56 protein-coding genes and 1 pseudogene are annotated in these 55,579 nt (G+C 72.2%); 36 read left to right on the forward strand and 21 right to left on the reverse strand.

Annotation, left to right across the window (positions count from 1 at the left end):
* Window positions 1-130: 130 nt before the first annotated feature.
* Window positions 131-1,111 carry an amidohydrolase family protein gene (locus tag ADL15_RS39995; RefSeq protein WP_067703120.1) on the reverse strand — a complete coding sequence of 327 codons (981 nt, stop codon included), beginning with the start codon at window positions 1,109-1,111 and terminating at the stop codon, window positions 131-133.
* 57 nt (window positions 1,112-1,168) lie between these two features.
* Between ADL15_RS39995 and ADL15_RS40000 the strand changes: the two genes are divergently transcribed.
* A complete protein-coding gene (locus ADL15_RS40000) occupies window positions 1,169-2,197 on the forward strand; it encodes an Lrp/AsnC family transcriptional regulator (RefSeq protein ID WP_067703127.1) in 1,029 nt (342 codons plus the stop codon).
* Here the strand turns inward: ADL15_RS40000 and ADL15_RS40005 are convergent.
* On the reverse strand, window positions 2,194-3,405 hold the full coding sequence (locus tag ADL15_RS40005) for a sensor histidine kinase (RefSeq protein WP_157441898.1): 1,212 nt from the start codon (window positions 3,403-3,405) through the stop codon (window positions 2,194-2,196). The genes ADL15_RS40000 and ADL15_RS40005 overlap by 4 nt on opposite strands.
* A gap of 71 nt (window positions 3,406-3,476) precedes the next feature.
* Here ADL15_RS40005 and ADL15_RS40010 point away from each other — a divergent pair, with 71 nt between their 5' ends.
* The gene (locus ADL15_RS40010; protein WP_083972353.1) at window positions 3,477-4,619 is read left to right on the forward strand and encodes a sensor histidine kinase; all 1,143 of its coding nucleotides are present in this window, start codon (window positions 3,477-3,479) and stop codon (window positions 4,617-4,619) included.
* A gap of 13 nt (window positions 4,620-4,632) precedes the next feature.
* On the opposite strand, the gene ADL15_RS40015 is transcribed toward ADL15_RS40010, so the two are convergent.
* From ADL15_RS40015 to ADL15_RS40025, 3 genes are all read right to left on the reverse strand, one after another.
* Window positions 4,633-5,706: a DMT family transporter gene (locus ADL15_RS40015; protein WP_083972356.1), complete on the reverse strand. Its 1,074-nt coding sequence runs from the start codon at window positions 5,704-5,706 to the stop codon at window positions 4,633-4,635.
* A 110-nt stretch (window positions 5,707-5,816) separates the two neighbouring features.
* On the reverse strand, window positions 5,817-5,996 hold the full coding sequence (locus tag ADL15_RS40020; protein WP_067703135.1) for a hypothetical protein: 180 nt from the start codon (window positions 5,994-5,996) through the stop codon (window positions 5,817-5,819).
* A gap of 156 nt (window positions 5,997-6,152) precedes the next feature.
* Window positions 6,153-6,800 carry a response regulator gene (locus ADL15_RS40025; protein WP_269748427.1) on the reverse strand — a complete coding sequence of 216 codons (648 nt, stop codon included), beginning with the start codon at window positions 6,798-6,800 and terminating at the stop codon, window positions 6,153-6,155.
* 173 nt (window positions 6,801-6,973) lie between these two features.
* On the opposite strand from ADL15_RS40025, the gene ADL15_RS53575 reads away from it, so the two are divergent.
* On the forward strand, window positions 6,974-7,240 hold the full coding sequence (locus ADL15_RS53575; protein WP_157441899.1) for a hypothetical protein: 267 nt from the start codon (window positions 6,974-6,976) through the stop codon (window positions 7,238-7,240).
* 96 nt (window positions 7,241-7,336) lie between these two features.
* Here ADL15_RS53575 and ADL15_RS40030 read toward each other — a convergent pair whose 3' ends face one another.
* Genes ADL15_RS40030 through ADL15_RS40040 form a run of 3 tightly spaced genes read right to left on the reverse strand, consistent with a single transcriptional unit; the run spans window position 7,337 to window position 9,758 of the window.
* The gene (locus ADL15_RS40030; RefSeq protein ID WP_067703138.1) at window positions 7,337-8,188 is read right to left on the reverse strand and encodes an SIR2 family NAD-dependent protein deacylase; all 852 of its coding nucleotides are present in this window, start codon (window positions 8,186-8,188) and stop codon (window positions 7,337-7,339) included.
* Window positions 8,185-8,982: a protein-ADP-ribose hydrolase gene (locus ADL15_RS40035; RefSeq protein ID WP_067703141.1), complete on the reverse strand. Its 798-nt coding sequence runs from the start codon at window positions 8,980-8,982 to the stop codon at window positions 8,185-8,187. Before ADL15_RS40035 ends, ADL15_RS40030 begins: the two co-directional genes overlap by 4 nt.
* Before the next feature lie 17 nt (window positions 8,983-8,999).
* Window positions 9,000-9,758 carry a nuclear transport factor 2 family protein gene (locus ADL15_RS40040; RefSeq protein ID WP_067703144.1) on the reverse strand — a complete coding sequence of 253 codons (759 nt, stop codon included), beginning with the start codon at window positions 9,756-9,758 and terminating at the stop codon, window positions 9,000-9,002.
* 95 nt (window positions 9,759-9,853) lie between these two features.
* Between ADL15_RS40040 and ADL15_RS40045 the strand changes: the two genes are divergently transcribed.
* Both ADL15_RS40045 and ADL15_RS40050 read left to right on the forward strand, forming a co-directional pair.
* Window positions 9,854-10,729, forward strand: a complete 876-nt coding sequence (locus ADL15_RS40045) for a helix-turn-helix domain-containing protein (RefSeq protein ID WP_067703149.1) — start codon at window positions 9,854-9,856, stop codon at window positions 10,727-10,729.
* 49 nt (window positions 10,730-10,778) lie between these two features.
* Window positions 10,779-11,198: a BLUF domain-containing protein gene (locus ADL15_RS40050; RefSeq protein ID WP_067703153.1), complete on the forward strand. Its 420-nt coding sequence runs from the start codon at window positions 10,779-10,781 to the stop codon at window positions 11,196-11,198.
* 7 nt (window positions 11,199-11,205) lie between these two features.
* On the opposite strand, the gene ADL15_RS40055 is transcribed toward ADL15_RS40050, so the two are convergent.
* A complete protein-coding gene (locus tag ADL15_RS40055) occupies window positions 11,206-11,616 on the reverse strand; it encodes a winged helix-turn-helix transcriptional regulator (RefSeq protein ID WP_067703156.1) in 411 nt (136 codons plus the stop codon).
* A gap of 99 nt (window positions 11,617-11,715) precedes the next feature.
* Here ADL15_RS40055 and ADL15_RS40060 point away from each other — a divergent pair, with 99 nt between their 5' ends.
* The 11 genes from ADL15_RS40060 (at window position 11,716) to ADL15_RS40105 (ending at window position 24,229) form a co-directional block, all read left to right on the forward strand.
* Window positions 11,716-12,216 carry an SRPBCC family protein gene (locus tag ADL15_RS40060; protein WP_067703159.1) on the forward strand — a complete coding sequence of 167 codons (501 nt, stop codon included), beginning with the start codon at window positions 11,716-11,718 and terminating at the stop codon, window positions 12,214-12,216.
* A gap of 32 nt (window positions 12,217-12,248) precedes the next feature.
* The gene (locus ADL15_RS56915) at window positions 12,249-12,464 is read left to right on the forward strand and encodes an SbtR family transcriptional regulator (RefSeq protein WP_338025608.1); all 216 of its coding nucleotides are present in this window, start codon (window positions 12,249-12,251) and stop codon (window positions 12,462-12,464) included.
* 73 nt (window positions 12,465-12,537) lie between these two features.
* Entirely contained in the window at window positions 12,538-13,785 is a 1,248-nt protein-coding gene (locus ADL15_RS56690) for a cytochrome P450 (protein WP_067703164.1), read from the forward strand.
* The gene (locus ADL15_RS40075) at window positions 13,782-14,900 is read left to right on the forward strand and encodes an SDR family oxidoreductase (protein WP_067703166.1); all 1,119 of its coding nucleotides are present in this window, start codon (window positions 13,782-13,784) and stop codon (window positions 14,898-14,900) included. Before ADL15_RS56690 ends, ADL15_RS40075 begins: the two co-directional genes overlap by 4 nt.
* A gap of 29 nt (window positions 14,901-14,929) precedes the next feature.
* The gene (locus tag ADL15_RS40080) at window positions 14,930-15,550 is read left to right on the forward strand and encodes a lysophospholipid acyltransferase family protein (RefSeq protein WP_198171213.1); all 621 of its coding nucleotides are present in this window, start codon (window positions 14,930-14,932) and stop codon (window positions 15,548-15,550) included.
* Entirely contained in the window at window positions 15,547-17,193 is a 1,647-nt protein-coding gene (locus ADL15_RS40085; RefSeq protein ID WP_198171214.1) for an FAD-binding oxidoreductase, read from the forward strand. The genes ADL15_RS40080 and ADL15_RS40085 overlap by 4 nt, the downstream gene beginning before the upstream one ends.
* Before the next feature lie 149 nt (window positions 17,194-17,342).
* Window positions 17,343-18,587 carry a PD40 domain-containing protein gene (locus ADL15_RS40090; protein ID WP_198171215.1) on the forward strand — a complete coding sequence of 415 codons (1,245 nt, stop codon included), beginning with the start codon at window positions 17,343-17,345 and terminating at the stop codon, window positions 18,585-18,587.
* Between the two features lie 185 nt (window positions 18,588-18,772).
* Window positions 18,773-19,276, forward strand: coding sequence for a YcxB family protein (locus tag ADL15_RS52140; RefSeq protein WP_198171216.1), 504 nt, complete (start codon window positions 18,773-18,775; stop codon window positions 19,274-19,276).
* Window positions 19,277-19,633: 357 nt separating this feature from the next.
* Entirely contained in the window at window positions 19,634-20,074 is a 441-nt protein-coding gene (locus ADL15_RS53580) for a hypothetical protein (RefSeq protein ID WP_157441900.1), read from the forward strand.
* Window positions 20,075-20,706: 632 nt separating this feature from the next.
* The gene (locus ADL15_RS40100) at window positions 20,707-21,468 is read left to right on the forward strand and encodes a hypothetical protein (RefSeq protein ID WP_157441901.1); all 762 of its coding nucleotides are present in this window, start codon (window positions 20,707-20,709) and stop codon (window positions 21,466-21,468) included.
* A 190-nt stretch (window positions 21,469-21,658) separates the two neighbouring features.
* Complete coding sequence (locus ADL15_RS40105; protein ID WP_083972361.1) at window positions 21,659-24,229, forward strand: sensor histidine kinase; 2,571 nt, start codon at window positions 21,659-21,661, stop codon at window positions 24,227-24,229.
* Window positions 24,230-24,239: 10 nt separating this feature from the next.
* Here the strand turns inward: ADL15_RS40105 and ADL15_RS40110 are convergent, their stop codons facing one another.
* A complete protein-coding gene (locus tag ADL15_RS40110) occupies window positions 24,240-25,148 on the reverse strand; it encodes a class I SAM-dependent methyltransferase (RefSeq protein WP_083972363.1) in 909 nt (302 codons plus the stop codon).
* Between the two features lie 54 nt (window positions 25,149-25,202).
* Here ADL15_RS40110 and ADL15_RS40115 point away from each other — a divergent pair, with 54 nt between their 5' ends.
* Complete coding sequence (locus tag ADL15_RS40115; RefSeq protein WP_157441902.1) at window positions 25,203-25,469, forward strand: hypothetical protein; 267 nt, start codon at window positions 25,203-25,205, stop codon at window positions 25,467-25,469.
* Between the two features lie 24 nt (window positions 25,470-25,493).
* Here ADL15_RS40115 and ADL15_RS40120 read toward each other — a convergent pair whose 3' ends face one another.
* Window positions 25,494-27,116, reverse strand: a complete 1,623-nt coding sequence (locus ADL15_RS40120) for a methyl-accepting chemotaxis protein (protein ID WP_067703194.1) — start codon at window positions 27,114-27,116, stop codon at window positions 25,494-25,496.
* Window positions 27,117-27,286: 170 nt separating this feature from the next.
* Here ADL15_RS40120 and ADL15_RS40125 point away from each other — a divergent pair, with 170 nt between their 5' ends.
* From ADL15_RS40125 to ADL15_RS40135, 3 genes are all read left to right on the forward strand, one after another.
* Window positions 27,287-28,312 (forward strand): medium chain dehydrogenase/reductase family protein, encoded by a 1,026-nt coding sequence (locus tag ADL15_RS40125; RefSeq protein WP_067703197.1) that lies wholly within the window; start codon window positions 27,287-27,289, stop codon window positions 28,310-28,312.
* A 37-nt stretch (window positions 28,313-28,349) separates the two neighbouring features.
* Window positions 28,350-28,994, forward strand: a complete 645-nt coding sequence (locus ADL15_RS40130) for a TetR/AcrR family transcriptional regulator (protein ID WP_067703201.1) — start codon at window positions 28,350-28,352, stop codon at window positions 28,992-28,994.
* Window positions 28,995-29,097: 103 nt separating this feature from the next.
* Complete coding sequence (locus ADL15_RS40135; RefSeq protein ID WP_067703203.1) at window positions 29,098-29,748, forward strand: fasciclin domain-containing protein; 651 nt, start codon at window positions 29,098-29,100, stop codon at window positions 29,746-29,748.
* 82 nt (window positions 29,749-29,830) lie between these two features.
* Here the strand turns inward: ADL15_RS40135 and ADL15_RS40140 are convergent, their stop codons facing one another.
* Window positions 29,831-30,844 (reverse strand): LacI family DNA-binding transcriptional regulator, encoded by a 1,014-nt coding sequence (locus ADL15_RS40140; RefSeq protein ID WP_067703205.1) that lies wholly within the window; start codon window positions 30,842-30,844, stop codon window positions 29,831-29,833.
* Between the two features lie 273 nt (window positions 30,845-31,117).
* Between ADL15_RS40140 and ADL15_RS40145 the strand changes: the two genes are divergently transcribed.
* The 4 genes from ADL15_RS40145 to ADL15_RS40160 are packed head-to-tail and all read left to right on the forward strand — an operon-like array spanning window position 31,118 to window position 35,652.
* The gene (locus ADL15_RS40145; RefSeq protein ID WP_067703207.1) at window positions 31,118-32,383 is read left to right on the forward strand and encodes an ABC transporter substrate-binding protein; all 1,266 of its coding nucleotides are present in this window, start codon (window positions 31,118-31,120) and stop codon (window positions 32,381-32,383) included.
* A 60-nt stretch (window positions 32,384-32,443) separates the two neighbouring features.
* Window positions 32,444-33,373 carry a carbohydrate ABC transporter permease gene (locus tag ADL15_RS40150; protein WP_067703209.1) on the forward strand — a complete coding sequence of 310 codons (930 nt, stop codon included), beginning with the start codon at window positions 32,444-32,446 and terminating at the stop codon, window positions 33,371-33,373.
* A gap of 6 nt (window positions 33,374-33,379) precedes the next feature.
* Window positions 33,380-34,279, forward strand: coding sequence for a carbohydrate ABC transporter permease (locus ADL15_RS40155; RefSeq protein ID WP_067703211.1), 900 nt, complete (start codon window positions 33,380-33,382; stop codon window positions 34,277-34,279).
* On the forward strand, window positions 34,276-35,652 hold the full coding sequence (locus ADL15_RS40160) for a GH1 family beta-glucosidase (RefSeq protein ID WP_067703213.1): 1,377 nt from the start codon (window positions 34,276-34,278) through the stop codon (window positions 35,650-35,652). The genes ADL15_RS40155 and ADL15_RS40160 overlap by 4 nt, the downstream gene beginning before the upstream one ends.
* On the opposite strand, the gene ADL15_RS40165 is transcribed toward ADL15_RS40160, so the two are convergent.
* Window positions 35,636-36,325, reverse strand: coding sequence for a cupredoxin domain-containing protein (locus tag ADL15_RS40165; RefSeq protein ID WP_067703215.1), 690 nt, complete (start codon window positions 36,323-36,325; stop codon window positions 35,636-35,638). The genes ADL15_RS40160 and ADL15_RS40165 overlap by 17 nt on opposite strands.
* 68 nt (window positions 36,326-36,393) lie before the next feature.
* Entirely contained in the window at window positions 36,394-37,011 is a 618-nt protein-coding gene (locus tag ADL15_RS40170) for a serine hydrolase (protein WP_067703218.1), read from the reverse strand.
* Between the two features lie 155 nt (window positions 37,012-37,166).
* Here ADL15_RS40170 and ADL15_RS40175 point away from each other — a divergent pair, with 155 nt between their 5' ends.
* The 8 genes from ADL15_RS40175 (at window position 37,167) to ADL15_RS40210 (ending at window position 45,428) form a co-directional block, all read left to right on the forward strand.
* A complete protein-coding gene (locus ADL15_RS40175) occupies window positions 37,167-37,694 on the forward strand; it encodes a histidine kinase (protein WP_067703221.1) in 528 nt (175 codons plus the stop codon).
* Window positions 37,695-37,735: 41 nt separating this feature from the next.
* Window positions 37,736-38,581: a DUF4097 family beta strand repeat-containing protein gene (locus ADL15_RS40180; protein ID WP_067703224.1), complete on the forward strand. Its 846-nt coding sequence runs from the start codon at window positions 37,736-37,738 to the stop codon at window positions 38,579-38,581.
* Window positions 38,582-38,673: 92 nt separating this feature from the next.
* Window positions 38,674-39,648 (forward strand): ATP-binding cassette domain-containing protein, encoded by a 975-nt coding sequence (locus ADL15_RS40185; RefSeq protein ID WP_067703227.1) that lies wholly within the window; start codon window positions 38,674-38,676, stop codon window positions 39,646-39,648.
* Entirely contained in the window at window positions 39,645-40,427 is a 783-nt protein-coding gene (locus ADL15_RS40190; protein WP_067703230.1) for an ABC transporter permease, read from the forward strand. Before ADL15_RS40185 ends, ADL15_RS40190 begins: the two co-directional genes overlap by 4 nt.
* A 192-nt stretch (window positions 40,428-40,619) precedes the next feature.
* Window positions 40,620-41,318 (forward strand): ABC transporter ATP-binding protein, encoded by a 699-nt coding sequence (locus ADL15_RS40195; protein ID WP_157441904.1) that lies wholly within the window; start codon window positions 40,620-40,622, stop codon window positions 41,316-41,318.
* Window positions 41,315-43,552: an ABC transporter permease gene (locus ADL15_RS40200; RefSeq protein WP_067703236.1), complete on the forward strand. Its 2,238-nt coding sequence runs from the start codon at window positions 41,315-41,317 to the stop codon at window positions 43,550-43,552. Before ADL15_RS40195 ends, ADL15_RS40200 begins: the two co-directional genes overlap by 4 nt.
* A gap of 35 nt (window positions 43,553-43,587) precedes the next feature.
* On the forward strand, window positions 43,588-44,769 hold the full coding sequence (locus ADL15_RS40205; protein WP_067703238.1) for a sensor histidine kinase: 1,182 nt from the start codon (window positions 43,588-43,590) through the stop codon (window positions 44,767-44,769).
* Entirely contained in the window at window positions 44,766-45,428 is a 663-nt protein-coding gene (locus tag ADL15_RS40210; protein WP_067703239.1) for a response regulator, read from the forward strand. The genes ADL15_RS40205 and ADL15_RS40210 overlap by 4 nt, the downstream gene beginning before the upstream one ends.
* 78 nt (window positions 45,429-45,506) lie before the next feature.
* On the opposite strand, the gene ADL15_RS56055 is transcribed toward ADL15_RS40210, so the two are convergent.
* From ADL15_RS56055 to ADL15_RS40230, 4 genes are all read right to left on the reverse strand, one after another.
* Window positions 45,507-45,914, reverse strand: coding sequence for an arsenate reductase ArsC (locus tag ADL15_RS56055; protein ID WP_067703240.1), 408 nt, complete (start codon window positions 45,912-45,914; stop codon window positions 45,507-45,509).
* 39 nt (window positions 45,915-45,953) lie between these two features.
* The gene (locus ADL15_RS56060) at window positions 45,954-46,694 is read right to left on the reverse strand and encodes an aquaporin (protein ID WP_232344852.1); all 741 of its coding nucleotides are present in this window, start codon (window positions 46,692-46,694) and stop codon (window positions 45,954-45,956) included.
* Complete coding sequence (locus ADL15_RS40225) at window positions 46,687-47,376, reverse strand: arsenate reductase/protein-tyrosine-phosphatase family protein (protein ID WP_067703241.1); 690 nt, start codon at window positions 47,374-47,376, stop codon at window positions 46,687-46,689. Before ADL15_RS40225 ends, ADL15_RS56060 begins: the two co-directional genes overlap by 8 nt.
* Window positions 47,377-47,444: 68 nt before the next feature.
* Entirely contained in the window at window positions 47,445-47,819 is a 375-nt protein-coding gene (locus ADL15_RS40230; protein ID WP_067703243.1) for an ArsR/SmtB family transcription factor, read from the reverse strand.
* A 101-nt stretch (window positions 47,820-47,920) separates the two neighbouring features.
* Between ADL15_RS40230 and ADL15_RS40235 the strand changes: the two genes are divergently transcribed.
* From ADL15_RS40235 to ADL15_RS40245, 3 genes are read left to right on the forward strand one after another with little or no spacing between them, the layout of a single operon-like run.
* A complete protein-coding gene (locus ADL15_RS40235; protein WP_067703245.1) occupies window positions 47,921-48,424 on the forward strand; it encodes a GNAT family N-acetyltransferase in 504 nt (167 codons plus the stop codon).
* A gap of 27 nt (window positions 48,425-48,451) precedes the next feature.
* Window positions 48,452-49,753: an FAD-dependent oxidoreductase gene (locus ADL15_RS40240; protein ID WP_083972365.1), complete on the forward strand. Its 1,302-nt coding sequence runs from the start codon at window positions 48,452-48,454 to the stop codon at window positions 49,751-49,753.
* 5 nt (window positions 49,754-49,758) lie between these two features.
* On the forward strand, window positions 49,759-51,009 hold the full coding sequence (locus ADL15_RS40245) for an MFS transporter (RefSeq protein ID WP_198171218.1): 1,251 nt from the start codon (window positions 49,759-49,761) through the stop codon (window positions 51,007-51,009).
* Window positions 51,010-51,045: 36 nt separating this feature from the next.
* Here the strand turns inward: ADL15_RS40245 and aroA are convergent, their stop codons facing one another.
* The 3 genes from aroA to ADL15_RS40265 form a co-directional block, all read right to left on the reverse strand.
* Window positions 51,046-52,173: a 3-phosphoshikimate 1-carboxyvinyltransferase gene (gene aroA / locus ADL15_RS40250; RefSeq protein WP_067703249.1), complete on the reverse strand. Its 1,128-nt coding sequence runs from the start codon at window positions 52,171-52,173 to the stop codon at window positions 51,046-51,048.
* Between the two features lie 364 nt (window positions 52,174-52,537).
* Window positions 52,538-53,704: a sulfatase family protein gene (locus tag ADL15_RS40260; RefSeq protein WP_067703258.1), complete on the reverse strand. Its 1,167-nt coding sequence runs from the start codon at window positions 53,702-53,704 to the stop codon at window positions 52,538-52,540.
* A 73-nt stretch (window positions 53,705-53,777) separates the two neighbouring features.
* The gene (locus tag ADL15_RS40265; protein WP_067703262.1) at window positions 53,778-54,305 is read right to left on the reverse strand and encodes a hypothetical protein; all 528 of its coding nucleotides are present in this window, start codon (window positions 54,303-54,305) and stop codon (window positions 53,778-53,780) included.
* A gap of 152 nt (window positions 54,306-54,457) precedes the next feature.
* Between ADL15_RS40265 and ADL15_RS40270 the strand changes: the two are divergent.
* A pseudogene (locus ADL15_RS40270) lies at window positions 54,458-55,356 on the forward strand (sodium:calcium antiporter).
* The last annotated feature ends 223 nt before the right edge of the window (window positions 55,357-55,579 follow it).

Raw genomic sequence — 55,579 nt, forward strand, 5'->3', positions numbered from 1 at the left:
ACCTCAGGCCACGGCTTCGGCTGCATCGACATAACCCCACAATCTATCGATACACCAACGGAAACGGCACACCCACAAATTAACCAACAGGGTCTGCGGGCGGGCGCTCCGTATTCGTACCGAATAGGGCTTAGCGGTCGATGCCGAACAGCGACGCCGCGTTGCCCGAGGTGAAGGCGTGGCGGGCGGCGTCGGACGGGAAGTGGGTGAGGAACCCGGTGATGTCGTCGCGGCTGGGGTGCTGGAACGGGTAGTCGGTGGAGAAGAGCAGCCGGTCGGGACCGGTCACCGACAGGGTGTGGTGCAGCAGCGCCGGGTTGAGCATGCCGGACGCGGTGATGTGGAAGTGGGACCTGACGTAGTCCGAGATCGATCGGGGCAGGCCGGCGACCCGGGACAGGCTGTCCGCGCGGTCCAGCCAGAACAGCAGCATCTCGCCCCAGTGGCCGAGCACGATCTGCAGGTCCGGGTGCCGGTCGAAGGTGCCGCGCAGGATCAGGCGCAGCGCGGCCGTGGCGGCGTCCAGGTGCCAGCCCCAGCCGAAGGTGGCCAGGCCGAGATCGGTCAGCGGGCCGAAGCCGCGGTAGGACGCGTCGCGCACCGCGGCCGACGGCAGCTGCGGGTGCAGGAACACCGGCTGCCCGAGCCGGGCGCAGGCGGCGAAGAAGTCGTCGTAGGCGGGGTCGTCGAGCAGCAGCTCACCGGAGCGGCCGTAGACCATGGTGCCGACGTGACCCAGACCCGCGGCGCGCTCCAGCTCGGCGACGACCGCGCCCGGTGCGGACATCGGCAGCGTGGACAGCGCCCGGAACCGGCTCGGGTGGGTGGCGACGGTCGCGGCGGCCAGGTCGTTGGCGGCCCGGCTCAGCCGGATCGCCTGCTCGGGGTCGAGGGGCTGGGTGCCCGGCGGGGTGAGCGCGAGCACCGCCACGTCGATGCCCTGCGTGTCCATCGTGGCGAGCCGGCCGGCGCCGAGGTCCTGCAGGCGCTGCTGGTGGTCGCCCAGGTCGTTGAAGGCCAGGCTCTCGTCGCGGCGCTCGGGTGGTGCGGCGCGCAGTGCGGCGGTCAGCTCCGGCATGATCCAGTGCTCTTCGATGGCGATGAGTGTCATGATCCAAGCGTCGGCCGAGCCCGGTGCCGCGACGGTCCGCGGCGTAGGATCACCATCATGGAAGCGCCCGAGATCGCGGATTCCATGCGGTTGGAGCCTGAGGACGTACGAATCATTCGTGCCCTGCAGATCGATCCGCGGGTCGGATTCGCCACCGTGGGTGCGGTGCTGGGGATCTCCGAGCTGACCGTCGCGCGCCGCTACCGCCGGATGTGCCGGGCCGGGGTGCTGCGGGTGGTCGGCGTCGTCGACCCCGGGGCGCTCGGGCAGAGCCAGTGGATGGTGCGGCTGCGCTGCCGGCCGGGCAGCGGCACCGCGATCGCCGAGGCCCTCGCCGAGCGCGACGACGTCAGCTGGGTGACGCTGGCCGCCGGCGGGTCCGAGGTCACCTGCGCGGTGCGCTCCCGGACCGCCGAGCAGCGCGACGACCTGCTCGGTCGGCGCCTGCCGCGCGCGTCCGCGGTGCTGGACCTGCAGGCCGCGGTGCAGCTACGCCAGTTCGTCGCCGGTCGCGGGCACTACTGGGTGGCGCTGACCGGGGTGCTGACCCCCGAACAGGAGACCGCGCTCGGCGCGACCGGGCTGAGCCCGTTCGTCGAACGGCCGATCGTGCGGGACCCGCCGGCGACGCTGAGCGCCCCGGACGACACGCTGCTCGCGGCGCTCGCCGCCGACGGGCGGGCCAGCCTGGTCGACCTCGCGGCCGCGACCGGGCTCACCACGGGCCGGGTGTCGCGCCGGATGCAGGCGCTGCTGGCCGCCGGCGTGCTCTACCTCGACGTGGAGATCGCGCCGCTCGCGCTGGGCTACCGGGCGCGGGCGATCCTGGCGCTGCGGGTGCACCCGGCGCAGCTCACCGCGGTCGGGCGGGCCCTCGCGGCGATGCCCGAGGTGGCGTTCGCCGCGGCGGTGTCCGGGCGGGACAACCTGCACGCCGTGGTGCACTGCGCCGACCTGGACCGGCTGTTCGTGTTCACCACCGAGCGGGTCGGCGCGCTGCCCGGCGTCGAGACCATGGCGGTCAGCCTGACCTCGCGCCAGGTCAAACAGGTCGGCACCCGGGTCGACGGCGGCCGGCTGACCTAGTCTCCACACCGGGCCTCGGCCACCGCGGCGCCCGCGTCGGCCGCTGAGCCACCGGTGCGGTGCAGGGGCACCTCGGCGGTGACCTGCCAGCCGCCGCCGGGCGCGCGACCGGCGGTGAACCGGCCGCCGAGCAGGTGCACCCGCTCGCGCATGCCGATCAGCCCGAGGCCGCCGCGGTACCGGCCGATCGCCCGGGGCGCCCGGCCGTCGTCATGGATCTCGACCCGGATCGTGCCGTGCGCGGTGCGTACCGTCGCGGTTATCTCGCGGGCGCCGGCGGCATGCCGCCGGGCGTTGGCCACCGATTCCTGGACGAGCCGCAGCACCGACGTCGCGACCTCCCCGGCCACCGGCTCACCCAGCTCCACGGTCAGCCGCACCGGCGGGCTGCCCGCCGCGGTCAGCGCGCGCAGGTCGGCCGCCAGATCGGTGGTCCGCACCGGCGCGGCCTGCTCACCCTCGCGCAGCGCGGCGACCAGCCGGCGCATCGCGGACAGCGCGTCCATCCCGGTCCGTTCGATCGCCGGCATCACCCGGGCCGCCGCACCGGGGTCGGTGCTGGACAGCGCCCGCGCGGCCTGCGCCTGCACCACCATCCCGCCGACCTGGTGCGCCACCACGTCGTGCAGTTCCCGGGCCAGCTCGAGGCGTTCGCGCTGCCGGGCGGCGGCCACCGCGGCCCGGCCCGCCCGGTCCCGGTCCCGGTCGCGGCCGCGCAGGTACAGCCCGTAGAGCACCGGCAGCACCACCATCGCCATCCCGGACAGCGACACCCCCCACCACGGATCCGGCTCACCGGGCGCCGGCCAGTACGGCGGCCGCAGCAACAGCCCCGCCGCGCCACCGAGCAGCAGCAACCCGGCCAGCCCGGCCGCCACGGCCCGCGGCAGCAACCGGACCACCGGCACCACGATGGCCGCCAGCGCGACGAACTCGGTGACCGTCAGACCGGCCAGCACCTCCGCGCCGGCCAGCCGGAGCACCACCGACCAGCCGGCGAGCGTCGCCGCGGCGGCCAGGGACGCGGTGATCGGCCGGGCCGGCGCGAGCAGCGCCAGCGCCGCCAGCACCACCACACCCGGCACGAGCCACCACCGGCCCGGCAGGTCGAGACCCCGGGTCGACTCGGCGTCGAGCACCGCCAGGACCACCAGCAGAACCGCCAACGGCCACTGCCGCCGCACCGACGCCACCACCACTGTCTTCACCGGCGACACCGTACGTCCTTGCACTATCGTCACGTCCTGTCCCGGGAACCCCGATCGAGGTGAGGACCGCCGTGCGCCTGTTCCGCTGGGAATGGCCGCTGGCCGGGCTGCTCCTGCTGGCGTTGCTCCTGGACGGCGCGGCGGCCAGCGAACTGCAGTACGACCAGGCGTGGGAGCTGCCCAGCGCGCTCGCCGGGTGCGTCCTCGCCCTCGCCGCGGCGCGCCGGCCGGTCGCCGCCGGGGTGGGTGTCACCGCCGTCCTGCTGGGGTGGTCGGTGGTGCTGCGGGTGGCCGGCGTCGCGCTGCCGTCCAGCGTGGGCGGTCTGGTCGCCGCCGAGGTGGTCGCGGCCCTGGCCGTCGTCGTGGCGGTGGTCCGCCGGGCGCCCCGGCACCTGGTCGCCCGAGTGGTGGGGCCGCTGCTGCTCACCTGGTTCGCCGTCCGGTTCCTGCGCCCCGGTGACCCCGGCCCGCTGCCCGACCTGGGCTGGGACGCGATCCTGCCGGGCCTGGCCGTGCTCGCCGGGTGGTACCTGCGCTCCCGCGACGCCGGCAGCGCGCGCAGTCTGCAGGCCGTGGTCGCCGAGGCCCAGCAGCGTGAGCGGGTCGCCCTGGCCCGGGAGCTGCACGACGTGGTGGCGCACCACATCGGCGGGATGGTGGTGCAGGCCCAGGCGGCGCAGGCGGTGATGGTCCCCGACCCGGGCGCGCCCGCCCGGGTGCTGCCGGCGATCGAGACCGCCGGCACCGACGCGCTCGCCGCGATGCGCCTGATGGTCGCCACCCTGCGCGTCGACGGCGACCCGGGACCGCCGGCGCCGGCCACCGACCTGGTCGCCGACCTGCACGCGGTGACCGCCACCCCGGCCGGTGGCATCCCGGTCCGGCTGACCGTCGACCTGGCCGAGCCGGTGCCCGCCGAGGTGGCGACCACGGTGCTGCGGCTGGTCCAGGAGTCGGTGACCAACGCCCGGCGATACGCCACCGGATCCGGCGGGATAACCGCGACGGTACGGGCCGGTGCCGGGTCCGTGCAGGTCCGCGTGACCGACGACGGCCGGCACACCGCCGTGCCGAGGAACGCCGGCGGCGGCGGGTACGGCCTGGTCGGCATGCGTGAACGGGTGCAGCTGCTCGGCGGCCGGTTCGAGGCGGGCCGGCTGCCGGGCGCGGGCTGGCAGGTGCTCGCGGACGTGCCGCTGCGGGCGCCGGAGTGACCGCGACGCCGGGTCACGACGCCGACCGGTCCGGGATCCGGGCCCGGCCGCGCAGCACCGGCCCGGCCCGGCCGACCGCGGGCGGGCGCACCCCCACCTGCGGCAGCCGCACCGGGATACCGACCGGCATCGCGACCATCCCGATCGCTTTCGGCCAGACGTACGCCGGGGCCTGCTCGCCGGGTGGCATCGGGCCGGTCACCGCAGCGATCAGCAGCCCGCAGAGGATGACCACGCACGCGGTCCACGCGGTGCCCGACAGCCGTTCGCCGAGCACCAGCGTGCTCAGCAGCGTGGCGGCGAGGGGCTCACCCAGGCTCAGCGTCCCGGCCAGGCTCGCGCCGACACTCTGCAGCCCTTTGGTGTAGAGGGCGTAGACGGCGCCCGTGGTGATCACGCCCAGCCACGCGATCAGCGCCATGGTGCGCGGCTCACCGACGTTGCCGGCGTCGGCGAGCATCGCGGGCGCCAGCACGACCGCCCCGATCAGCATGGTCAGCCCGGTGGAGACGTGCACGTCGGGCACGTCGGCCGACAACCGTTTCGACAGCACGGTGTAGCCGGCGAAGACCGCGCCGGCCAGCACACCCCAGGCCAGCCCGGCCGGGTCGACCCGGCCGTCCGCGCCGGGCAGCAACAGCAGCGCGGAGCCGGCCACCGCGACACCGGAACCCAGCATCCAGGTGCGGGTCAGCCGCTCACCGTCGAAGCGGCGCGCGGCGAGCCCGGCGAACAGCGGCACGGTGGCGACCGCCACGACGGTGCCCATGGCGCCACCGGTCAGCGCCACCGCCTTGAGGAAACTGACCTGGTAGCCGGCGCTGAGCAGCCCGGTCGCCACCAGCAGCGTCCAGGTGCGCCGGCCGTGCACGGCCCGGAACGCGGACCGGTGGCGCAGGGCCAGCACGGTCAGCGCGAGCCCGCCGACCAGGTGGCGCCAGCCGGCCAGGGCGGTGGGGCCGACCGCGCCGTCGACGAGCACCTGGGCCGGTCCGATCGTGCCGCCGAGCACCATCGCGGCGAGCACGAACGCTGATCCCTTCCAGACGCTGGTGCGGTCGCTCTCGTACCCCGGCATGGTTGTCATGGGTCTGATCGTGTCGAGAGTGGACCGTGCTGACCTCGGTCCACGGGCCTGGGCCGGGTCCGCGCCGGGAGGAGATCACCGGCGGCGGCCTCCTCCGAACGGTGGAGGGCTCAGCCGTTCATGGCGCCGACGGCCAGCCACACCCAGACGATCGCGGCGGCGGCGATGCCCAGGAACGTCAGCGCCGCCAACCCCGCCGCGGCGCCGGTGCCGACCCGCTTGCGGGCCAGGACGAAAACGGTCACGGCGGCGGCGACCGCGAACAGCGCCAGGAGAACCGAGAATCCCACGGGTACCTCTTCCGCACGGGGGCCGGTGCGTGTCAGCGGCCCTGCCGCGACGACACTGCCGGACCGCGGCGGGGATGGCCTCGGCCTGCGAGCCGGAGCCTCCTGGTCGCCGAGCGGAGATCGGGCACCCGGCCTCCACCCCGCGGGGGAGACCGGTCAGGCGTCGACCAGGCCGGTGCGCCAGGCCCAGGACGCGACCTCGACCCGATTGCGGACGCCGAGCTTGGCCTGCGCGGCGCCCAGGTGCGTCTTCACGGTGGACACCGCGACGAACAACTCGCCCGCGATCTCCTGATTGGTCAGGCCCCGTGCCACCGCTCGCACCACGTCGTTCTCCCGCTCGGTCAGCTCCTCCACCGGCACGGTGGTGCGCGCCTGCGGCCGGAGCCGGAAGTGCCGCAGCAGCCGCACCGTGACCTGCGGCGCGACCAGCGCGTCCCCGCGCACGGCGGCCCGGACGGCCTCGACCAGCAGGGCCGGCCCGCAGTCCTTGAGCAGGAAACCGCTCGCGCCGTGCTGCAGCGCGGTGTCCACGTATTCGTCGTCGTCGAACATGGTGATCACCACGACGGCGATCGGATCGGCCACGTCGGGGCCGGCGAGCTGCCGGGTGACCTCCAGGCCGTCCAGGCCCGGCATCCGGATGTCGAGCAGGCACACGTCCGGGCGCAGCCGGCGGGCGGTCTCCAGCGCGGTCAGCCCGTCCGGCACGTCGGCGACCACGGTGATGTCCGGTTGGGCCTCCAGGATCATCCGGAACCCGACCCGCATCAGCTCCTGGTCATCGGCGATCAGTACCCGCACGACCCACCGTCCTCCCTCGTCGCGGCACGCCGGCTGCCGTCGGACGGAGAAGGTACCCCGGACCCGGCGGGGCGCCGGTACGGGGCCGATTCCGCTTGTGGCGCAACGAGGTTTGGCGGGAGTCGGGCGTTCGATACTGAGGCAGAAATGCGAACTCACCGGGAGGTTGGTAAGTGTCTGCTCGATTCTCCGTCGGGCTGATCGCGCTGGTCGGCGCCGCGTCGCTCATCGCGGTCGACACACCGGAAAGCGCAACCGTGAGCGGTATGCGAACAAATTATGTGGTCCAGTGCGTCTTCATTCTCGAGGACTACGGCTCTGTTGGGGTCAGCGGATCGGGGGCTACGCCGGTCGCTGCACGGCTGGATGCGGAAGGCCGGGCCGGCGGTGTGAATCGGGTCGCGGTCGTCGGTTACGGCGGCTGTTTGATCACACCGTAAAAGCATTCTCATGAATGCGTCGGAAATCAATTATGAAACGCTTTAATTGCTAGGTTGTGGCGATTTGGCGGCGGCCCGATGGAACCTGAAGAGCTACTACCCGCGGGCGTTCTGATCACCGGCGAACACGGTCTCGGCACCCACGGCCAGGCCGATCGCCCGGTCGCCGAGCTGCGCCGGCACCTCGGGATGATCCCGGTTGATCCGGATCAGGCGGGCGCCCGGATGCGCCTGGGCCAGCCGTTCCATCGGCAGGCGCACCACCCCCGGCGTGTTGAACCCGGTGCCGATGTCGAGCACCACCAGCCGCTCGCCGGACGCCGGCCCGGCGAGCCACTCCCGCATCCGGCGGCCGGTGGCCAGGTACGGGTCGACCAGGTATTCCGGGCCCTTGCGCACGTTGAGGAACACCTCGCCGCCGCAGCGCGGGCAGGCCGGGATCGCCGCCGGGTCGGTGACCTCGCCGGTCGCCGGGTCGTACGCGGCGAGGGCGGCCTCGACGATCGGCCGGCTGTCCCAGGTCTCCCGGGTGCACGGGATCTCGCACTGGTACCGGGCGTAGTCGCCCTGCGGGGTGAACACCCGCCCGGGCTCGAAGCCGTTGCGGGTGAACAATCCGTCGACGTTGCTGGAGAGCACGAAGTGGTCCCGGTCGCCGACCACGGCACGCAGCCGTTCGTAGACCGGGTGCCCTCCGGCGCCGAACCGGATGTCGGCCACGTGGGTGGCCCAGTACCCCCACATCAGCGGCGCCGGCAGCCGCGCGCCGATCAGCTGGTAGCGGGCGCGCAGCCCGCGCCGGTGCAGGGCCGGGAACAGCTCGGCGAAGCGGCGGGTGTCGGTGTAGTCGTAGCCGGCCGCCGCGGACAGCCCGGCACCGGCGCCGATCACGATCCGGTCCGCCTCGGCCAGCCACCGCCGGACCAGGTCCACTGCCGTTTCACTCATAGTTCTTCCTGGTAGACAGCGAGATCATCGGGGGAGAAGACGTCGAAGACCACCCGGTCCAGCACACCGGGATGCTCGGCGAGCCAGTCCGCCGTGGTGGTCAGGGCGATCCGGGCGGCCGCCGCCTTCGGGAATCCGAACAGGCCGGTGCTGACCGCGCAGAACGCGACGCTGCGGATGTCACCGACCGCTTCGGCAAGATCAAGACATTGCCGGTACGACGAAGCCAGCGCCTCCCGGTGCGCCCCGCCGAGCACACCGTCGACGATCGGGCCGACCGTGTGCAGCACGTACCGGGCGGGCAGGTGATACCCGCGGGTGACCTTCGCGGCGCCGGTCGGCTCGGGCCCGCCCTGCGCACTCATGATCGTGTGGCAGTCCGCGCGCAGCCGTGGGCCGGCCGCCGCGTGGATGACGTTGTCGACGCAGCGGTGGCTCGGCCGGAAACACCCGAGCAGGGCGCTGTTCGCGGCGTTCACGACCGCGTCGACCCGCAGCGTGGTGATGTCACCGAGCCAGATCACCCGGGTGCCGTCGACGGTCGGCAGCGCGGCCGCGTCGACGGCGGGACGCCGGGCCCGCTCCCCGCCGAGCAGCGCGTCGAGCACGGCTGCCTCGGTGTGCGGCAACGGTCCCGGAGCGCGGACGGTCAGCAGCGACCGCAGGTGTTCGCGGTCCCGGGCCCGCAGCCTGGCGATCAGCTCACCGGACCGTCCCGGCGCCGCGGGCTCGGCCGCCGGACGGAACGGCCGATCCAGGTCGATGAGCTGCCGGTAGTCGTCGAGGCCCAGCACCCGGCCGGTGGCGGCGATCAGAACAGCCCGTTGCCGTGCGGCAGGTCGGTCGTGATCGCCGGGGTGATGTCCCAGTGCTCGACGATCCGGCCACCCGCGACGCGGAACAGGTCGTAGAACGCGGTCGGCACCGGCCCGAAGAAGCCCTCCGCGACGGTCAGTACGAAGTCGCCCTCGGCGATCACCCGGTGCACGGTCGTGTAGACCATCGCGACACCCTGCTCGGCGAGCGCGCTCAGCGCGGCGCCGAGCCCGTCCAGGCCGTCGCCGATCCCCACGTTGTGCTGGGCGTACGACGCGGTGCTCAGGTAGTCGGTCACGGTGTCGAGCTTGCCGCCCTGGAGCACGTCGGTGACGAACCCGGTGACCAGCGCACGGTTGGCCTCGGTCCGATCGAGATCGGTCACCGCGGCGGGCCCGTCGGTCTGCGACCGGCCGGAGACGGTCGTCGCCACCACCGGCGTCAGCGCGTCCCAGTGCTCGGCGAGCTTGCCGTCGGCGACCCGGAAGACGTCGAAGGCGACGAGCGGCGCCGGGCCGAACCCGTGGTACGTGCCGTGCAGCGCGACCAGGTCACCGTCGGCGATCACCCGGTGCAGGTCGTAGCGGAACCCGGCCGGCAGGTTCGCCACCAGGCTGCGCAGCCCGGCCGGCCCGTCCGCCGCGAGGGCGCTGTGCTGCACGTAGCCGGGTGCCACCCAGCGGTCCACGGCGCCCGGGTCCCGCTCGCCGAACAGCTGTCCCGCAGCCGACAGTACGATCTCTTTGGCAGTCATCGGTGATCATGTCCTTCGGTGTCGTGGTGCTTTCCCCTTGCTGCTCAAAGGTAGGAGCGTGACCACCGGCCCAGGCGGTACGGTGACGACTCGTGATGGTAAAAAACCGACAAGCTATCCCCAGCGTCGACTTCTCCGCCCCGGCCGGCATCCCCGACGCCGTCGAAGTGATCAGCCTGGCGCAGCTGCGCTCGCGGACCGGTCCGGCCGTGCTCGCCGCACCGCAACGGCCCACCTTCCATCACCTGCTCACCCTCGACCGCGGCACGCTCGGGCACACCGTCGACTTCACCCGCCACGAGGTGACCGCCACGACGTGGCTCTGGGTGCGGCCCGGCCAGGTCCAGCAGTGGGGTGATCTCAGCGGGGCCGACGGCACCCTGATCCTGTTCGAGCCGGACTTCCTCGGCCCGGCCACCGCGGCCGCCGCCGGGATCGACGACCCGCACGCCCCGGCCCGGTACCCGGTCGCGCCCGGACACCGGCGCCGGCTGGCCGCCGCCACCCGGCACCTCGCCGACATGTCCGCCGACTGCGGCCCGCTCGCCCTGGAGACCCGGCACAGCGTGCTGCGGCACCTGCTCGCCGTGCTCGTCCTGCAACTGGCCGCGCTGGCGCCGGCCCGCACCGGCCCGAGCCCGCAGTCCGAGGACACCTACCTGCGGTTCCGCGACGCCCTGGAACGCGACTTCACCCGGGTCCACCGGCTCGAGGACTACGCCCGGGCGCTCGGCTACTCGGCGCGCACCCTGTCCCGGGCCGCCCAGGCCGCGGCCGGCGTCAACGGCAAGGAGCTGATCGACCGGCGCATCGTCCTGGAGGCCCAGCGCCTGCTCGCGCACAGCGACCACACCGCGGCCCAGATCGCCGCCCGGCTCGGTTTCGCCAGCGCCACCAACTTCAGCAAGTACTTCCACACCCGCACCGGCGTCACCCCGATCGCCTTCCGCGGCAGCAGCCGGACGACGTGATGGCGCCGTTTCGCCACCGGCCCGCCCCGTCCGGCAGTACGGTCCCGGCGTGAACCTGATCCGGCTGATCTACATCAGCACGAAGAACACGCTGCCCGAGGGGGAGATTTTCCGCATCCAGGAGCAGGCACGGCACAACAACGCCCGCGACGACCTGACCGGTATGCTGCTGTTCAACCGTGCGTATTTCCTGCAGTACCTCGAAGGCGACCGCGAGCAGGTGACCCGCGCCTTCACCGTCATCGCCGCCGACACCCGGCACTGCAAGGTCAACATTCTGCACGTCGCGGACATCGCCGAGCGCAGCTACCCGGACTGGTCGATGGGCCTGCTCGACAGCGCGTCACCGTCGGTGCGCGGTGTCCTGAACGAGGTGCTGCCCGGTGGCCTGTTCCTGCCGGACAACCTGACCTGCGAATCCGCGATCAGGGTCGTGCAGCGCACCCGGTCACTGCACCTGACCCACTGACTCCGGGTCATCCGCTCGCCTCGGGCCCGGCCCGGTCGAAGTCGTGGCGGTTGCGCAGGATGTCGCCCTGGTGACCGCGGACCCAGCCGACGAGCCCCTCCACGGCCTGGCCCAGGGAACGCCCGAGCGGCGTCAGGGCGTATTCCACCCGCGGGGGCATTTCCGGGTACGCGGTCCGGGTCACCAGCCCGTCGCGGGTCAGCGCGCGCAGCGTCTGACCGAGCATCCGCTGGGAGATGCCGGCGACCTGCTGGTGCAGCGCGGTGAAGCGCAGCGGGCCGGATGCCAGGGCCGTGATGGTCAGCAGCGTCCACTTGTCGCCGACCCGCGCCAGCACGTCCCGGACCAGCTCGATCGTCTGCACGCAGTCCGGCGCGATCCCGCGCTGCGCGAGGTCGGCACCCGAGGAAATCGCCATCGCCGTTCCTGACTTAGAAGTGCGTAACGGCGGGCCGGATTAACGGCGGTCGCCGCGCGTTTCTTACTGATCGTAAGCATTGCGGCGGAGGGAAGCGGCATGACCCGGCACGACACGTTCACGATCTCGCGGCACTTCGACCGGCGGCCGGCGGAGGTGTTCTCGGCCTTCGCCGACACCGGGCTGCGGCGGCGGTGGTTCCGGCTGCCGGGCAGCGGCGCTGCGTACGATCAAGATTTTCGGGTGGGCGGTGGGGAGACGGCGCACAGCACGTTCAATGGGCTGGACACCGCGCCCGAGACGCTGGAGTACCGCTCGCGGTACTTCGCCATCGCGGACGCCGAGCGGATCGTCTACGGCTACGAGGCGATCGTCGACGGTGACCTGCGGTGGACCTCGCTGGTCACCGTCCGGTTCGAGGCCGAGGCGGACGGCACCCGGCTGGACTGGACCGAGCAGGTGACCTTCCTGAGGTACGAGGGGGACGGCAGCGCCGACCTGGCACACCTGCGCGGCGGCAGCACACTGCGGCTGAACGGCCTCGAACCGGCCCTGCGCTCGGCCGCGCTCCCGGGCCGCGCTCCTGGCGGCGAGAGCTAGAGGTCAACCCTCCCGGGCCGCGCTGGGGGGAGATCGCCCACGCGCAGACCCGGGCCGAGCTGCTCGCGGCCATCGACGCCATCCTCGACGCCGGCCGCGCGACCGGTGAACTACGCGCCGACGTCACCGCCGAGGACATCGCCGCCAGCCTGATCGGCATCTTCACCGTGGCGCCGCTGCCCGAGCACGACGCCCGGGCGAGCCGCCTGCTGAACCTCCTGATGGACGGCCTGCGCGCGACCCGGTGAACCGCCGGCCGATCGTGGTGCGCGTCATGCGTTTGTTGATCATTTGTCGATCGGGGCAGCTGACCATGCCCGCATGACAGATCCGGTCGACCTCTCCAGCATCGCGTTCTGGAGCCGGTCGCCGCGCGAGCGGGACCGGAGCCTGGCGATCCTGCGCCGCGACCGTCCGGTCAGCCGGCAGCGGCCCCTGGAGGATCCGGTGCTGCCCGGCGCGGCCGGCGGCGGCTACTGGGCGGTCGTCGGGCACGCCGAGGTGGTCGCGGTCAGCCGGGACCCGCAGACGTACTCGTCGGATGCCCGGCACGGCGGGGTGACCATGGAGGCGTTGCCGCCCGCTCTGGCCCGCGCCACCCAGTCGATCATCGCGATGGACGCGCCGGAGCACGCCCTGCTGCGCCGGCTGGTGTCGTCGGCGTTCACGCCGCGCCGGATGACCGAGATGGACGGTGCGATCCGCCGGGCGGCCCGCGACATCGTGGCGGGGGCCGGGGCCAAGGAGGAGTTCGACTTCGTCGCCGACGTGGCCGAGCCACTGCCGATCTGGGCGATCTGCGAGATCCTCGGCCTGGACGAGCCGGACCGCACGTGGATCCTGCCGCACGCGAACGCGATGACCGGCTGCCGCGACCCGGAGTACGGCGGCGCCGACCCGATCGGGGCGCTGCGCGACGGCCTCGTCGCGTTCGGCGCGCTGACCGCCGAGCTGATCGACGACCGGCGACGGCACCCGGGCGAGGATCTGATCAGCGCGCTGGCCGAGGCCGAGGTGGACGGCGAGCGGCTGACCGACGACGAGATCGCCGCGTTCGTCATCCTGCTGGTCATCGCGGGCAACGAGACCACCCGGCACGCGATCGCGCACGGCGTCAAGGCGCTGCGCGACACCCCGGAGCAGTGGGCCGCGGTCGCCGCCGACCCGGAACGGCACCGGGAGGGCACGGTCGAGGAGATGGTCCGCTGGGCGACTCCGATCATGACGTTCCGCCGGACCGTGACCCGGCCGGCGCTGCTCGGCGGGCATCAGGTCGCGCCGGGCGAGAGCGTGGTGCTGTTCTACGAGTCGGCCAACCGGGACGAGACGGTGTTCACCGACCCGTGGCGGTTCGACATCGGGCGGCGACCGAATCGGCACATCGCGTTCGGTGGTGGCGGGCCGCACTTCTGCCTGGGTGCGCTGATGGCCCGCAAACAGATCGGGCACCTGGTCGCCGAGGTGGTGCGGCAGATGCCGGCCCTGGAGCTGGCCGAGCCCCGCTACGTGATCGGCAACTTCATCAACGCCATCGGCGTGATGCCGGCCAGAAGTGGAGCCCTCGCTTGACCACCCACGTGGTGACCGGCGCGACCGGCCTGGTCGGCGCCGCCCTGGTCCTGGAGCTGCTGACCCGCACCGACGCGACCGTGATCTGCCTGGTGCGCCCGGGCCGGTCCAGCGCTACCGAGCGGCTGACGACCGCCCTGACCGCGGCCGCCCGCGCCTACGGCCGGGAAGAGACGAACGTGGACGAGCAGATCTGCCGGGCCGTACCGGCGGACCTGACCCAGGACCGCTGCGGCGTGGACCCCGCGGAGATCGGCCCGGTCGACGAGTTCTGGCACTGCGCCGCCGACCTGCGCTACGAGGACCGCCACCGCGACCTGCTCTTCGCCACCAACGTCGACGGCACCCGGCACGCACACGACCTGGCCCTCGCAACCGGCGCCACGGTCTTCAACTACGTCAGCACCGCCTATGTCGCCGGCCGCCGCACCGGGCTGCTGCGCGAGGAACCGGCCCCGGCCGGGCTGGGCAACAACCACTACGAGGAGAGCAAGACCGCCGCCGAGCACCTGCTCGCCGCGACGACCGGGCCGGTGATCCGGGTGCTGCGGCCCAGCATCGTGATCGGGCACAGCCGCACCATGGCGGTCGCCGGCGGCCGCACCGGGCTCTACACGATCCACCGCCGGGTCCACCAGCTCGACCGGATGCTCACCCTGCTCGGCGACGCCGAGGGCCGGGGCCGCCCGCTGCGGATCCGTGCCGAGGCGGACAGCCCGATCAACGTGGTGCCGGTCGACCTGGTCGCGGCGGACGCGGTCGCGCTGAGCACCGCCGGCGCGCCGGCCGGCACCTATCACCTGGCCCATCCCGCGCCGATGCGGCTGCGCCCCGGGCTGGACCTGATGTTCGCGATGTCCGGGCTGGCCGCGCCGCTGCTGGTCGGCGACGACGACGGGTTCACCCAGATCGATCGCGAGTTCGACCGGCGGCTGGACTTCCACCGTTCGTACATGAGCGGGCAGAAGGTGTTCGACCAGAGCGCCCTGCGCGCGGTGCTGCCGGACGCCGCCCTGCTGTCCTGGACGATCGACGCGCCCACGCTGGAGCGCGTGTTCGGCTGGCACCTCGATCAGCTCTCGGCCACGGCGTCGGTGCGGGCAGCCGTGCGGTGAGCGCGATTGTCCGTACCCTCAATGGGGTCTTGATCTTGAAGCCGTTGTTGTCGGCGACCTTGCGGATCTCGGTCTGCCGGCACGGCGCGCCCGGACCGTCGCCGGTCGTCGTGGCCGCCAACCACGCCAGCCACCTGGACACCCCGCTGATCCTGCAGGCACTGCCGGGCGGACCGCGCCGCACCGCGGTCGGCGCGGCCGCGGACTACTTCTACGCCTCCCGGTTGCGGTCCGCCGGGGTCCGGCTTCTTTTCAACACCTTTCCGGTACGACGACCCGCGCGCCCCACCGGCCCCCGCGCAGCCCACGGCGACCGCGCGGACGCCGACCGGCTGCTGACCGCCGGCTGGAACCTGCTGCTGTTCCCGGAGGGCACCCGCAGCCGCGACGGTCTGCTCGGCGACTTCCGCCGGGGTGCCGCCGCGCTCTGCCTGCGCCACGGCGTCCCGTGCCTGCCGGTCGGCGTGACCGGAACTCATCACGCCATGCCCCGCGGGCGCCGCTGGCCGCGCCCCGGCCGCCCACCCGTCGTCGTGCACCTCGGCGCCCCGCTGACCCCGGCGCCGGCCGAGGACGCGCAGGCGTTCACCGGCCGGGTCGCCGCCGCGGTCCGCGCCCTGATCGCCTGCCCCCTGGGAGAGCAACAGTGAGCCGTGAACACATGAAGTGGTGGGGCTGGGGCCGCGCGGACACCGCGTTCCACCACGACGACAAGCCGGCGCTGCGCCCGCTGCTGCTCGACCGCCTCGGCGTCGACATCGACATCCCGGCCGCCGCCCCGCCGGATGTCGCCGACCTGCACATCGCGCCGCCGCGCCGGCCCGAACCGCTGACCTCCGCGCTCGCCGCGGCGACCCGGCTGTCCGACGACCCCGTCGAGCGGCTGGTGCACGGCACCGGCAAGTCGCTGCGTGAACTCGTCGACCTGCGCGCCGGTCGTCTCGGCCGACTCCCGGACCTGGTCGTGCACCCGGGCGACGAGGCCGAGACCGCCGCGGTGCTGCGGCTGGCCCTCGACCACGACGCGGTGGTCATCCCGTTCGGCGGCGGCAGCAACATCTCCGGCAGCCTGCGCCCGCCCGACGACGAACAACGCCCGGTGATCTCGATCGACCTGGACCGGATGAACCGGGTCACCTCGATCGACACCGAGTCGGGCCTGGCCGTGATCGAGGCCGGCGCGCTCGGCCCGGAGCTGGAGGAGCAGCTCAACGCGGCCGGCTGGACCCTCGGGCACTTCCCGGACAGCTTCAAGCACTCCACCCTCGGCGGCTGGATCGCCACCCGGTCCTCCGGCATGCAGTCCGACACCTACGGCGACATCGCCGCCATGGTCCTCGCCGTCCGCGTGGTGACACCGCACGGCCTGCTCGAGACCCGCCCGCTGCCGGGCACCTCGACCGGCCCGTCGGTGCTGCAGATGATCCTCGGCAGCGAGGGCCGGCTCGGCGTGATCACCGAGGCCACTGTCCGGATCCGCCCACTGCCGCAGCGCCGGGTGGTGCTCGGCTACCTCTACCCGAGCTGGGAGGCCGGCCTGCGCGCCACCGCGGCGATCACCCGCGGCGAGGCCCGGCCGGCTTTCGTCCGCCTCGCGGACGCCGAGGAAACCACGTTCTCACTGTCGCTGCGCACCGGCGGGCCCGGCCTGGCCGAGAAACTGCTTGATGGGTACGTCCGGAAAGTCCGTCGGCAGGACCCGGCGCAGGTGTGTCTCGGCCTGGTCGGGTTCGAGGGCACCCCGGCCGCGGTCCGGCGCGACCAGCGTCTGGTGGCGAGCGCGGTCAAGGCGGCCGGCGGGTTCCCGATCGGCGCGGGCGCCGGCGCGGTCTACGACCGGAAGAAGTTCGACACCCCGTACATCCGCGACTTCCTGCTGTCGCGCGGCGTGCACGCCGACGTCTCGGAGACCGGCGCCCCCTGGTCCCGGCTGCCCGGCCTGTATGCGGAGGTGATGACCGCGTTCCACGCCGGCCTGGCGGCATCCGGGGCACGTGGCTCGGTGATGTGCCACCTCTCGCACACCGACCCGGTCGGCGCGTGCCTCTACTTCACGTTCGCGGTGGTGCCCGCCGAGGACGGCGACCTGCACGACTACGACGTGGTCAAGTCCGCGGTCCAGCAGGCGTTCGTCGACGGCGGCGGCACCCTGTCCCACCACCACGCGGTCGGCACCGAACACGCCCGCTGGTTGTCCGAGGATGTGTCGCCGGCGGGGGCGGGGCTGATCGGCGCGCTGTTCGCGGGCATCGACCCGGCGGCCCAGCTCAACCCAGGCAAGATCGTCCCGTGAGCGCCCGTCTCCTGGATGGATAATGATCAGCCCACGCGGGTTGACGTTTCCCCAGGAAATCGGCACCGGAGGACCAGCCACCCATGACGTCGGAGCGCACGCGGCCGAACTGGCCGGTTCAGATATCGATCGTCAGTGCGGTCCTGGCGGTGTCGCTCGTGGTCCTCACGCTTGCCGGCCTCACCAGTGGTCTCTTCGGATGGCATCCCGGGACACCGGCCGCGCAGGGGGCGCGGGCGGTGAACCTGCCGGCGACGGTGGGGGCGCCGGGTGTCCGCAGTGCCGACGAGACGAAACATCCGGTGGCCACGGCTGCCGTCCTGATCAGCGGCAACACGTGGTTCGCGGACGGCTCCGGCTGGTACGGCGCGGTGATCAGCGCGGACTCGGGGGAGTACCGGGTGTTCGTCAACAACGCCGGGGCCGCCGGGTTCGGGGCCGTGCTGTCGCCGGACGGCCGCCGCCTGGCCTCCGGTGACGGGATCCTCGACATCGCGACCGGCCGGTGGACGGCGTACCCGCAGGCCTGGCAGGACCGGGAACTCGCGGCGCAGGCCTGGTCGCCGGACGGTGCCCGGCTCGCCGTGACCAGCCGCGTGCCCGGCGGCGACGGGCACTACCCGTCAACGGCGAACGGGTCGGCCACCATGCTGAACCTGCTCGACGTCGGCAGCGGCACGATCACCGAGGTCGCGGGTCTCCCGGACGCCGCGGCGCTGGACGGCTGGACGGTCGCGTTCTCACCGGACGGCACGCGTCTGGCGTACCAGGCTTCCGGCCAGGTCCGCATCGTCACCGTCGCCGGCGGTCGGAGCACCGCCGTCCCGGTGCCGGACGGTGCGCGGCTGGCGGGCAAGGGCAGCTGGACCCGCGACGGGCAGGGGCTGCTCGTGGTGTCGGGCGAACACTGCTCCTCCTGCGGCGACTACCCGATGCGCTGGACCGTGACGACCCTCGCGGCGACGACCGGGGCAGCCGTGGGGCCGCGGTATCAGGTCGACGGGGCGTACGCGGTGCGGGTGCTCGGCTGGTGGCCCTCCGGCCGGCCGGTGGCTGTCGCGTACGCGCCCACCGACGACGCCGCCACGACCCTGTTCGACGACGAGCCGGGCCGCTACCAGCTGATCAGCATGGACAAGGTGGATTCCGCCCGGCTGCTGGAGCTTTCCCCGGGGGCCGGCCATCACCAGCTGAGCTCGGTCGGCACCGAGGCTATCGACGTGGCCGACAACGTGCTGGCCGCGGGCAAGGTCGGGACGGCCGCGACGCCGGCGACCACTGTCGACAGCATCGCCGGCGGCCTGCTCACCGCCGCGGCGCTCGCGGCCTGGACTGCGCTGTTGTCCGGCGGTTTCGCCCTCTGGCGGCGGCGCTTCCGCCGTCCGGCGCCGTAGGCCTCATGAGGATCGTCGACCGGCTCGGGCCGGTGGGAAACCGCACAGCACTTCGGCTGAGGTAGCCTCCACTGCCGCAGCGATGGATCAACTGCAATGCGGGCCGGAAGCTGCTGTACACGTTGGACCGCCCTAGGCGGCGGTCCATAGTCGGAGGACTCATGCCGCCAACATCCTATGTGGTTGTGGACATCACCTGGCAACCCGAGAAGGCGGATCATCGAACGGCTGTTCGCGCGGCCCTGATAACGCCGGCCCGCAAGGTCGCCTGGATCATTCTGGTCAGCTTCATGGGTCTGCTGCTGGCCATCATGCTCCTGGTCGCGCTGACCACCGGCGATTTTCACGTGGGCTACCGAGCACTGGCAGCAATGGCCGCGGGCGTGTTGGGACCCTTCGTGCTACCTGCTCTCCTGGTAGAAATGGCCTGGCGATCGAGCCCGGCTGTACGACAACCCGCCCGGGCACGAGTCGATCCCCATGTGGGCATCACTTTCACTCAAGGCGGCACCTCGACTCTGCACACGTGGGCCGCGATCGGACGCATCCGCGAGACGGACACGCTCTTCCTGGTCGGACTGGCCGCCCACAAAGGCATCAACATCCCGCTGCCCAAGCGCGGTCTGACCAGCCCGGCGCAGGTGGAATACCTGCGCTACCTGTTCCAGAACTTCCTGGCCCGCAACTGACCAGCAGAAAATCCTGGAGTGCCCTGGGTTCGCTCTACCATTTCCGGCTCGACTTGGAACGCGGTGGGCCTTGGAGCCAAATCTGGAGAACAAGAGGGCCGACACACGCCGCCTCGGCCCGGCCGCCGGTCAGCCGCCCGTCCTCGTGCGGCTGCCCTTCCACATCCAGAATCACCGCGGTCGCAACATCTTCCGCATACCGCAGCCCACGCTGATCGCGGCTACATATCTACTGGTGGCACGACCGCGGCCCGGCCAGGCTCGGTCGAGGTGGCCGGTGGGATCGCTCGCATTGCGGCCATGTGAGTGCACCCGGAATGCCCACGATGACAGAAGTATCTGCGAGGATCATGGGTCGTGGGGATCGTTAAGGACGTGCATGATGCCGCCGACTGGGTAGCTGCGGCGCTGGTTGCATCCGGTTACAGAGCTGATTTCTCCCCACCATCGCTGTGGGAGATCGAGCGATTCTTCGAGACGGAAGCACCGGGCGGCCGCCCGCGAACCGGCGGCCTACTCGCCGACGATCTTGGCACGCGCATCTTTGCTGTCGGCGCCTACCTCGGCGAGGTCATACGCCGACAGGTCGGCGGCGATTGGTCAGGAGACGATTCCGATCCGTCGGCTGAAGTGCATGCCACGCTCACTTTGCCCAACGGCGCAGTTGTCTGGCCTGTTCAGCGCGTCATGAAGCGCTTTTCCAACGGATCTGAAGACAGCACGGTTGTATATGGCATGGCCTTGGGACTAGAGGTAGGACCTGCCCCAAAACGCCCACGGCGATGGTTCCGGCGCTAGTTTCCGGCTGGCTACTGTGCACTCTGGTCGGCAGATGAGGTCGGCGGGAGCGGGATTATGGACGCTGCTGGGAGCTGTGTTTGTCTGCTACGGCGTCACGACAATTCGGCTGCATCCTGCCGCACGGATCGTCGGACGCAGGGGTCGAGGCGCGGCGCGCAGTGCCGCCTCCACCCGGCGGTTGTTGGTCATGGTGGTCGTGGGCGGGGACGATCGCCTGCCGCAGGGAGGGCGCGAGCACCATGGTCGCGCCCATGCCCGCCCCGCAGACCGCGAGCGCAACCCCAGCGACGTATGGATTTGGGGCGGCCGCCAACCCGAGAATGGCGAACCCTTCGACCGCAGGCGTGCAGGTCAGCGCGGTCCCGGTCCCGAGTCGCCGACCGAGGGCGGAGGCGATGCCCGCGCCTGGACCGCCCCGTCTGACGCGACGACCACGAGATGTTCGACCGGCATTGCCGGCGCGTTCATCGCGGTGGAGCGGCGCTTATCGCGGTCCGGCAATGATCAGGATCCGGCAATGTCGCGTGAACGCTGGGGGAGCACGATTCATGACCGCAGCGATCGCGACACAAGCGCGTCGGCCTTCCCCGAGCCGGCGGATCGGCCGGGCGGCCCGGACGGTCTGGATCATGGCCGTCATGGTGCCGCTGACCGGGATGCTCGGCGCGTGGCTGGGCTGGCAGCATGCCGCTGCCCTGCCGGCCGAGGCCGAGATGCTCGCGATCGTCGAGGTGCTGACACCCGGGGACCCGCCCGCGAAGCTCGAACGGCGTGACCACATCGCCGGTCTGATCTACGCGGTGGACGAGGAGAACCCCCGCTTCATCTCCGGCGCCGACGACTACGGCGCCGGCTACGTCGAAGCCGACTTCTACGTGGGCATCACCCAGCTGGGACCGCTGGCGCACCGGATCGAGGCAGCCGGCTGGCGGACCAGCCTGGTGCGCGCCACCGAACTGGACGGCACCGCCGGCCAGGAGTTCACCGCGGCGCGCGGTGACTGGCGATTGCTGGTGCAGTCGGGCAACCGGAATCAGAAAGCCATGGCCTACGTCGAACGCTCCGAGCCGCCGGCGGCGCTGGTGCTGTCCGTGGTGTTCGCGGTCCTCGGCGCCGGGCTCGGCCGGGTGCTGTCGCGCGGGGCCCGCCGCGGCCTCGGCCTGTCCGGCACGTTGGCCTTCCTCCTGCTGACCGTCAACAGCATCCTGGCCGGCACCGCGCTGGTCACCGACCTCGTGAGCACCACCGGCACCGGCCTGTTCCCGCTGCCCTGGGAGTATTCCGCGACGGTGCTGGTCCGCCCGCTCACCCTGACCGGCCTGCTGTTTCTGATCATCTGGCTGTGCCGGCTGGTTGTCAGGGGTGTCTCCGGGTCTCCGAGGCACCCCTGACAACCAGCCGGGGAGCGGGACGCGCGTCGCGGCCGCAACCCGGGGTGGCGTCGCGTGAGATCACCACGGGGCGTGGGCCGGGAGGCCTGCGGGCGGTCGCTCGCTGGTCGTACCGAAGAAGGGTTGAACCGCAAGCGGATCGCCTCGCCGGTCCTCTCAGGTGCAGCCGGGGTGCGCCGATCGAGGGGCCATGTTTCTGCAGCCAGGAGTGTCAGCGGGTGTTCCCGGGCGGATGGAGATCCTGCACGCCACCGGGCTGCTGGACGCCGGGCCGGTGGCCGCGCTCGACCGGCTGACCCGGCTCGCCCGGCGGCTGGTCGGTGCGAGTGTGGCGGCCGTGTCGCTGGTCGGCGACGAGTGGCAGCGGTCGGTCAGCGCGCACGGGACCGGCGGCGCGCTGGAGGGGGAGCGGACCACGCCGCTGTCGCACTCCTACTGCCGGTACGTCGTGCAGGACGACGCCCCGCTGATCGTGGCCGACGCCCGGCTGGACCCGCGGCTGCGCGACAGCCCGGCGATCGAGGCGCACCAGGCCGTCGCGTACGCCGGGTTCCCGCTGCGGTCCCCGGACGGCGCGGTGCTCGGCGCGTTCTGCGTGGTCGACAGCGAGCGCCGGGACTGGACCGCCGACGAGCTCAGCACGGTCAGCGACCTGGCCGGGGCCGCCGAGTCGGAGATCTCGCTGCGGCTGGCCTACGCACGGGAGCTGGCCACCGCCGAGCGGGACCGCCAGCACCAGCTCGTCGACGACCAGAACGCGTTCCTGCAGACGGTGCTGGACAGCCTCGAGGCCGGGGTGGCCGCCTGCGACAGCGCCGGCGGGCTCACCCTGTTCAACCGGGCGATGCGCGAGCTGGTCGGCGACCCGCCGGACGGGCTGGTCGGCCGCGAGCGCGCCCGGCACTACCAGATCTACACCCCGGACGGCCGTGAGCTGATCGACGAGCTGCCGCTGACCCGGGCCCTGGCCGGTGAGACCGTCCGCGGTCAGCAGCTGCTGATCAAGCAGCCGGCCGGATGGCGGCGGCTGGTCTCCAACGCGCGGCCGATCGAGACCGCGGCCGGGCACCGGCTCGGCGCGGTCGTGGCGGTCCACGACATCACCGAGGCCTACCGCGCCGAGCAGCTGCGCCGGGCCCGGCACGCGGTCGCGCAGGTGCTCTCCGAGGCCACCAACGCCACCGCCGCCGCCGTGCAGGCGGTCGCCGCGATCACCGACTCGCTGGGCTGGGCGCACGGCGAATACTGGAAGGTCACCCCGGACCGCAAGCACATCGAACGGCACAGCGCCCATTTCTCCGGTGACCATGCCACGCTCACCGGGGATCGGCCGCTGAGCTACGTGCTCGGCGAAGGGCTGCCCGGGCTGGTCTGGTCCCGCAACGGCGAGGTGTGGTGGAACACCGGGACCACCCCCGACGACCTGGTCGCCTCCGGCCGGGCGCTGCCCGAGGCCGGCATCCGGGTCGCGGTCGGCGTGCCGGTGCGCTCCGGCCGCCGTACGCTCGGCGTCCTCGCTTTTTACACCGACCAGGATTTACCGTACGACTCGGACACCGTCGGCATGCTCGACGCCGTCGCCGCGCACCTGGGCCGCTTCGTGGAACGGCGCTGGGCCGAGGACATGTCGCTGATGCTCGCCGAGGCCCGGCGCAGCTTCAACCGGGTGGTGGAGCAGGTCGACGACTACGTGTGGACGGTCGAGGCGGTCGCCGGCGAGCCGGTGCGGCTGGTCTACGGCAGCCCGAACGTCACCGCCGTGCTCGGCCACGGCGCCCCGGTCACGTCCGGCCCGCCGATGACCGACCGGATCCACCCCGACGACGCCGGCATCCTGGCGCGGTTCCGGTCGGATCTCGCCGGCGGCGGACAGGCCGAGATGGAGTGCCGGATCATCGGCTACGACGGCCAGTCCCGGTGGATCTGGACGCGGGCCAAGGCGCGCTCGGAGAACGACCGGCGCTTCGTCGACGGGATCAGCACCAACGTCGACGACCGGCGCGAACTCGCCGAGCAGCGTGAACTGCTGCTCGAGGAGGAACGCCGGCAGGTCGAGCAGCTGCGCGAACTGGACCGGATGAAGGACGAGCTCGCCGCCCTGGTCATCCACGAGCTGCGCAACCCGGTCGGGGTGATCCGCGGGTTCAGCGAGATGCTCGTCGACAGCACCTCGCTGACCGGTGCCGAGCGCCGGCACGCCACCGTCATCGAACGCACCACGCTGCACCTGCAGACCCTCGTCGACGACCTGCTCGACCTGGCCCGGCTGAACGCCGGGCACCTGACCATCGACTCGCGCCCGATCGCCGCGGCCCGGCTGCTGCGCGAGGTGCTCGAGACCCACACGCCCAGCGCGGTGGTCAAACGGCTCAGGCTCGTCGACCGGGTCACGGACGAGCTCACCGTGCACGCCGACGGCGGGCGGCTGCGTCAGGCCCTGGACAACCTGCTCTCCAACGCGATCAAGTACACGCCCGACGGTGGCGTGGTCACGGTGGCCGCGCGGCAGGACGGCGACCGGATCGTGATCGAGGTCAGCGACACCGGGATCGGCATCCCGGCCGAGCAGTACCCGCACCTGTTCAGCCGGTTCTTCCGGGCGAGCAATGCCACCGAGGCCGGCATCAAGGGCACCGGCCTGGGCCTGGCGGTCACCAAGGCGATCGTCGACGGGCACGGCGGCGCGATCTCGGCGGGCCCGGGCGCCGACGGCGGCACCACGTTCGCGATCTGGCTGCCGAGCGGCCCGCCCGCGGACTGACCGCGCGGGGTCACGGCACCGCGGCCAGGGTGCAGCGCACCTGCTGGTTCAGCCGGATCCGGCCGTCGGCGCCGCGGGCCTGCTCGAGGTGCCGGCCGGCGGCGGCTCTGACCGTGTCGCGGGCGTCGTCCGGGATGGCGTCCCACATCGCCCGCTGCCCGTGTGACCGGCTGAACGCATACCACTCGTCCACGTCGGCGAAGGTCACCGCCAGGTCGGAGGACACCGTCCGTACGCCGGTGTATCCCGCGGCGCCGACCAGCTCCTCGACGCCGGCGTCGGTGCTGAACGGGCCGGCGGCGCCGGTCGTGCGGGCGTCGAGCATGCCGGCCGGGAGGTACGGCCGGAACGTCGCGTCGACCGCGTCCCACACCTGATCGCGGGGTCCGAACGTCGAGATCGCGAGACGGCCGCCCGGCGTGAGGAGTCCCCGCCAGGCGGTCAGCGCCGCCAGCGGATCCGGCAGGAAGAACACCACCAGGGAGGACACCACGAGGTCGTACCCGGCTGCCGGCAACGAGGGCGCCGAGGCGTCCATGAGCTGGATGTCGACGGTGGTCAGGCCGAGCGCGGCGATGTCGGCCCGGCACGCCTCGACCATTCCCGGTGACAGGTCGACGCCCGTGACGTGTCCGTCGGCGCCGACCGCCTCGGCCGCGGCGATCGTCGCGGCGCCCCGCCCGCACCCGGCGTCGAGGACCCGCTCGCCGCGCGCGGGCGCCGCGAGAGCCACCAACCGCTGGGCGATCGGCGTGAACCAGGGGACGCCCACGGTGTCGTAGACGTCCGCGACCCGGTCGAACACCGCTGCCACTCGCGCGCTTCTCGCTGCCTGCTCCGCCGGGTCCACACCGGTGAGTCTGGTGCGCCGGGCGGGCCGGCGGCAACAGCCGGACCGGCAGGTCAGCCCGCCGATCATCGGTCGCACCGCGGCTGGACGGGGGTGGGCACAATCGCGGCATGGCGAAACCCGATGTGCTGTCGCGAGTGGACGCCGACCTCGGCCGTGGCGACACCCGGCTGGCCGCGCGGCGACTGGCCGGCCTGCACGGAGACCATCCCGGCCACCCCGCCGGCCGTCGAACGGGTCCGGCCGGCACCCGTCGCTCCCGCGTCGGATGCCGGCTGGCCGGTCGTCGAGATGCTCAGCGTGTTCATGCTGTTCGGCACCGTGGCCGCGTTCGCCGGCACACTCCTCTACGAGATCGTGCTCTCGATCTATCACGCCTTCAGCCGGTGACCCGCACCGACGGAAACGGCGGCGTCAGTACCTGAACGCGGCCACGATGGTGGTCAGCTCGTTCGACATCCGGGACAGTTCGGCGGTGGCGTGCCGGGTGACGGCGACGCCCTCGCTGGTGGCGTGAGCCGCGTCGGCCACGCCGGTGATGGTGCGCGAGATCTGGCTGGTGCCGCCGGCCGCCTCGCTGACGCTGCGGTTCATCTCGGCGGTGGTCGCGGTCTGCTCCTCGACCGCCGAGGCGATGGTGGTCTGGAAGTCACTGATCCGCGTGATCACCTCGGTGATCATCTCGATGGCGGAGACCGCGCCGCCGGTGTCGGCCTGGATCGCCTCGACCCGCTGGGAGATCTCCTCGGTGGCCTTCGCGGTCTCCTGGGCCAGGTCCTTGACCTCGGCGGCGACCACGGCGAAGCCCTTGCCCGCGTCGCCGGCCCGGGCCGCCTCGATGGTGGCGTTCAGGGCGAGCAGGTTGGTCTGCGCGGCGATCGCCGTGATCACCTTGATCACGTTGCCGATCTCGGCCGACGACGCGCCGAGCTGGTTGACCGTGATCGAGGTGGCGGTGGCCGCGGCGACCGCCTCCTGCGCGACCCGGGCCGCCTCGGCCGCGTTCTGCGAGATCTCCCGGATCGCGGCGGCCATCTCCTCGCCGCCGGCCGACACGGTGTCGACGCTGGCCGACACCTCGTGGGCCGCGTCGGCGACCGTCTGCGCCTGGTGCGACGTCTGCTCGGCCGAGCCGGCGATCTTCTCGGCGTTCTCCGAGATCTCCTCGGTGGCCTGTGCCAGCGAGACCGCGGAACTGTTGATGGTGGCGACGGTCTGGCGCAGCCGGCCGACGGCCATGTCGAGTTCACGGCCCATCCGGCCGGGCTCGTCGAGCGTGGTCAGCCCGGCGGTGTGGGTCAGGTCGCCCTCGGCGAGCGCCTTGCAGACCTCCTCGACCCGGGCCAGCGACCGCACGATGCCCCGGGACACCCACAGCGCGGCGACCGCGGCGGCGAGCAGGCCGCCGATCAGCAGCGCGATGGCCAGTGTCCGGTCGTGCTCATAGGCGGTCCGCGCGGCAGCGGCGTCCGCGGCCGCGTCCTTGGCCTCCGCGTCGATCAGCGCCGCGATGTTCGTGGTGACCTTGTCCATGATCGGCACGACGTCGCCGGCGCGGATCTTGTCGTAGGCGGCGTTGTCGTGCGCCAGCCCGGCCGGGATCAGTTTCGTCCGGACCACCCCGGTGTACTGCGCCCACAGCGCCTCGAGCTCGTCGACCACGGCGCCCTGCCCGGCCGAGCTGGCCGTGCGGTAGGCCTCCAGTGCGGTCGTGAACGCCGTGGCCTGCTCGTCGAACGCGGTGCTCAGCTTGGCGGCGGCGGCGGTGTCGAGCGACAGCGCCAGGTTCGCGGCGTCCAGCCGGGCGGTGGTGACGGCATTGCGGACGTCGCCGATGCCGGCCACGGCCCGCACGTTGCTGCTGTACAGCTTGTCGGCGGTCGCACTCGTCTCGGCCAGCGCCGACAGGCCGGTGACCCCGATCGACAGGGCGATCACCCCGGCCAGGCCGACCGTACTGAGGATCTTGACGCCGGTGGGCAGGTCGCCGAAACCGCGCCGCGAGGGGCGTGCGCCGTCGTAGCTGTCGATGGTCATGTTCGGGCCTCTTGGGGGTCGGGAGAATCCGGGTGCCGCACGGATCGACCTATCGGCACCCGTGGCCGCCACTTGATGACCGGCACGGGATCGGCACAATGTGTTTACAGCTGTAAGTTCACGGCGTATGTTTACGGCTGTAAGTTCAAGTGGATGACGGAGGGACTGCCATGCGGATCGCGACGGAAGTGGTCATGCCGGGGCGGGTGGAGCCGGCCGGATTCCAGCTGCGGGAGCGGGCCCTGCCCGCTCCCGCCCGAGGCGAGGTGCTGGTGACCGTGGAAGCCACCGGGATCTCCTTCGCCGAGCACGCCATGCGGCTGGGGCGCTACCCCGGCCAGCCCAGGTTCCCGTTCGTGCCCGGTTACGACCTGGTCGGCACGGTGACCGCGGCCGGCGAGGGTGTGGACGCGGCGCTGGTCGGCCGGCGGATCGCGGCCCTGACCAAGACGGGTGGCTGGGCAACCCAGGTGCTGCTGAAGGCCGCCCACGTGGTGCCGGTCCCGGAGGGCCTGGACCCCGCGGAGGTGGAGGCCCTGGTCGTCAACGGCCTGACCGCCTATCAGATGCTGCACCGCCGGGCGCGGGTGCGCGCCGGCCAGACGATCCTGATCCACGGGGTCAACGGGGGAGTGGGCACCACCTTGACCCAGCTCGCCCGGCACGCCGGCGTCCGGGTCATCGGCACCTCCTCGCCTCGCCATCACGCGGCCCTGCGCGAGCTCGGCGTGCTGCCGGTCGACTACCGCGATCCCGCGTTGGCCACCCTGGTGCGCGAACTCGCCCCGGCCGGGGTGGACGCCGTCTTCGATCACATCGGCGGGGAGAGCATCACCCGGTCCTGGTCACTGCTGGCCGAGGGCGGGACGCTCGTCAGCTACGCCATGCTGAAGGACTCCGGTCCGATGATTCCGGCATTCGTCGCCCTGCTCGGCCGGCTGGCCTGGCTCGACGCCCTGCCCAACGGCCGGCACGCCGGGTTCTTCGACGTCTGGGGCGGCAAGCTGCTGCGGCCGCGACGGTTCCGCCGGCGGCTGCGGCAGGACCTGTCCACCGTGTTCTCCCTGCTGGCCGACGGGACCCTGCGCCCGCAGATCGCCGCCCGGATGCCGCTCACCCGGATCCGCGAGGCGGTCGAACTGGCCGAGTCGCACACGATCGTCGGCAAGGTCGTGCTGGTCCCCGGTCCGCGGTGACCGCGACGGCGAGGCCGGCGACCGTAAGGTGTCGGCTGTGAGTACGACTGCCGGCCCGGCCGCCACCGGACCCCGTGAACGCAACCGCCGCGGCCATGGCGGGCGGCTGCGCACCGACATCGTCGCCGCCGCCGCCGAACTGCTCGACGAAGCCGGCAACGAGCAGGCCGTCACCCTGCGCGCGGTGGCCCGGCGGATCGGGATCGCCGCCCCCTCGATCTACGCACACTTCCCCGACCGGCAGACGATCCTGCTCGCCGTGGTCCAGGACGCTTTCACCGAACTGACCGACACGCTGCGCGCCGCCATCGGTGCGGACGAAGCGGTGACCCGGCTGCGAGCGGCCTGTGCGGCATATCTGGACTTCGCCGCCACCCGTCCGCAGCGTTACCGCGTGATGTTCGGTGGACTGTGGAACGCCGGTGACGCCGTCGACGGCGCGACGGTCTCCGCGACCGAGGCCACCGCGTTGGGCCAGGACGCCCTCGCCGTGCTGGTCACCGCGCTGGACGGCTGCGTGGCGGCCGGCCACTCGACGAGCACCGACACCACCGCCGACACGATCGCCCTCTGGCTGGGCCTGCACGGCCTGGCGCACCAGCGGACCGTCGCCCCGGGTTTCCCGTTCCCCGCCGACATCGCCGACCGCATGATCAGCTCGCTGGCCCGCCTCACCGGTTAGAAAGTGATCGGTCAGGTGCATCCGCCGACGGGTGGACGAGCGAAGTACGAGGTGATGGCACCACCGAGCCACCACCCTTCGCACTTCGAGAGGACCCATGAGGATGAACCTCACCCGACTCGGCAAGCGGGCCACGGTCGTGGCGACCGCTGCGATCGTCGCCTCCGCGCTCGTGGCCGCGCCGGCCTCCGCGCACGGCAAGCCGCTCAAGACCAAGTCCCTGGCGGCCGTGCTGACCGCGGGCAAGGTCGGCTTCGACCGCAACGGCCATGACTACGACATCCTGACCGCTGCGGTGCAGGCGGTACTCAAGGCCAAGCCGGCCAGCCCGGTCGGTGTGCTCGCCGACGGCACCAAGCCGCTGACCGCGTTCCTGCCCAACGACCTCGCGTTCGAGCGGCTGGTCGCGGACATCAAGCACACCAAGCGCCTGCCGAGTGAGAAGAAGGCGTTCACCGCCGTGGCCGGGCTCGGTATCGACACCGTCGAGGCGGTCCTGCTCTACCACGTCGTCCCCGGCGCCCGGATCACCGGCAAGGCGGCCCTCAAGGCCGACGGCGTCCGTCTGACGACCGCCGCGGGCGGCAAGATCAAGGTTGATGTGTACGGCCACGGCCGGCACAAGCGGATCATGTTGATCGACGCCGACCGCAGTGACCGCAACCCGCGGGTGAACAAGGTCGACATCAACAAGGGCAATCGGCAGATCGCGCACGGCATCGACCGGGTGCTGCGCCCCATCGACCTGCCCTGATCCTCGCCCGGTGAGCTGTGGCCCGGTCCGCCCCTACCGGGGTGGGCCGGGCCACGGCCGTACCCGGGGTCCCGGTGCTCGGTCAGGTGGAGCCGCGGACCACCAGCGTGGTGGCCAGGGTGATCGGCTCCGGTGGCGTGGCCGGGTCCAGCAGCATGGCCACCATCGCCTCCGCGGCCGCCGTACCGATGCCGGTCTTGTCCTGGGCGATCGTGGTGAGCCCGGGCGGCACCAGCGCCGCCACCTCGATGTCGTCGAAGCCGACCAGGGCGATGTCGCCGGGGACGCGCAGCCCGGCCTCGTGGATCGCCCGCAGCGCGCCGAGCGCCATCTCGTCACCGGCGGCGAACACCGCGGTCGGCCGGGGCTCGCGGGCGAGCAGCTGGTTCATCGCGGTGTACCCGCTGTCGAGGTACCAGTCGCCGCCGGCGATGGCGGTCTCGGCGAGCGGCAGGTTCGCCGCGGTGAGCCCGGCCCGGAATCCGGCCAGTCGCTGGGCGGCCGGCCAGGCCGGCAGCGGGCCGGTGATGGTGGCGATACGCCGGTGACCGCGTGCGATCAGGTGGTCGGCGGCCAGGCGCCCGCCGCCGGCGTTGTCCGACGTGATGTAGGTGCAGGTCGGCCCGGTGAAGCGCAGGTCGAGGGCGACGCAGGGCACCGGGGCGTCGACCAGGGCGAGCACCGCCGGGTCGCGGCTGCCGTTGTCGATGACCACCACGCCGTCGACGTTGTGGCGCTGCACCGCCCGCACGAAGCGCTCGTCGCCGGGCAGGCCGGGGGACTGGTCGGGGGCGAGCATCAGCAGGTGCAGCCCCTGTGCGCTCAGCGCGCTCTTGAGCGCGACCAGGATGTCCTGCAGGAACGGGTGCCGCCAGCCGGGGCGGCGGTGGTCGGTGTCCCAGACCAGGCCGACCATGTTGGACTTCTTGGTCGCCAGGGTGCGGGCCGACTCGTTCGGCAGGTAGCCGATCTCGGCGGCCATGGCGAGAACGTGCTGCCGGGTGTGCTGGCTGACCACCTCCGGTGTGTTGAAGACCCGGGACACGGTGGCGACGGAGACGCCGCACCGGCGTGCCAATTCCCTGATGCTGGACACTCGAACGTCCTTATGTAACCGGTTTCATCACCGTAACAGCCGTGTGTCGCCGCGGTCAACGCCGTGGATCCCGTTACGTTTCCGTGACTTGACACGCCGGGGATCGATGACGGCAAACTCTTGGCTCAAGGAGCGCATCCGCTCCGCACGACATCTTCCGGCCGCACCCCTGCCGGGGCTCTCGCGTACTTCAGCTCATCTCGTGCTTCGCCCCTGTTCATCGTGTAACCGGTTTCATGAAACCGGTTACACCGATTGAAAGGACCCATTGACATGCGCTTGTCCCGATTGGCGCGCCTCGCTGCGGCCGCCACCGCCGCCACCCTGGTGCTGACCGCCTGCGGCTCCGGAGGCGACTCCGGCAGCGCCGGCGGCAAGGTCACCCTGAACGTCAGCCTGTTCGGCAACTTCGGCTACCAGGAGCTCTACCAGCAGTACCAGCAGGACCACCCGAACATCACGATCAAAGAGCAGACCGCCGACTACAACGCGCACCACCGTGACCTGGCCACCCACCTGGCCACCAACGCCGGCGCCGCGGACATCGAAGCGGTCGACACCGGGTTCATCGCCCAGATGCGCGAGGTCGGCAACCAGTTCACCGACCTGGGCCAGGACCGTGCGTCGCAGTACCTGCCCTGGAAATGGCAGGCGTCGCTGACCAAGGACGGCAAGCAGATCGGGTACGGCACCGACGTCGGCGGCCTGGCCATCTGCTACCGCCGGGACCTGTTCCAGCAGGCCGGCCTGCCCGCCGACCGCGACCAGGTCTCCGCCGCGTGGGCCGGCGGCTGGGACAAGTACATCGAGCTCGGCAAGCAGTTCGCCGCGAAGGCGCCGAAGGGCACCGCGTTCTTCGACGGCGGCGGCGCGCTCTACAACGCCGTGATCGGCCAGGCGCCGGTGGGCTTCTACAACCAGGACAACACCATCGTGGTCGACACCAACCCCGAGGTGCGCAAGGCCTGGGACCAGGTGGTGGCGGCGATCCAGGCCGGCCTGTCGGCCAAGCTGATCGAGAGCTCGCCGGAGTGGAACAACGGCTTCGCCAAGGGCCAGTTCGCCACGATCGCCTGCCCCGCCTGGATGATGGCGAAGATCAAGGACCAGGCCAAGGCGTTCGCCGGCAAGTGGGACGTCGCGGCGGTGCCCGGTGGTGGCGGCAACTGGGGCGGCTCGTACCTGACCATCCCGAAGCAGGGCAAGCACGTCGCGGAGGCCAAGGAGCTCGCCGCCTGGCTCACCGCCCCGGAACAGCAGGCCCGGGTCTTCACCTCGGCGGGTCTGCTGCCCTCGATCCCGGCGCTCTACGACAAGCCGGAGATCGCCGCGCTCAAGGACCCGTTCTTCCACGACGCGCCGGTCGGCAAGATCTTCACGACCGCCGCCAAGGAGCTCGAGCCGCAGTACCAGGGCCCGCGTGCCGGTGACATCCAGACCACCGTCCGCGACGGCCTCAGCCGGGTCGAGCAGGGCAAGCAGAACTCCGAGGAGTCCTGGCAGCAGACGGTCAGCGACGTCAAACGTCTCGCCCGGTAGCCCACCCCTCCGGCCGGCGGTCAGCGGACCGCCGGCCGCCCCGGCGACGAAGGATCGACGATGGCCATCACCGCGCTGAGCTCCCGGCGAGCCGCCCTGAACAAGCTGGACACGAAGGGCTCGCCGTACCTCTACATCACGCCGTTCTTCCTGCTGTTCGGCGTGTTCGGGTTGTTCCCGCTGCTCTACACCGGGTACGTGTCGTTCAACGACTGGAACCTGCTCGACGGCGGCGCACACCAGTGGGTCGGGCTGGCGAACTACCGCGAGATGCTGCACGACCCGTACTTCTGGAACGCCCTGGGCAACACGCTGAGCATCTGGGTGCTGTCCACCGTGCCGCAGCTGCTCGCCGCACTGTGGATCGCGCACCTGCTCAACCACCGGCTGCGCGCCCGCACCAGCCTGCGGATGGGCGTGCTGCTGCCCAACATCACGTCCATCGTGGCCGTGACGATCGTCTTCACCCAGCTGTTCGGCCGGGACTTCGGCATGGTCAACTGGCTGCTCGGGCTGGCCGGCGTCGGCCCGATCGACTGGCAGGCCGACACCTGGAGCTCGCACCTGGCCATCTCGATCATCGTGGCCTGGCGCTGGACCGGGTACAACGCGCTGATCTACCTGGCCTCGATGCAGGCGATCCCGCACGACATGTACGAGGCCGCCGAGCTCGACGGCGCGTCGTCGGGGCAGCAGTTCTGGCGGATCACCGTCCCCCAGCTGCGTCCGACGATCATCTTCACCACGGTGATCTCGACGATCGGCGGCCTGCAGATCATGGCGGAGCCGCTGCTGTTCGCGGGCACCTCGACCCCCACCGGCGGATCCGACCGGCAGTTCCAGACCGCCGCCCTTTTCCTGTACGAGCAGGGGTTCCGCGAGTTCCGGTTCGGCTACGCCTCCGCGATCGCCTGGACCCTGTGCCTGATCATCGCGGTCTTCGCGATCGCCAACTTCCTGCTGACCCGGCGCATCGCCGACGAGGAGTGAGCCGCCGTGACCGCTCTCGCCCACCCGCCGTCCACCCGCGCCCCGGCACCGGGCCCGCCGCGACCGGCCCGCCGCCGCCGCGGTTTCGGCTACCCGCGCCGCGGCTCGGTCTGGACCTACGCCGCGCTGCTCGCCGTCGTGGCCGGCTCGGTCTTCCCGCTCTACTGGTCGTTCGTCGTGTCGTCGCAGACCAGCGAGGCCGTCGCGCAGGTGCCACCGGTCCTGATCCCCGGCGGTCACCTGTTCGACAACGTCGCCCGGGTCTTCGACTCCACCGACTTCGCCAGGGCCCTGATGAACTCGCTGATCGTCAGCGGGTCGATCACGGTCTCGGTGGTGTTCTTCTCCACCCTGGCCGGGTTCGCCTTCGCCAAACTGCGCTTCCGCGGCCGTAAACCGCTGCTGGTGCTGGCCATCGCCACGTCGATGGTGCCGCAGCAGCTCGGCATCATCCCGCTCTACCTGCTGATGTCGAAGATCGGCTGGACCGACCGGCTGGCCGCCGTGATCGTGCCAGGGCTGGTCACCGCGTTCGGCGTCTTCTTCATGACCCAGTACCTGGGCCGGGCGGTGCCCGACGAGCTGCTCGAGGCCGGCCGGATGGACGGCTGCGGCACGTTCGGCCTCTACTGGCACGTGGTGCTGCCGGCCGCCCGGCCCGCCGCGGCGGTCCTCGGCCTGTTCACCTTCATGCAGGCCTGGAACGACTTCTTCTGGCCGCTGGTCGTGCTGCAGAACAACGCCACGGTCCAGGTCGCGCTCTCCTCGCTGGCCAGCGGCTACACCACCGACTACACGCTCACCCTGACCGGAACACTGCTCGCCACCCTGCCGATCCTGGTGATCTTCATGGTCCTCGGCCGGCAGATCGTCGGCGGCATCATGCAAGGAGCCATCAAAGGATGACCACGCCGCAGGAGTTGCCGCAGATGCCGGCCGGATTCGTCTGGGGGACCGCCACGGCGGCGTACCAGATCGAGGGAGCGGCGGCCGAGGACGGTCGCGGCCCGTCGATCTGGGACACGTTCTGCCGCCGCCCGGGCGCCGTCGCCGGGGGCGCCTCCGGCGCGGTGGCCTGCGACAGCTACCACCGCTGGCGCGACGACGTGCAGCTGCTCGACGACCTGGGCGTGGACGCGTACCGGTTCTCGATCGCCTGGCCCCGCGTGCTGCCGACCGGCGCCGGCGCGGTGAACCGGGCCGGGCTCGACTACTACGACCGGCTCGTCGACGGGCTGTGCGAGCGGGGCATCCGGCCGTTCGTCACCCTGTACCACTGGGACCTGCCGCAAGCGCTCGAGGACGCCGGTGGCTGGCGGGCGCGCGACACCGCCGACCACTTCGCCGACTACGCCGCCGTGGTCGCCGGCCGCCTCGGTGACCGGGTCCAGGACTGGATCACCCTCAACGAGCCGTACTGCTCGTCGATCGTGGGATACGCCGAGGGCCGGCACGCGCCGGGCGCCATCGAGGGACACGGTGCGCTCGCGGCCGCGCACCACCTGCTGCTCGGGCACGGCCGGGCGGTCACGGCGCTGCGGGCCGCGTGCCCCGGCGCCCGGGTCGGCATCACGCTCAACCTGTCGCCGGCCGTACCGGTCAGTGACGCGCCGGTGGACCGGGCCGCCGCGGACCGGATGGATCTGCTGCTCAACCGGCAGTTCACCGACCCGGTGCTCGGCGGCGCGTACCCGGAGGGTTTCGAGCGGCTCTACGCCGGCGTCAGCGACCTGTCGTTCCGGCAGGCCGGGGATCTGCAGGTGATCGGCGCCCCGCTGGACTTCCTCGGCGTCAACTACTACTACCGGATCCACGCCGCCGACGCGCCGTACGACCAGCCCGACGCGGCCCTGCGCAGCGCCTGCGACATCGGTGTGCGCTCGGTGCCGCGCGCCGGCGTCCCGGTCACCGCCCTGGGCTGGCCGATCGAACCGCACGGGCTCTACGACACGCTGACCGGGCTGGCGAGCCGCTACCCCGATCTGCCGCCGGTCTACGTGACCGAGAACGGCATCGCCCAGCTGACCGACGACCAGGGACCGGACCCGGACCGGATCCGGTTCATCGCCGAGCACCTGGCCGCCGCCGCCCGGGCCGCCGCGGACGCCCCCGTCGACCTGCGCGGCTACTTCTACTGGTCGCTGATCGACAACTTCGAGTGGGCGCGCGGGTACGCGCCACGCTTCGGCCTGGTGCACGTCGACTACCCGACCGGGGACCGCACCCCGCGGGAGAGCTTCCACTGGCTGCGCAAGCAGCTGGTCAGCCGGTCACGGTGATGGTGACTTTCGCGGTGGGGTGCTGGGCGCTGACGCAGCGGTAGCGGCCCGGCTCGTCGAGGGCGAGGATCTGGGTCTCGCCGGCGTCGAGCCGGGTGTGGTCCTTGGCGCTGCCGGGCGTGCAGACCAGGGTCTGCGCGGCACCGGACCGGTTGACCACGGCGAAGTTCTCGGTGGCCGTGACGGTGGCCGTCGCCGGTCGGAACGCGCCGGCGTCGGTGATGGTCAGCGACGGCTCGGGGGCGCCGCAGCCGCTCTCCCCGGCGACGGTCAGGCGCAGCCGGGCGCCCCCGGTCCGTACCGTGAACGTCCCGGCCTCGGGGAACTGGATGACCTGGCGTTCCTCGAGGCCGATGACGCTGGTGACCATCCCGGCGTCCGGTGCGGTCCGCAGCGGGCGCGCCGTGCCGGTCTTGTTGGTGACGGCGAGGAACGCTCCGCGCTGGATGGTGAGCCCGGTGGGACTGAACGCGTACCCGGAGGGCTTCTCCACGATCGCGACCTTGGTGGCCCGGGTGCAGTCGGCGCTGCCGGCCGGCCCGGTCGCCGGCGCGGTGCGAGCCGGCCCGGTCGTCGTGCGCGGCTGACCGGCGGTGGGCACGGCCGGCGCACAGCCGGCCAGGGACATCACGACCGCGCCGCCGATCGCCCACAGATGTCTGCCTTCGCGCACCGGTTCTCCCTCCGTGGGCGGCGTGCCGCCCGTTCACCCACGGGTAACGGATCGTGGCGGCACCCGGATCAATCGGCGAACAGTGACGGGTCGAAGCCGGCCGCGGCGATGTTCTGGACGTACCGGGCCTCGCTGCCGTCCCGGTTGCCGGTCGGGTTCAGGCTCGACGCCATCACCCGCGCCAGGTCCGCCGTGGCGAACACCCCGGTCGTGTAGCCGGGCACCGCGCCGCTCCTGCCCCACACCGTGACCCCGTCCGGGAACGTCGTGGCCTGCAGCCCCGCGCTGAAACAGGCCCGCCCGGGATGCGGCCCGAGCCGGCAGGTGCCGCCACCGGGGTAGGGCACGTCCGGCAAGGTCAGCATCGGCGCGAGCTGCGCCCGGGGCAGCAGCCTGCCGCCCAGCAGCGCCGACAGGAACCGGGTCAGGTCGGCGGTGCTGGAGACGATCCCGCTCTCCGGCGCACCGGTGGTGACGTCCGCGACGCCTGCCCTGCCGGACCACCGCCCGGCCGAGCCGCTGATGGTGAGCTGCACGCCGGTCACCACCGGGTTCGGCAGCCCGGCGACGGCCCGTCCCAGCAGGGCGGGGTCCAGCTCAGGGAGCTGCGGTGCGGCGCCCTGAGCCCGGCCCGCGACGCCGATCGTGGTCACCAGGCCCAGCACCAGCGCGATCGCAGCGTGCATCGACCTTCTTCGCTTGTTCATCCGGCGAGCGTGCCCGTGAAGGTCCACTCAGGACATCAGGGGAAGCCACCACTCCGGCCCCGATCTCGACTCGGGGCGCCGCGGTGATGCCATAGTGGTTGCGCGTGGCATCACGGTGATGCCATAGTGGCGTCATGGAACTGCGCCCCTACATCGACGCCCTGCGTCACGAGCTCGCGCTCGCGGCCGCGGCCGGCGGCGAGGATGCCCGGGAGCTGGCCGAGCGGCTCACCGCGCCGCTCGAGTCCGCGACCCGGCTCGCGCTGCTGGACGCCCTGTCCGAGGCGGCCGCCGAGATCACCCGTGATCTCGCGCCGGGCTCGGTCGACCTGCGGCTGCGCAACCGCGAGCCCAGCTTCGTGGTGACGCCGGCCCCCGCCGACCTGTGGACCGATCACGCGGCCGTTCCGCCGCCGCCCGACCCGTCCCCGGCGGCCACGCCGGCGCCGGGCGAGGACGAGGCGACCGTCCGGATCAGTCTGCGCCTCCCGGAGCACCTGAAGAGCCGGGTCGAGCAGTCCGCCGCCCGCGCCGGCGTCTCGATCAACACCTGGCTGATCCGGGCCGCGGCCGCCGCGGCCGACGGTGAGACCGCCCGTCCCGCCGCACCGACCGTGACCCCGTCCGGTGGCGCGCAGCGCTACACCGGCTGGGTCCGCTGACTCCCCGAACAGAGCTGACCCCGAGCAGAGCGGAGTGCACCATGCCTTCCTTCGACACCCCCGGACCGATCGCGGTCTCCGTCCAGCTCATCGCCGGTGACCTGCGGGTGATCGCGAGTGACCGGCTGGACACCGTCGTGCAGGTCAACCCGGGTGACATCGCCACCGACCGGGACGTGCTGGCCGCCGAGCAGACCCGCGTCGAGTTCGTCTCCGGCACCCTGACCGTGCGCGGCGCCCGCCACCCCGGCCTCGGCATGTTCGGCAAGGTCGGCGTCGTCGACGTCGTCATCGAGGTGCCGGCCGGCTCCGACCTGGACGCCACGCTGGGCGCCGGCGCGATCCGCTGCACCGGGGTGCTGGGCGCCGCCAAGCTGCGCAGCGGCGCCGGTGACCTGCAGGTCGAGCAGGCCGCCGGTCTGACCGTGACGACCGGGATCGGGCTGGTCACCGCGGAGACCGTCACCGGCGACGCCACCCTGACCACCGGGTCCGGCAAGCTGCGGGTCGGCTCGGTCACCGGGACGGCCGTGCTCAAGAACGGCAACGGCGAGACCTGGGTCGGCCACGCCGGCAGCGAGCTGCGGATCAACTCGGCCAACGGCGACATCGAGGCCGGGCACGCCGACGCCTCGATGACCGCGAACACCGCCAACGGCGACATCAGCGTCCGCGAGCTGGTCCGCGGCTCGGCGACGCTGCGCACCGCGGCCGGCCGCATCGACATCGGCATCCGCAGCGGCACCGCGGCCCGCCTCGACGTGCACACCCAGTTCGGCAAGGTCCGCAACGAGATGACCGCCGCCGACGGCCCGGCCGCGACCGACGAGCAGGCCGAGGTGCGCGCCCGCACCATGTTCGGCGACATCCTGATCCGCCGCTCCTGATCCGCCGCTCCTGATCTGAACCACCGTCCCCGGCCGGGCGCTCGTGTCCCGGCCGGCGATGGCCCCTGCCCGCACCACGCCAGGAGGCACAGATGACCGCGATACTCACGACCCGGCCCGCCGTCTCGGTGGCCGGTCTGCGCAAGAGCTTCGGTACGAAGGTGGTGCTCGACGACATCGACCTGACCGTCACCGAGGGCACGGTGTTCGCGCTGCTCGGCCCGAACGGCGCCGGCAAGACGACAATGGTGCGGATCCTCGCCACTCTGCTCGCGGCGGACGGCGGCTCGATCCGCGTCGCCGGGCACGACCTGACGCGGGAGCCCGACGCGGTCCGCGCGGCGATCGGCCTGACCGGCCAGTTCGCGGCCGTCGACCGGCTGCTGACTGTACGGGAGAATTTGCGGTTGATGGCGGACCTGAACCGGCTGGGCCGTGCCGAAGGCCGCAGCCGGGTGGACGGGTTGATCGAGCGGTTCGACCTCGGTGAGTCGGCCGGCAAGCCGGTGTCGGTGCTCTCCGGCGGTCAGCAACGCCGGGTCGACCTGGCGATGACCCTGGTCGGCGACCCGCGGCTGATCTTCCTGGACGAGCCGACCACCGGCCTCGACCCGCGCAGCCGGCACGAGATGTGGCGGATCGTCCGCGAGCTGGTCGCCGAGGGCGTCACGGTCTTCCTCACCACGCAGTATCTCGACGAGGCGGACGAGCTGGCCGACCGGATCGCCGTGCTCGACCAGGGCCGGATCGTCGCCGAGGGCACCCCCGACGAGCTCAAACGCCGGATCCCCGGCGGGCACCTGCTGCTGCGCTTCGCCGACCCGGCCACCCTGCGCACCGCGGCCGCGGTCCTCGACGCCGCGCAGCGTGACGACGCCGCGCTGACCCTGCAGGTGCCCAGCGACGGCGGTGTCACCTCGCTGCGCGCCGTGCTGGCCGCGCTCGACGCCGTCCACGTCCAGCCGGAACACCTGGCGGTGCACACCCCGGACCTGGACGACGTGTTCTTCGCCTTCACCGGCGCGCCCGCGACCGCTTCCGATATCGCTTCCGAGGAGAACCGATGACGACCCTGGCGCACACCTTCACCGATTCCCGGACCATGTTCCGCCGGCAGTTGCTGCACCTGAAGCGGTATCCGTCGCTGACCGGGATGCTGATCGGCCTGCCGGTGATCTTCCTGCTGCTCTTCGTGTACGTCTTCGGCGGCACGCTCGGCGCCGGCCTCGGTGGCGGCCGCCAGGAGTACGTGAACTACCTGACTCCGGGCATCCTGCTGTTCACCGTGGCCGGTGCGGTGGCCGGCACCGCGATCTCGGTGGCGATGGACATGACCGAGGGCATCGTCGACCGGTTCCGCAGCATGGACATCGCCCGGGCCGCGCTGCTGACCGGCCACGTGCTCGGCAGCCTGGTGCAGATCTTCCTGGCCCTGGGGGTGGTGCTGGGCATCGCGTTGCTGATCGGGTTCCGACCGAACGCGACGCCGCTGGAGTGGCTCGCGGTGATCGGGGTGCTGGCGGCGACCGCGTTCGCGCTGACCTGGTTGGCGGTGGCGCTCGGGATGGCCGCGGACAGTGTGGAGACGGCCAGCAACACGCCGATGTTCCTGAGCCTGCTGCCGTTCCTGGGCAGCGGTTTCGTGCCGACCGAGTCGATGCCGTCGGGGTTGCGGGCGTTCGCCGACTACCAGCCGTTCACCCCGGTCATCGAAACCCTGCGCGGGCTGCTGCTGGGCACGGGGATCGGAAACAGCGCGGTCATCGCCCTGGCCTGGTGCGCGGCAATCTCGCTGCTGTCCTACGCGTGGGCCAAACGCAAGTACAACCAGCGCGCGTCCCGGTAGATCCCGTGCCGCCCCCGGCCGCGGTGTTTCACCGATGACCGGCCGGTCCGGTTCCGGGACCTGAGGAGGAACCAGGCGCTTGTGTACGACTTAGGTCGTACACAAGGAGCCCGCTCTGCGGTGGACGCCGCGGCGCGCCACGGTCCTTAGCGTCGATCTCGTCAGCGGGTGTCGACGTCGCAGGGAGCGGTTGTGTCAGCGGAAGAAGATCTCGGGCGGCCGTTGCTCGTGGCGGAGGATCTGGTGAAGTCGTTCGGGGTGACCCGGGCGTTGGACGGTGCGTCGCTGCGGGTGTTCCCCGGGGAGGTGCTGGCGCTGACCGGGCCGTCCGGGTCGGGAAAGTCGACGTTGCTGCACTGCCTGTCCGGGGTGATCGCGCCGGACTCCGGGCGGGTCGGGTACGCCGGTCACGACGTCGCCGCGATGTCCGATCGGCAACGCAGCGCGCTGCGGCGTAGCGCGTTCGGGTTCGTGTTCCAGTTCGGGCAGCTGGTGCCGGAGCTGACCTGCCTGGAGAACGTCGCGTTGCCGTTGCGGCTGGCCGGGGCGCGCCGTGCGACGGCGTCCGCGCGGGCCGCCGAGCTGCTCGACCGGCTCGAGGTGGCTGATGTCGCGGACAAGCGGCCCGGTCAGGCGTCCGGTGGGCAGGGGCAGCGGGTCGCGGTGGCTCGCGCGCTGATCACCGAGCCGCGGGTGATCTTCGCGGATGAGCCGACCGGGGCGCTCGACTCGCGCAACGGCGAACGGGTGATGCGGCTGCTGATCGCGGCGGCCAAGGAGCGCGGGGCCGCGGTCGTGCTGGTCACGCACGAGGCGCAGATCGCGTCGTTCGCCGACCGGGAAGCCGTGTTCCGCGACGGCAAGGTCGCCGGCTCGGCGATGGCCCGATGACCGCTATTGATCTCACCCGGGGCCGGTTCGCCTGGCTGAGCGACCTCGCCCTGGCGGTGCGCCTGAGTGTGGCCGGTGGGCGCTCCGGCTGGCTGCGGCTCACCATGATCGCGGCCGGGGTGGGGCTGGGCGTGGCGATGCTGCTGCTGGTGGCGGCCGTGCCCACGGCCGGCGCGGCCCGCGAGCAACGCCGCAACGACCGGGCGACCGGCGCTGCCGCCGAGCAGGCCGGGCCGGGCACGCTGCTGGTGCTGACCGTGGAGACCCGGTTCCGCGACGTGACCGTGCGCGGTCGGATGGTCCGCGCGGAGGGTACCCGAGCTCCGGTGCCGCCCGGCCTGTCCCGGGTGCCGGCCGCGGGAGAGCTGGTCGTTTCGCCGGCGTTGGCCGCGCTGCTCGACGGTCCCGGCGGTGACCTGCTGGCCGAGCGCTGGCCGGCCCGGGTGACCGGCACGATCGCGCCGACCGGGCTTTCCGGGCCGGACGAGGTCTACTTCTACCTGGGCTCGGGCACGCTGAGGCCGGACGGCGGGGCGACGCGGGTCACCTCGTTCGGCGGGGGAGCACCGTCGGCCGCGGATCCGACCATGGTCACCCTGGCGATCATCGGGCTGGTGATCGTGCTGCTGCCGGTGCTGATCTTCGTGATGACGGCGGTGCGGTTCGGCAGCGAGACCCGCGAGCGCCAGCTCGCCGCGATCCGGCTGGTCGGCGCGGACAGCCGGATGACCCATCGGATCGCGGCCGGGGACAGCCTGGTCGGGGCGGTGCTCGGGCTGGCCGTGGGCGCGCTGGGCTTCCTGGCGGCGCGCCCGTTCGTCGGGGGACTGCTGCCGGCGGACTTCACGCCGTACCCGAAAGATCTGGAACCGGGGTTGACGCTGGTCGCCTCGATCGTGATTTTGGTGCCGGTCGGCGCGGTGCTGGTGACCGTTTCTGCCCTGCGGCGGGTGATCATCGAGCCGCTCGGTGTGGTGCGGCGCGGGATCGTGCGGCGCCGGCGGCTCTGGTGGCGGCTGCTCCCGCCCGCCGCCGGGGTGGCGCTGCTGGCCGGCGGTCAGCTCGCGGCCGGGGTGCTGCTGTTGCTGGTCGGGGTGGTGTCGCTGTTGCCGTGGCTGGTGCAGGCGGTGGTGCGCCGGCTCGGTGGTGGCAGTGTGGCCTGGCAGCTGGGGGTGCGGCGGTTGCAGCTGGACAGTGACACCGCGGTGCGGGCGGTGTCCGGGATCGCGGTGTCGGTGGCCGGGGTGATCGCGATCCAGGGCCTGCTCGGCGCGTCGGTCGCGGCCACCAGCGAGGCCGAACCGCCGAAGGACCGGTTCCAGGCCGCGGTCTTCACCAACGGCGCCGACGGCACCGGCTGGCCCACCGAGCTGTCCGCGACGGCCGGCGTGCGCGAGGTCCGGCTGTCCGGTTACGGTCAGCTGGGTGACTATCTGGTACGGCTGGGTGACTGCGACGTGCTGCGCCAGTTCGCGCCGCTGCCGTCGTGTGCCGACGGGGACAGCTTCGTGGCGACCATGCCGGGCTGGGAGAGCGGGAGCCTGCCCGCCGGTGAGACCGTCCCGTTCACCGGCGACGACCGGCCGCTCGGCAGCTGGACCGTGCCGGCCGGCCGGCCCACCGTGCGGCTCTACACCAGCGCGGCGGGACCGATGGAATACCTGGCCACCCCCGGTGCCCTCGGCATCCGGCCGGACCTGCGCGGCACCACCACGGACGCGTTCCTGATCACGCTGGATCCCGGTGACCCGGACGCGATCGAACGACTGCGCACCACGATGACCCGGGTGGCTCCGGACGCGCCGCTGCAGGTCTACGGCGACGAGCACCTGACCCGGCAGTTCCAGGGCGCCCAGCAGGTGGCCCAGTCCTGTGCGGTCCTGCTGCTGCTGTTCATCGGCGCCAGCATGCTGGTCAACGTGGTCGAGCAGCTGCGCGAACGGCGGCGGCTGCTGGCCGTGCTGACCGCGTTCGGCGCGACCCGCCGGGTGCTGTCCGCGTCCGTTTTCTATCAGGTAGCCATTCCGGCCGCGATCGGGATCGCGCTGGCCGTGGTCACCGGCGGCGGCCTGTCGGCGACCCTGCTGTCGGCGACCGGCGCCCCGGTCGAGCTGGACTGGCCGGCGATCACCGGGATCACCGTCGCCGGCATCACCATGGTGCTGGCCGTCACCGCCGCGAGCCTGCCGCTGCTGGCCCGGCTCACCAAGGCACAGGAGTTGAGGAGCGAATGATCCGGTCTGCCGGTCGAGCCACTAGCGTCGCCGACATGTGGTCTCCCTCGCGCCGGGCGTTGCTGGTCGACCTGGTCGTCTCCGGTGCGGTGACCGGGCTGGCGGTCTGGTGGTGGCACCAGTTCCCGCTCGGCGGGTTCGTCTACGGCGTCCTGGCCGGGGTGGCACTGATGTGGCGGCGGCGCCGGCCGGTGCTGGTCCTCGCGCTGGTGGCGGCGCTGACCGCGGCGGCCGCACCGGTCACGGTGCACGGCTCGCAGCTGCACGAGGGCATGCTGCTGATCACGATCGCCGTGGCGATGCACGCGGCGGTCGCCCATACCGACCGGCTGCGCACCGGCGTGCTCACCGGGCTCGCCGCGGTGCTCCTCGGCACGGCGTTGATGGTGGGGCGGACCTGGCTCGAGTTCGGCGACGCCACGCTGGATCCGCAGGACGTGGCAGGGATGTTCGGGGTGGTGTTCAGCTACGGCGCGGTGGTGTGGGCGGCCGGGCTCGGCATCCGGGCCCTGCGCCAGCAGCGGCTGCTCGGCGAACAGGGGCGGGCGAGCGCGGAACGCGAGGGCCGGCACCTGGCCCGGATCGCGGTGGTCGAGGAACGCGCCCGGATCGCCCGGGAACTGCACGACATCGTGGCGCACTCGCTGTCGGTGATGGTGCTGCAGGCCAACGGCGCGGCGTACGTGTTCGACCGGGATCCCGAACGGGCCCGGGAAGCGCTGCGCGCGATCGGCTCGACCGGCAGCGAGGCCCTGGAGGAGATCAAACAGCTGGTGCGGATCCTGCGCAGTGACTCCGAGGAGCTCACCGACCGCAGCCCGGTCGGCCTCGGCCAGCTCGACGCGGTGGTGGAACGCGCGCGCGGGGCCGGTCTGCCGGTCGAGCTGGAGGTCGAGGGCACCCCGCCGGAGATGCCCGGGGGCGTGGTGCTGGCGGTGTACCGGATCGTGCAGGAGTCACTGACCAACACGATCAAGCACGCCGGGGCGGGGGCGCGTGCTGTCGTACACGTGCATTATCGGCCGGAGAGCGTCGAGGTCACGGTGACCGACAGCGGTGATCAGCCGGCGGCGGTGACGCCGGGCGGACATGGGGTGATCGGGATGCGGGAACGGGTGAACCTGTACAGCGGGACGTTCGCGGCGGGCCCGCAAGCCGGTGGCGGCTGGCAGGTGCGGGCGTTGATCCCGCTCGCGGACGTGGCGGTGGCGCGATGATCCGGGTGGTGCTCGTCGACGATCAGCACCTGGTGCGGGCCGGGTTCCGGATGGTCCTCGACTACCAGGACGACATGACCGTGGTGGGGGAGGCCGGGGACGGGGCCGAGGCGCTGCGGCTGCTGCGGACCACCGCGGCCGACGTGGTGGTGATGGACCTGCGGATGCCGGTGCTCGACGGTGTCGCCGCGACCCGGCAGATCTGCGCGGCGGGGGCGCTGCCGCGGGTGCTGGTGCTGACGACGTTCGACACCGACGAGGAGGCGTTCGCGGCGCTGCAGGCGGGGGCGAGCGGGTTCCTGCTCAAGAGCGTGCCGCCGGAGGAGTTGCTGTCGGCGATCCGGGTGGTGGCCGGCGGGGAGGCGGTGGTGGCGCCGCGGGTCACCCGGCGGTTGCTGGACCGGTTCGCCGGGCGGCTGGTGGACCGGTCCGCGGATCCGGCCGCCGCGCACGGGCTCACCGAGCGGGAGAGCGAGGTGCTGTTGCTGCTGGCGCAGGGGATGTCGAATGCGGAGATCGGTGGGCGGCTGCACGTCGCCGAGGCCACGGTCAAAACCCACATCGGCCGGATCCTGCAGAAGCTGGGGCTGCGCGACCGGGTCCAGGCCGTGGTTTTCGCGTACGAATCCGGGTTGGTGAGCCCCAGCGGTGACACCTGATCGCCGTTCAGGTGGGGATGGTCGGCCGTTCGCGACCAGGCAGCACCGCCGCGCCCTCGAGCAGGTGGAGCTCGGGGGTCAGGCCGGGAGCAGGTCGGCGAGCAGGGTTTCGATGCGGGTCTTGATCTCGTCGCGGATCGGGCGGACCGCCTCGACGCCCTTGCCGGCCGGGTCGTCGAGTTTCCAGTCCTCGTAGCGTTTGCCGGGGAAGACCGGGCAGGCGTCGCCACAGCCCATCGTGATGATCACGTCGGAGGACTGTGCGGTCTCCCACTCCAGCTTCTGCGGGGTCTGGCCGGTGATGTCGATGCCGACCTCGCGCATCGCCTCCACGGCGGACGGGTTGATCTTGTCGCCGGGTGCCGACCCGGCGGAACCGACCTCGACCCGGTCACCGGCGAGGTGGCGCAGCCAGCCGGCGGCCATCTGGGACCGGCCGGCGTTGTGGACGCAGACGAACAGGACGGTGGGCTTGGTGTCGCTCATCAGCTGTGCTTCCTCGAGGGCCGGTGACGGGTGCGGTGGTCAGGGGGTCCGGTCGTCGGTGGGGTAGAGGGCCAGGAGCAGGCCGACACCGATCACCAGCCCGGCGAGCTGGGCGATCACGAAACCGGGGACCGAGGCCGGGGCGATGCCGGCGAACGTGTCGGTGAAGGCACGGCCGATCGTGACGGCCGGGTTCGCGAAGCTCGTCGACGAGGTGAACCAGTACGCGGCGCCGATGTACGCACCGACCGCGGCCGGGGCGACCGCGGCCCGCCCGGAACGGCCGAGCGCGAAGATCAGCAGGAGCAGCCCGGCGACCGCGACGATCTCGCCGAGCCACAGGTGCCCGGCGGCCCGGTCCTTGGTGGAGAACGTGACCGGGGCCAGGTCGAACATCAGGTTCGCCAGGACCGAGCCGGCGACGGCCCCGGAGGTCTGCGCTACGGCGTACCCACCAAGGTTTTTGATCGTCAGACCGGTGCCGGCGCGGCGGCCGAGGAACCAGTCGGCCGCCGACACCACCGGGTTGAAGTGCGCGCCGGAGATCGGACCGAAGGTGAGGATCAGCGCGCCGAGCACGAGCGCGGTCGCGACCGAGTTCTCGAGCAGTTGCAGGCCGATGTCGTGCGGGGAGAGCGTGGTGGCCATGATGCCGGAGCCGACGACGGCGGTGACCAGCAGTGCGGTGCCGAGGAACTCGGCGAGCAGCCGCCGCCGGAAGGCGATGGCGGGCCGAGGCTCGGTCGTCGCCGCGATCACGGCCGGGTTGACGTCAGTCATGGTCGGCTCCGGTGGTGAGGACGGGCGCGATCCGGTCGATCCGGTCGGCCAGGTCGGTGTAGGCGGCCTCGAACGCCGCGTCGGTGTCGACGCGTGCCGGGTCCGGCACCGACCAGTGCAGGCGGGGCCGGACGGCGCCGGTGAGGTCCTCGTGGGCGTTGTCGCAGACCGCGATGATCAGGTCGCCGTCGTGCACGACGTCCTCGACGTGGTGGGTGCCGGTCGGGTCCAGGGCGAGGCCGTGGTCGTGGGCGACCCGCACGGCGCGGGGGTGGACCCGCGGTGCCGGATGGGTGCCGGCCGAGGTGACGGTGCCGCCGATCCGGTCGCGCCAGAGCGCGGCGGCGAGCTGGGAACGGGCCGAGTTGTGGGTGCAGACGAACACCACCCGTTCCGCGCCGGCCAGCCCCGGGGCGGTCAGCGAGGACAGCATCCCGGGCACCAGGCGCAGGTAGGTGCGGCGGCGATCGCCTTCGGAACGGGTTCGTGCGAGCAGGCCGGCGTCCTGCAGCACCTTCACGTGGTGGGCGACCAGGTTGGTCGGGATGCCCAGGGCCACCGAGATCTCGCCGGGGGAGGCGTCGCCGAGGGTGAGCGCGTCGACGATGGCGAGGCGGGCGGGATCGCCGAGGGCGGCGTGGACCCGGGCCCGCGCGACCAGCGACAAAGCTTCAGCGTTCATTGACTCAATTATTACTGAGCCATATCCGGATTGGCAAACGAACGGCGGGTGAACAAGCCCGCCCGGCGTCAGGCGGTGCCGGCTTCGAGGGCGAGCAGGATGCTCAACTGCCGCATCAGGTCCGGCCGGGGCCGGTAGTAGACCCAGCTGCCGCGGCGTTCCGCGTCGACCAGGCCCGCCTCGCGCAGTGTCTTCAGGTGGTGCGAGATGGTCGGCCCGGACAGCTCGAACGCCGGGGTCAGGTCGCACACGCAGATCTCGCCGCCGGGCGCGGACGCGATCATCGACATCAGCTGCAGCCGGACCGGGTCGCCGAGCGCCTTGAACGCCGGGGCCAGCACCGCGGCGGTGGCCGCCGGGATCCGGCGCGTGGCCAGCGGCGGGCAGCACGGCACGTCCGTCGCGGGATCGGTGACCGCGAGCGACTCGCCTGATTTTGACACGTGTCTAGGTTGACATCTATCGAAACCGTGTGCAACTCTTCATTTCGAGAAGCATCTAATTCAAGAGATGTCGAATCCGAACCTGGCGAAGGAGTACGACGATGAGCACCGCGATCGTCCGGCCGATGCGGGCGGGTGACGCCGCCGCGGTGCTGGCGATCTACCAGGCCGGCCTCGACGGTGGCGACGCCAGCTTCGAGACCACCGCACCCACCTGGACGGTGTTCGACACGGCGAAACTGCCCGCCCACCGCCTCGTCGCGGCCGACGCGACCGGCACGGTGCGGGGCTGGGTCGCCGTCACCGCGGTGTCGGCCCGCCCGGTCTACGCCGGAGTGGTCGAACACTCGATCTACGTCGACCCGTCCGCCCGGGGACACGGTGTCGGCCGGGCCCTGTTGCAGGCGCTGATCGCCTCCACCGAGCGGGCCGGCATCTGGACGATCCAGTCCGGGATATTTCCGGAGAACACCGCCAGCCTCGCCCTGCACACCGCCTGCGGGTTCCGCACCGTCGGCGTGCGCGAACGCCTCGGCCGTCACGCCGCGTACGACCACCGGTGGCGTGACGTCGTGCTCATCGAACGCCGTAGCCCACACCTCTGACCCTTTCTCCCGCAAGGAGTCCCACTCATGACCAGCACCTTCCCCGACCTGCCCGTCGTGGTCATCGGCGCCGGACCGGTCGGCCTGGCCGCCGCCGCCCAGCTGGCCGAACGCCACCTGCCGTTCCTCGTCCTGGAGGCCGGTGACGGGCCGGCCGCCGCCGTCCGCGACTGGGGCCACGTGCGGCTGTTCTCCCCGTGGCGGTACAACATCGACCCGGCCGCCGCCCGGCTGCTCGAGCAGGCCGGTTGGATCCGCCCCGACGACACTGCACTGCCCACCGGCGCCCAGCTCGCCGCCGACTACCTGCAGCCCCTGGCCGACCTGCCCGACCTCAAACCGCACCTCCGCTACGCCGCGAAGGTCGCCGCGGTCACCCGCCTCGGCCTCGACCGCGTGCGCAGCCTCGGCCGGGAGAACACCCCGTTCCTGGTCCGGCTCGCCGACGGTGAGGACATCCTGGCCCGGGCCGTCATCGACGCCTCCGGCACCTGGAGCACCCCGAACGTGCTCGGCGCCGCCGGCATCCCCGCGCACGGCGAGACCGCCGCGACCGCGTTCGTCGAATCCGCCCTGCCGGACGTGCTCGGCCGGGACCGGGACCGGTTCGCCGGCCGGCACACCCTGGTCGTCGGCGCCGGACACTCCGCCGCCAACACCCTGCTCGCGCTGGCCGACCTCGCCGAGCAGGCGCCGGGCACGACGGTGACCTGGGCGATCCGGGCGGGCAGTCCGGCACGCACCTACGGCGGCGAGTCCGCCGACGCGCTGCCCGCCCGCGGCGCTCTCGGCTCCCGGCTGCGCGACCACGTCGAGAACGGCACCATCACCCTGCTCACCGGCTTCTCCGTGGACAGCCTCACCGCTGACGGCGACCAGATGCGGGTTTCCGGCGGCGAGCAGACCGTGAGCGTGGACCGGATCGTGGCCGCCACCGGGTTCCGGCCCGACCACACCATCACCGGCGAGCTGCGCCTGGACCTCGACCCGATCCTCGGGTCCACCCGCGCCCTCGCCCCGCTGATCGACCCGAACGAGCACTCCTGCGGCACCGTCCCGCCGCACGGCGTCGACGAACTCACCCACCCCGAGCCCGGCTACTACGCCATCGGCGTCAAAAGCTACGGCCGGGCGCCCACGTTCCTGCTCGCCACCGGCTACGAGCAGGCCCGCTCCGTGGTCGCCGCCCTGGCCGGCGACTGGGACGCCGCCCGCGACGTGCAACTCGACCTGCCCGAGACCGGGGTCTGCAACAGCAACCCCGTCGACGGTGCCCTGGTCACCTCGGGCGACGAACCCGCCGAGCAGCAGTCCGGCGCCTGCTGCTGACCACGGTGAACACCGTCAACGCGCCGGCCGCAGCCCGCGGCCGGCGGGTGTCCCACGGCTGGAGGATCGTCGCCGCCTTCGCGATCACCCAGACCATCGGGTACGGCACGCTCTACTACGCCTTCGCCGTGCTGTTGCATCCGATCGCCGCCGGCCTGCACACCTCGGCCGCGGTCGTCACCGGCGCGTTCACCACCGCGATCCTCACCCAGGCCGCGGCCGCCATACCCGTCGGACGCTGGCTCGACCGCCACGGCGGCCGCGCCCTGATGACCACCGGCACGATCCTCGGCGCCGGCATGCTGGTGGCCTGGTCCCAGGCCCGCACCGTCGGGCAGCTCTACCTGATCTTCGCGGGGCTCGGGGCCGCGATGGCGATGACCCTCTACGAAGCCGCCACCTCGGTCCTGGTCTCGTGGTTCGACGCCACCCGCCGCCCGGCGGCGATCCTCGGCATGATCGTCGTCGCCGGGTTCGCCAGCACCATCTTCATGCCGCTCACCGGCGGGCTCACCGAACGCTACGGCTGGCGCACCACCCTGCTGATCCTCGCCACCGTCTACGCGAGCGTCGCCGTCCCGCTGCACGTGCTCGTCGTGCGCCGCCCACCAGCAACCTCGCACTCGTCGCGGCGCCACGCCACCACGAACCGCCGGATCGTGATCCGGGCCGCGGTCCGCGACAGCCGGTTCTGGTGGCTGACCGTAGCCTTCGTCGCCCACGCCGCCGCGATGACCACCATGACCGTCCACCTCGTCGGCTATCTGGTCAGCCGTGGCCACCCCGCCACCTTCGCCGCGACCGTCGCCGGGCTGCTCGGCGTGCTGTCCGTCACCGGCCGGCTCCTGCTCACCGCCACCGGCCGCCGTCTGCGGTTGCACCGGGTCGTCGCCGCCATCTTCGCCCTGCAGGCCGCCGCCGCGCTCAGCCTGCCCGCACTCGCCGGGACCCGCCTCGGCGCGATCATCGCCGTCACCGGGTTCGGGCTCGGCTTCGGCATCTCCAGCCTCGCCACCCCGCAGCTGCTCGCCGACCGTTACGGCACCACCGCCTACGCCAGCATCGCCGGCACCCTCGCCGCCTTCGTCACCCTCGCCAAGGCCACGGCACCGCTGGCCGCCGCCGGACTGCTCGTCGCCCACGGCGGATACCGGACCGTCATGACCGCCGTCGGCGCCGCCTGCCTGACCGGCGCCGCCGGGATCCTCACCCGCGCCCGAACCACCCCACGGGCCACCTCCGACGTCCCGGCATAGATCGCCGCTGCCGCCCGCCGGGTGACGCCGCGCCGCTCAGGCCCGCTGCCAGGCCTGCTGGAGTTCGGCGAAGCTCTGGTGGAAGCCGGGGAAGGTCTTCCGTACGCAGTCGGGGTCGTCGAAGCGGATGCCCGGCGTGCGGATGCCCAGCACGCTCATGCTCATGGCGATGCGGTGGTCGGCGCGGGTCTGCACCAACGCCGCGTGAGGCACGCCGGGGATGATCTCGAGCCAGTCGGGCCCCGCGTGGATGATGATGCCGCATGCGCCGAGGGCGGTGGCCATCGCGTCGATGCGGTCGGACTCCTTGAACCGGACGTTGCCCACGTCGGTGATCCGGACCGGGCCGTCGGCGTACGGGGCGATGGCGGCCAGGGTCATCATCGTGTCGCTGATGTCGCGCATGACGACGTCGCCCGGACTGTGCAGCTGCGCGGGGCCGGTCACCGTGGTCCGGTCGTCGTCCACGGTGACCTGGCAGCCCATCGCGGTGAGGACCTCGGTGGCGAACCGGAGGTCGCCCTGCAGCGATCGGCGGCCGAGCCCGAGAACGGTCACGGTCCGGCCGGTGACCGCGGCGGCCGCGAAGAAGTACGACGCGGTGGACGCATCCGGCTCGACGACGTAGTTCCTCGCCCGGTACGTGCCCGGCTCGACGACGATCCGCGATCCGTCACGGGTGGCGACCGCACCGAACTCGCGCATCATGGCGAGCGTCAGCTCCACGTACGGCACGGAGACCTCGTCGAGGACCTCGATGGCCAGGCCGTTCTTGGTGGCGGGCGCCATCAGGCACAGGGCGCTCAGATACTGGCTGGACGTGCCGGCGTCCACCTGGACCGGTCCACCGGCCACACCGTCGGCGGCGATCCGCCACGGCAACCGGTCACCGGCGGCGGGCTCCACCCGTACGTCGAGGGCCCGGAGCGCGCGCAGCAGCGCCCCCATCGGCCGGGCCCGCATCTGCTCGCTGGCATCGATGCTGAACTCGCCGCTGCCCAGCGCCACCAGCGCCGGCAGGAAGCGTGCCGCGGTGCCGGCGTCATGGCACCAGGCGGTCGCGGTGCCGGCGGGCGGTCCGGAGGGGCTGCCCGTGATGCTCCAGACCTCCTCGTCCCGCTGAACGGCGAAGCCGAGCGCGGCCAGCGCACCGGCGAACGCCACGGTGCTCAGGCCGCGGTCGCGGGGATCCCGGCAGCCGGGATCCCCGCGACCGATCGGGTGAGTGCAGAGGACGTCAGCGCTGGTAGACGTCCGGCACGCCGTCCTGGTCGTCGGCGCTCTCCTTGAGATGGGCTGGTCAGTCATCGCCGGTGTCCAGGAACGTCGCGAGATCGCTCATCCGCTCGCGCCAGAACTGCTCGTAGGACGCGTAGAAGTCGCGGGCCGCTACTGGTCGCTGACCGGAAGGGACACCACGTCGATGTGAGTGATCGTCATACGCCCATGGCCAGTAGGAGATTTCCTACCGGTCAAGGGTGCAGCCGTCGTGTCCTTTGCAGGTGCGCAGCTTCTGCAAGGAGTCGTGCTACTGGGCGGTGCGGTCGGCGGGCAGTTCGGCGGCGGTGTTGGTGAGTTCGTCCGGGTCGGTGGACCGGTCGTAGTACTCCTTGGCGCCGTTGTCGTACTCGACATAGGTGAAGTCCGGACCGCGCAGTGCGGCGTAGGTCGGCGGGGTCCCGCTGGCCGGTGTCTGCTTATCCGGATCGTCGGCGGCGTAACCGGGGCCGTGGTGCTCGATCAGGCCGGTGGTGCGCCAGCCGATCGCCCGGCCGTCGTGCAGCAGCGTGACGAGACTGCGCCCGTCCACGGCGGGGCCGGGTGTGAGGCCGCTGAGTTCCTCGAAGGTGGGTCGCAGGTCGATGTTCTGCACCGCGGCGTCGATGGAGACTCCCCGGCGTACACCCGGCCCGGCCATCATCAGCGGCACGTGCACGTCGTGGTCGAAGGCGGTCTGCTTTCCCGCGGTCAGACGATGCTCGCCCAGGTGGAAGCCGTTGTCCGAACTGAAGACGACGACGGTACGGCCGGCCAGCCCGGCCTTCTCCAGGGTCTGTCGCAGGTTCCCGATCATCCGGTCGATCGACAGCACCGACTGTGCCCGCTTGCGATAGGCGGTGTCGATCGCGGTCATTTGCCCGTCGGTCAGTGGAGCCCGCCCGGCCAGCCAGGCTGGCGCGTCCGCGGGCAGTGTGTCGAAGGACGGCCCACGCGGCGCAGTCAGTCCGGGGAACGCCTGCTCGTCCTGCGGCGCCGGGGTGTACGGGCCGTGCGGCGCGAACGTGGCGACCTCGAGCAGGAACGGCTCACCCGCCGCGGCGGACGCGGTGATGAACGAGGACGCCTTGCCTTCGATGACAGTGGTCAGGTAGTCCTCGGGCCTCTTGCCGTAATGCTTGACCGTGCCGTTGTGCGGGAAGCGCCCGGTGAGGATCGACGACCGCGACGGGCAGCAGAGCGAGTCGGTCACCGTGTACTGCGAGAACGTCGTGCCGTCGGCGGCCAACGCCTGCACGTTCGGCATGAACTGCACCAGGTTCGCCGAGAGGTCGTCGGTGAGCACGAGGACGATGTTCGTCGGTCCGTCCTCGCCATCCACGCCGGTCTCCGGACCCGCACACGTGCCAGCGGTCGTGCCGAGCAGCAGCGTCACCGCGGCGAAGGCCAGACCGGCGCGCAACAGTCGATTCTTCATCGTCCGGACGCTATGAGCCGATCGATCGACGACGACCAGAGCGGTGTTCGAATTCGTCAAGATGCCCGGTCGGTCAGCGCCAGTGGCGGGCGTACTTCCTGCGGTACTTCTCGTCCGGTTCGGCGGCGATCAATGCGGTCGCCGTGGTGCGTACGGCCTCGTCCGAGGTGGCGTCGTGCAGCGTGCGCAGCGTCTCGACAAGGTCGCTGCGGACCAGGGTGCCGTTCTTCTCGGCGAAGCTGTCCTGGTAGCGCTGCGTGATGACGTCGAGCAGGACACGGCGCTGTACTCCGCCAGCCAGGCCGATCCGCCACAGCGAGCGCAGGCTGTGCCGGGCGGTCACGAACCTCGGGTCCTTGGTCACCGTGAGCAGCGCCTCGAGATCGTCGCCGAGGATGCGTCCGGAGGTGTCGTGCGCGGCCAGGTTGCACAGCAGCTGAGCAGCGATCGAGCGGACATGGTTGTCATGGTCGCCGAGATGCGCGACCACGTCGTCCCAGACCTCCCCGGCCCACGACACCGGCTGCTCGGACTCGGCCAGCAGCGCGCGGTAGGCCACACCTCGCCGTTCGGCGTCCTGCACCCACAGATCCCCGATCACGCCCCGAGCCTAATCCCGCGTGGTGCGCCTCGGCCGCATGCCGCGGGTGACCATGGGGCCGCTGTGGTGGCGCCGTACGCGTACGGTGTGTCCTGGTGTGCCGGGAAGCCTGGTCGGCGAGTGGAATGACGCCGACTGCCGGAGGTCCCGTGATGCTTGCCCGAATTCTGCTCGCTACCGGCGGGCTCGTCCTGCTCACCCTCGCCGCTGATCATCTCGTGCTCGGTTCGTCACGGCTGGCGATGCGGCTACGGATCTCGCCCGTCGTGGTGGGTGTGGTGGTCATCGGGCTGGGAACCTCGGCGCCGGAGTTCCTGGTGTCGGGTGTCGCCGCCGCCCGCGGCGACTCCGGGATCGCGGTGGGCAACCTCGTCGGTTCGAACGTTCTCAACCTGACGTTGATTCTCGGCCTGGCCGGCCTGGTGGGGTCGTTGGCGGTCACCTCGACGGTGGTCCGCCGCGAGGTTCCGCTGGCTGTCGCCGCCGTCGCGGTGTTCGCGTTCGCTGGTCCGGGCATGGCCGCGACGAGCGGCGGCTGGCCGGTGAGGTTGCTGAGTTCACCGAGGACCCGGCGCCCCTGCCCCTCCCACTGGTCGGCGCGCGGGTTCCGGGCTGGGCCGAACCGATTCGTGTCGTCCTCGCGCTGGGCGGGGTCCTGGCCGGCGCTCAACTTCTGGTGGCGAACGCCGCCGTGGTCGCCGCGGATTTCGGTGTTCCCCAGCTGATCGTCGGTTTCACCCTCGTGGCGGTGGGGACCTCGCTGCCGGAACTGGTCACCACGGTGGCCGCGCAGCGGCGCGGCGAGTCGGAGCTGGTGGTCGGGAATCTGTTCGGCAGCAACCTGTTCAACAGCCTGATCGGGGGATCCGTGGTGGGCCTGGCCTCCGGCGGCACCGCGATCAGGACCGCTGTGGTGCCACTGGTCGCGATGATCGTCACCAACGGGCTCGCCTGGGCGTTGCTACGCCGCGGCCTGAGGCTCGGCCGCGGCGAGAGCCTGGTGTTGCTGTGCGCCTACGTGCTGACGCTGCCGTTGCTGCTGTCCTCGTGATCCTGACCAGCGGTGCCGGCTGCTAGGTTGATCGCAGGTGTGCCGGGAAGTCTGGTCGGCGAGCGATGACGGCTGCCCGGATCCGAGAGGCACACCCGAGATGACCACGCTTTCCTGGATCACCGTCGTGGTGTTCGTCGCGGCGTACGTGCTGATCGCGACCGAGAAGATCAATCGGGTGGCGGTCGCGCTCGGCGGCGCATCGATCATGCTGGCGCTCGGT

Origin of the sequence: Actinoplanes awajinensis subsp. mycoplanecinus (genome assembly GCF_001509495.1) — a bacterium.
In the GTDB taxonomy this organism is placed as follows: Bacteria; Actinomycetota; Actinomycetes; order Mycobacteriales; family Micromonosporaceae; genus Actinoplanes; species Actinoplanes palleronii.

What these genes read in the sequence shown, in the direction of transcription:
- ADL15_RS39995 (WP_067703120.1), bottom strand. Translation starts at nt 1,111, where the DNA reads ATGACACTCATCGCCATCGAAGAGCACTGGATCATGCCGGAGCTGACC.
- ADL15_RS40000 (WP_067703127.1), top strand. Translation starts at nt 1,169, where the DNA reads ATGGAAGCGCCCGAGATCGCGGATTCCATGCGGTTGGAGCCTGAGGAC.
- ADL15_RS40015 (WP_083972356.1), bottom strand. Translation starts at nt 5,706, where the DNA reads ATGACAACCATGCCGGGGTACGAGAGCGACCGCACCAGCGTCTGGAAG.
- ADL15_RS40030 (WP_067703138.1), bottom strand. Translation starts at nt 8,188, where the DNA reads ATGAGTGAAACGGCAGTGGACCTGGTCCGGCGGTGGCTGGCCGAGGCG.
- ADL15_RS40040 (WP_067703144.1), bottom strand. Translation starts at nt 9,758, where the DNA reads ATGACTGCCAAAGAGATCGTACTGTCGGCTGCGGGACAGCTGTTCGGC.
- ADL15_RS40045 (WP_067703149.1), top strand. Translation starts at nt 9,854, where the DNA reads ATGGTAAAAAACCGACAAGCTATCCCCAGCGTCGACTTCTCCGCCCCG.
- ADL15_RS40055 (WP_067703156.1), bottom strand. Translation starts at nt 11,616, where the DNA reads ATGGCGATTTCCTCGGGTGCCGACCTCGCGCAGCGCGGGATCGCGCCG.
- ADL15_RS40060 (WP_067703159.1), top strand. Translation starts at nt 11,716, where the DNA reads ATGACCCGGCACGACACGTTCACGATCTCGCGGCACTTCGACCGGCGG.
- ADL15_RS56690 (WP_067703164.1), top strand. Translation starts at nt 12,538, where the DNA reads ATGACAGATCCGGTCGACCTCTCCAGCATCGCGTTCTGGAGCCGGTCG.
- ADL15_RS40100 (WP_157441901.1), top strand. Translation starts at nt 20,707, where the DNA reads ATGGCCGTCATGGTGCCGCTGACCGGGATGCTCGGCGCGTGGCTGGGC.
- ADL15_RS40105 (WP_083972361.1), top strand. Translation starts at nt 21,659, where the DNA reads ATGTTTCTGCAGCCAGGAGTGTCAGCGGGTGTTCCCGGGCGGATGGAG.
- ADL15_RS40110 (WP_083972363.1), bottom strand. Translation starts at nt 25,148, where the DNA reads ATGATCGGCGGGCTGACCTGCCGGTCCGGCTGTTGCCGCCGGCCCGCC.
- ADL15_RS40115 (WP_157441902.1), top strand. Translation starts at nt 25,203, where the DNA reads ATGTGCTGTCGCGAGTGGACGCCGACCTCGGCCGTGGCGACACCCGGC.
- ADL15_RS40120 (WP_067703194.1), bottom strand. Translation starts at nt 27,116, where the DNA reads ATGACCATCGACAGCTACGACGGCGCACGCCCCTCGCGGCGCGGTTTC.
- ADL15_RS40125 (WP_067703197.1), top strand. Translation starts at nt 27,287, where the DNA reads ATGCGGATCGCGACGGAAGTGGTCATGCCGGGGCGGGTGGAGCCGGCC.
- ADL15_RS40135 (WP_067703203.1), top strand. Translation starts at nt 29,098, where the DNA reads ATGAACCTCACCCGACTCGGCAAGCGGGCCACGGTCGTGGCGACCGCT.
- ADL15_RS40145 (WP_067703207.1), top strand. Translation starts at nt 31,118, where the DNA reads ATGCGCTTGTCCCGATTGGCGCGCCTCGCTGCGGCCGCCACCGCCGCC.
- ADL15_RS40150 (WP_067703209.1), top strand. Translation starts at nt 32,444, where the DNA reads ATGGCCATCACCGCGCTGAGCTCCCGGCGAGCCGCCCTGAACAAGCTG.
- ADL15_RS40160 (WP_067703213.1), top strand. Translation starts at nt 34,276, where the DNA reads ATGACCACGCCGCAGGAGTTGCCGCAGATGCCGGCCGGATTCGTCTGG.
- ADL15_RS40170 (WP_067703218.1), bottom strand. Translation starts at nt 37,011, where the DNA reads ATGCACGCTGCGATCGCGCTGGTGCTGGGCCTGGTGACCACGATCGGC.
- ADL15_RS40175 (WP_067703221.1), top strand. Translation starts at nt 37,167, where the DNA reads ATGGAACTGCGCCCCTACATCGACGCCCTGCGTCACGAGCTCGCGCTC.
- ADL15_RS40180 (WP_067703224.1), top strand. Translation starts at nt 37,736, where the DNA reads ATGCCTTCCTTCGACACCCCCGGACCGATCGCGGTCTCCGTCCAGCTC.
- ADL15_RS40185 (WP_067703227.1), top strand. Translation starts at nt 38,674, where the DNA reads ATGACCGCGATACTCACGACCCGGCCCGCCGTCTCGGTGGCCGGTCTG.
- ADL15_RS40190 (WP_067703230.1), top strand. Translation starts at nt 39,645, where the DNA reads ATGACGACCCTGGCGCACACCTTCACCGATTCCCGGACCATGTTCCGC.
- ADL15_RS40200 (WP_067703236.1), top strand. Translation starts at nt 41,315, where the DNA reads ATGACCGCTATTGATCTCACCCGGGGCCGGTTCGCCTGGCTGAGCGAC.
- ADL15_RS40205 (WP_067703238.1), top strand. Translation starts at nt 43,588, where the DNA reads ATGTGGTCTCCCTCGCGCCGGGCGTTGCTGGTCGACCTGGTCGTCTCC.
- ADL15_RS40210 (WP_067703239.1), top strand. Translation starts at nt 44,766, where the DNA reads ATGATCCGGGTGGTGCTCGTCGACGATCAGCACCTGGTGCGGGCCGGG.
- ADL15_RS56055 (WP_067703240.1), bottom strand. Translation starts at nt 45,914, where the DNA reads ATGAGCGACACCAAGCCCACCGTCCTGTTCGTCTGCGTCCACAACGCC.
- ADL15_RS56060 (WP_232344852.1), bottom strand. Translation starts at nt 46,694, where the DNA reads ATGACTGACGTCAACCCGGCCGTGATCGCGGCGACGACCGAGCCTCGG.
- ADL15_RS40225 (WP_067703241.1), bottom strand. Translation starts at nt 47,376, where the DNA reads ATGAACGCTGAAGCTTTGTCGCTGGTCGCGCGGGCCCGGGTCCACGCC.
- ADL15_RS40235 (WP_067703245.1), top strand. Translation starts at nt 47,921, where the DNA reads ATGAGCACCGCGATCGTCCGGCCGATGCGGGCGGGTGACGCCGCCGCG.
- ADL15_RS40240 (WP_083972365.1), top strand. Translation starts at nt 48,452, where the DNA reads ATGACCAGCACCTTCCCCGACCTGCCCGTCGTGGTCATCGGCGCCGGA.
- ADL15_RS40260 (WP_067703258.1), bottom strand. Translation starts at nt 53,704, where the DNA reads ATGAAGAATCGACTGTTGCGCGCCGGTCTGGCCTTCGCCGCGGTGACG.